Raw genomic sequence first — 57,671 nt, 5'->3', positions numbered from 1 at the left:
TTTATTACGTTATGCTACGCTCAGATATGAAACTTGCGAAAACGTATGTCGAGAAGATTGCTGGGCATTGGGCACGTAAAAAGGTTGGTACAGTAGCGGACGCGATGGCGTTAGCGAAAGAAGAGAACCGTCAATATCAAGAGTGGGCTGAGACGAAGAAAAAAGGCCGTACGGCGAAGAAAACGGTACGGAAAGAAATGGTACCAGATTGGCTTAAGGAAGAAGAGCCGAAGGAACAAGAGAAAGAAACGGCGAAGAAAGATGTAAGTGTAGAAAAAGATGCAAGTACGTTAGAAGATGAACGAAAACGATTAGAAGAAGTGTTAAAAAAATATAAGCGTGATTAATAGAAGAGAATGAACGCTCTTTGAGGTGAGAAAATGGAGCATATTCAAAATTCATTTGCAAAATTAATGGGAAATGAAAAATTTAAAAATAGATATGAAGTATTAAAGGCAGAAGTAATGGCGCATCCGCGTGTGAAAGAATTTATAGACGAACATAAAGGTGAAGTAACGACTTCTATGATTGAGCGCAGTCTTGTGAAGCTATATGAATATATTGGACAAAGTGTAGGTTGCGTGGATTGTCCGGATTTAGGTTCATGTAAAAATATGCTGCAAGGGTACGAGCCAAAGCTTGTTATTCAAGGGAAAATGATTGATATTCAATATGATCGCTGCGTTAGAAAAGTAGCACATGACGAGAGAAAGAAATATGAAAAACTCGTTCAAAGTGTATATATGCCAACGGATATTTTACAGGCAACTATGGAAAACTTAGACCCTTCTGATTTAAATGCACGTATCGATGCAATTGGTGCAGCGAATGAATTTTTAAGTACATATGAACCAGGTAAAAAAGCACAAGGTTTATATTTGTACGGTAAATTTGGTGTAGGAAAAACGTACCTTTTAGGAGCAATTGCGAACGAGCTTGCTCGAAAGAAAATAAGTTCGATGCTCGTATACTTCCCAGAATTTTTACGTGAAATCAAAAGTTCGATTCAAGATAATTCGATTGGTGAAAAGATTGATGCGGTTAAACGCGTACAAGTTTTAATGTTAGATGATATCGGGGCAGAAGCAATGTCAAGCTTTGTGCGTGACGATGTGCTTGGTGCAATCTTGCAATTCCGTATGTTAGAAAACTTACCGACGTTCTTTACGTCTAATTTTGATTTTAAACAACTGGAACACCATTTAACGTATACACAGCGTGGTGAGGCTGAAGAAATGAAGGCAGCACGTATTATGGAACGAATTAAATATTTAGCGAAACCAATTCCGATTGGTGGGAAAAATCGTCGTCATAAGTAAAAGAGCAAGCTGAGAAGCTTGCTCTTTTGTATTATAGTGATATTTTCTTTTCAAATATGAGGTCGAAATATTCAGGTTGTCCAGAACTGCCAATCGTAGGGGCGACAATCTGTACGAACCTCCAGTCATCTCTAGCATGTTCTTGAATAATTTCTTGGTAGTCTTCAGCTAGTTTTGAGCGAGTGAGCCCCCAATGGAATTCGACTTTTACGAATTTATATTCGAACATTCACATACCCCCTTTTAGTGATAAATAAAGTATACAATAAAAAATTCATAGTAGCTTGTATCATTTTTTTCTCCCTCCCTTAATATATATAAAATTAGCAAGCCAGATTGAGTGGATTTTCTAACGATAGGAAATGTAATTCTACTAAGAGTGAACTTCACGCGGAAAGGACTCTTATAGGATTTGTAACGTATAGATACAGTCCTTTAGAGCAGGGATAAAAGGGGGGACAAAAGTGATTGAAATTTGCTTCGAAGAAAAAAATGATGCTATGCACGTATATAGACAATTGCTGAAAAGAGCGGAAGTGTTATATAAGGAAACGAGTGTGTATTTACAGGAGCAAAAAGTGGTGATTCACATACCAGTACATGAATCGAATTATATTGAAAAGATCTTATTGCCAGTAATGGTGTATTTCATTGTGAATGTGAAACAAAATGAGTGGATTTATACGATCTTAAAAGAAAAGTTTTTTTATGAAGAACAAGAAGAGTGTCATCAAATATTGCACATGGCACATGAGATTTTAAAGGGAAGAAGAAAAGGTGTAGCTCAGGATTTAACTCGTAACGCATTTGAGTCATATATTAAGTCTTCTTTAAATAATTGGCTTTGTGATCCGCTCTCATTCTCGTTTTCATCATATATCCGTTTTCGTCTTCGTACATATAGGGAAATGGTGGCTAAACTTGCGGAAGTGGCAATTGATGAGTATAAGATGGAGCAAGAATACCAAATGTTCATTGAAACGCTTCGGCAACAAGTGAGTAGCCGTAAATCACGCTTGTCCTGTGTGCATCTTATTTTTGATGAAAGCTTTATCTTTTATGATGATAAAGGTAGACGTTTAAAACAGGAGAAGTTGGTCCAATATATAGATGAAGAATTATTAAAGCAAAATGATGTATATATTGATACAAAAGTAATTGCGCCGCTTCTTTCTATTTCGCCAAAAAAGATTTATTTATATACGAAGGAACAAGACCATAATATGATTATTACTTTGCGAAATGTGTTTCAAGAACGGGTCCAATTACATGGATTACATGATTTTGAGCGCAATGTGAAAAATTTAAAAAATAAAGGTAACGCCCTTGATTTTCTAAGTTTTTGAGCATATAATTACCTACATAAATGAAATATATCGAAATGTCATGATGAGGACATGAGTAGTTTTCTACGATTTTCAGAGAGGGAAGCCTTAGGGTGTGAGCTTCCTAGTACGGGATTATTACTTACCACCTCTAAACTTTAGCAGTGAACGATTCTTTTAGTAATTGCTAACGGACAACACCGTTATGTTGAACTTGAGCAATTAACGATCATGTTAATTGGAACAAGGGTGGAACCACGAATTCAACACTCGTCCCTTTTTATGGGATGAGTGTTTTTTATTTTGAGAAAAAGAGGAGTGACCAGTGATGGCAGATGTAGTTAAAATTACTTTCCCTGATGGAGCTGTGAAGGAGTTTCCAAAAGGCGTAACAACTGAAGAAATCGCAGCTTCTATTAGCCCAGGCTTAAAGAAAAAAGCTGTAGCTGGAAAATTAAACGATGAGATGATCGATCTTGTTACACCAATCGAAGAAGATGGTGCAGTTTCTATTATTACATTAGATTCTGAAGATGGCTTATATATTTTACGCCATTCAACAGCCCACCTTTTAGCACAAGCGTTAAAACGTTTATATAAAGATGTTAAGCTTGAGCTTGGCATTGGCCCAGTAATTGAAAATGGCTTCTATTACGATATCGATATGGAAGAAGCAATTACAGTTGAAGACTTCAAGAAAATCGAAAAAGAAATGCAAAAAATCGTGAACGAGAACTTAGAAATCGTTCGTCATGAAGTACCACGTGCAGAAGCACTTCGTCGCTTTGAAGAAATTGGCGATGAGTTAAAATTAGATTTAATTAACGACCTTCCAGAAGATGCAGTTATTTCAATCTATGAGCAAGGCGAATTCTTCGACCTTTGCCGTGGTGTTCACCTTCCATCTACAGGGAAAATTAAAGTGTTTAAATTATTAAGCGTTGCAGGTGCTTACTGGCGCGGCGATAGCAATAATAAAATGTTACAACGTATTTACGGTACTGCATTCGTTAAGAAAGCAGAACTAGATGAGCACTTACGTATGCTTGAAGAAGCGAAAGAGCGCGATCACCGTAAATTAGGTAAAGAATTAAAACTATTTACTAATAGCCAAAAAGTAGGACAAGGTTTACCACTTTGGTTACCAAAAGGTGCAACAATTCGTCGTATTATCGAGCGTTACATCGTTGATAAAGAAGCAAGCTTAGGTTATGATCACGTATACACTCCAGTATTAGGAAGCAGAGAGTTATATGAAACTTCTGGTCACTGGAACCACTACCGTGATGGCATGTTCCCATCAATGGAAATGGATAATGAAGAATTAGTTCTTCGTCCAATGAACTGTCCTCACCATATGATGGTTTATAAAAATGATATTCACAGCTACCGTGAATTACCAATCCGTATTGCGGAACTTGGAACAATGCATCGTTATGAAATGTCAGGTGCGTTATCTGGATTACAACGTGTACGCGGAATGACTTTAAACGATGCGCACATTTTCGTTCGTCCAGATCAAATTAAAGAAGAGTTAAAACGTGTTGTAAACTTAACTCTAGAAGTGTACAAAGATTTCGGTTTAGAGAACTACTCATTCCGTCTATCTTATCGTGACCCAGCAGATACTAAAAAGTATTATGCGGATGATGAGATGTGGGAAAAAGCACAAGGTATGTTAAAAGAAGCTATGGATGAAATGGGTCTTGATTACTATGAAGCTGAAGGTGAAGCGGCATTCTACGGTCCAAAACTGGATGTTCAAGTTCGTACTGCTCTTGGAAAAGACGAAACACTTTCAACTGTACAATTAGACTTCTTACTTCCAGAACGCTTTGAATTAACTTATGTTGGTGAAGACGGTAAGCAACATCGTCCAGTTGTAATTCACCGTGGTGTTGTATCAACTATGGAACGCTTCGTAGCCTTCTTAATTGAAGAATACAAAGGTGCATTCCCAACTTGGTTAGCTCCAGTTCAAGTACAAGTAATTCCAGTTTCTCCGCAAGTACATTTAGACTATGCGAAGAAAGTACAAGACGAATTGCGTCGTGCTGGTATCCGTGTTGAATTAGACACTCGTGAAGAGAAGATTGGTTACAAAATCCGTGAAGCACAAATGCAAAAAATTCCGTACATGCTTGTAGTAGGTGACAATGAAGTAACTGAAAACGGCGTAAACGTACGTAAATATGGTGAACAAAAATCAGAAACAATCGCATTAGATGCTTTTGTTGACATGATTAAAGTAGAAGGAAAACGATAAGAAAAAGCCGCGGTATACCGCGGCTTTTTTATGTAATATACTTGAGGGGAATTAGAAAAAATACCCATGTAACACTTATCGTAAAAAAGTATTGCAAGTATGTTAGTTGTTTGTTACAATATTTCTTGTTGTTAGTAAAACACATCGCGTCTTCTTGACAGACGTCATGTCCTATGATAAACTCATCAAGGATAATAGAATATTGTTTTGTGGAACAAGTAGAAGCACCCGCTTCTCACCTGATGGACGCATTCGCAGTTAGCAGGTAAATGTATTTCTTACTTAAGATTTTACAAGTGTGGGTGTCGTATGCCCGCACTTTTTTTGTCGGGTTCTATGACTACAAAATATGTTCTGAGAAAACCTTGGAGGTGGCTTACTATTAGCAAGGATATGATGATTAACGAGCAAATTCGTGCACGTGAAGTACGTTTAGTTGGCGCAAATGGCGATCAACTTGGAATCAAGTCTCGTAATGACGCTTTAGACTTAGCTGCAAATCTTAATCTTGATTTAGTATTAGTTGCTCCAAATGCGAAACCGCCAGTATGCCGCATTATGGACTACGGTAAATTCCGCTTTGAGCAACAGAAGAAAGAAAAAGAGCAGCGCAAAAATCAAAAAGTAATTAGCATGAAAGAAGTTCGTTTAAGTCCAACAATTGATGAACACGACTTTAACACAAAACTTCGTAATGCTATCAAGTTTTTAGAGAAAGGCGACAAGGTTAAAGCGTCAATTCGCTTTAAAGGACGTGCCATTACTCATAAAGAAATCGGTCAACGTGTTTTAGATCGCTTCTCAGAAGCTTGTGCTGAAGTTAGTACAGTTGAATCTAAGCCTAAAATGGAAGGACGCAGTATGTTCTTAGTTTTAGCACCGAAAAACGATAAGTAATAGATAGAGGAGGAAATACCTATGCCTAAACAAAAAACTCATCGCGGCGCTGCAAAGCGTTTCAAAAAGACTGGATCAGGTAAACTGAAACGTTCTCACGCTTACACAAGCCATTTATTCGCTAACAAATCTACAAAAGCTAAACGTAAACTACGTAAAGCTGGTGTAGTAAGCGCTGGTGACTTCAAACGCATTCGTCAAATGCTTGACAACTTAAAATAAGTTCGGCTGATATATAGAACAATTAGGAGGTAATATTATGCCAAGAGTAAAAGGTGGTACAGTTACTCGTCAACGTCGTAAAAAAGTTATAAAATTAGCAAAAGGTTACTACGGTTCAAAAAATACATTATTCAAGGTTGCTAACCAACAGGTTATGAAATCTCTAATGTATGCATTCCGTGACCGCCGTCAAAAGAAACGTGACTTCCGTAAATTATGGATTACACGTATCAACGCAGCAGCTCGTATGAATGGTCTTTCTTACAGCCGCTTAATGCACGGTCTTAAAAATGCTGGCATCGAAGTTAACCGCAAGATGCTTGCTGACTTAGCTGTTCATGACGAAAAAGCTTTCGCTGAATTAGCAACAGTTGCAAAAAACAACATTAACTAATTAATTAGTTGAAACCTTAGAAGAATTTTCTTCTAAGGTTTTTTGTTTGTATTCAGAGAGAAGTTTGAAGTTCTAAAGATTAACGGATGTGCTGTTATCGATATGACAAAATTAATATAAAAACTATAGCGGTATAGAAGAATATATATGTGAAGTCAGGAGAATCCTCCTGGCTTTTTTTAATTCTGCTCTTTTGGAAAGAAGAGTATCTTTCCTAGCCGAAACGACACTGCTATAATGGAAAGATGATATGGAACTTTCATCAGATGAACAATTTAAGAGCGATGACTGAAACGTATTTGTAAATTAAGGACAAGCTATTTTATAAAGAGGTAGATAGCTGACTTATTCATAAGAACTGAAACATAATAATGAACTTTGAGATGAAACAACATTGTTGCGTAAAATGCGATGTTGGAGGAGGACAATAGAATGGACTTACTACAACTATTTAAATTACAAAAAGAATTAGATGACCGTATTGCAAAAGAACATGACTTACAACCGAAAAAATTGTTAAAAGAAAAAATGTTAGCTCTTCTTGTAGAAATTGGAGAACTTGCAAATGAAACACGTTGTTTTAAATATTGGAGCAACAAACCAGCTTCGGAACGTGGAGTAATATTAGAAGAATACGTAGATGGTTTGCATTTTATTTTATCAATCGGAATTGATTTAGGGATTGATAAAAACTTCCTATTCTATAAATGTGCACAAACGAATAAAACACAAGTGGAAATTTTCTTAGACACATACGCGAAAGTAATTCGTTTTACAGATCAACCATCTATTACAAACTATATTGAATTATTTACGAGCTATCTTCGACTTGGACAAGCGCTTGAATTTGAGCAAGAAGAGATTGAAAAAGCGTATTTAGATAAAAATGAAGTAAATCATCAGCGTCAAACACAAGGATACTAATTTAATTTTTGAATATTTCAATTTAATTATTGTATAATGAATTGACTGAAGAAAAAGGAGGGTGTTGGCAATGACAAAATTAGACGCGACATTGACAATGCTAAAAGAATTAACAGATGCACGTGGTATTGCCGGTAACGAGCGTGAACCACGCGAAGTAATGAAGAAATATATCGAGCCATTTGCAGACGAGCTTTCTACTGATAATTTAGGAAGTTTAGTTGCGAAAAAAGTAGGGGAAGAAAACGGCCCGAAAATTATGGTTGCAGGTCATTTAGATGAAGTTGGCTTTATGATTACGCAAATTGATGACAAAGGTTTCCTACGCTTCCAAACGGTGGGTGGCTGGTGGTCACAAGTTATGCTTGCACAGCGCGTGACGATTGTAACGCGTAAAGGAGATGTAACAGGTGTAATTGGTTCAAAACCACCGCACATCTTACCTCCAGAAGCACGTAAAAAGCCAGTTGAAATTAAAGACATGTTCATCGATATCGGTGCTTCTAGCCAAGAAGAAGCAATGGAGTGGGGCGTACGACCAGGAGATCAAGTTGTACCTTACTTTGAATTCCAAGTGATGAAGAATGAAAAAATGTTACTTGCAAAAGCATGGGATAACCGAATCGGTTGTGCGATTGCAATTGACGTATTAAAACAATTAAAAGATGAAAAGCATCCAAACGTTGTATACGGCGTTGGAACTGTACAAGAAGAAGTTGGTCTTCGTGGTGCAAAAACATCTGCGAATTATATTAAACCAGATATCGCGTTCGCAGTAGATGTTGGTATCGCTGGAGATACACCGGGTGTAACGTCAAAAGAAGCGCAAAGTAAAATGGGCGATGGACCACAAATCATTTTGTATGATGCTTCTGTTATTGGACATACAGGTTTACGTGATTTCGTAGTTGATGTTGCTGACGAATTACAAATCCCATACCAATATGATTCAGTAGCGGGCGGGGGAACTGATGCGGGTGCGATTCATATTGCTGTAAACGGTATTCCTTCTATGGCAATTACAATTGCAACGCGCTATATTCATTCTCATGCAGCAATGTTACACCGTGATGATTATGAAAATGCAGTAAAGTTAATTGTAGAAGTTATTAAACGTCTTGATAAGGATGCTGTACATAACATTACATTTAATTAATAGAAAAAGCGAAGGAGATTTTCCTTCGCTTTTTTTATGTTTTAAAAAGGTCGTTCTAATCCTGCTGCAGTATGAGCGCCTAAAATAATTAAACGAGTTAATTGCATCGCCATAAAATGCGGGGTATATATCATTCCTCTTTTTAACCATGACATAATCATTCCGATGTGAGCCCCTGTCACATAACTAATCAAAATATCACGAGGAACCATAAGATCTTCGTCATCTGGTTGGGAAATAGACAAGCTTAATGTTAAATGCACTTGTATCGTTTTCATCATTTTATAAGAGTAGTTTCCGGCAGCTTTATCCCCAAGCATAACGTTATAAAAGTTTACATTTTCTGCGATATGTTCGAATAAAGCCAAAAATGTAGGATGAGGTGAATCGAATGTAAGTTGAAAATCTTCTTTATTTCTATTTTTCGGTTTAATTACTTCTGCTAGCTTCTCTAACATTTCTTCAATACTTTTGTCTAATAGGTCATATTTATCATGATAATGGCTATAAAATGTAGCGCGATTTACAGGAGCACGTTCTGCGATATGTTGCACAGTTACATTTTCAAAGCCTTTTTCGCCTACTAAAGCGACAAAAGCATCCTGAATGAGTTGTCTCGTTCGCTTTACACGTGGATCATTTGTATTTTTAATAGACATTTTACTTCTCCTCGTTTAATTTTCTATACTTAAACAACATATTGGTATTATATTGTTGTTTAAGCAACATTTCATACGTAAATTGTCGGTTGTAGATTCAAAATAATTATTTATAATTATAAACGATAGTCCTTCAGAAATCAGCACCGCTCGCAGGTAGATAAGTTTCGATTTACGCTGCAGATGGTGTGATTTTTTCGTTAAAAGGTTAATATAATTAACAATTAAACAATCTAAACAATAAGGACATAAATAGTTTAGAAAAAAATTATATGCGATATAAGGAGAGGAATGCAATGAATCAGTTTCGAAGAATGGTAATTATCAACATTATCACATTAATTGTACTAGTTGGCGGCGGTATTGGCGGTTATTACTATTACAACCAAACGGAAAATTACTTAAAAACAGACAATGCAAAGATCGATGGAAAGGTAATTCCGGTTGCTTCACCAGTAGCAGGGAAACTAACTGACTGGAAAGCTGAAGTTGGAAAAAATTACAATGAGAACGATAAATTAGGAGCTGTTACTGTAGCAGCAGCTAATGGAGAACAAACAGTAGATGTAACAATTCCACAAAATGCAACGGTTGTACAATCAAACGCAACAACAAATGCTTTCGTTGGAGCAGGTAGCCCGATTGCTTACGCATTTGATATGAACAATTTATGGGTAACAGCAAACATTGAAGAAACAGATGTTGATGATGTTCAGAAAGGTCAAGACGTAGACGTGTATGTAGATGCATACCCAGATACAACGTTAACTGGGAAAGTAGAACAAGTTGGTTTAACAACAGCAAATACATTCTCGATGTTACCATCAAGTAATTCAACAGCGAACTATACGAAAGTAACACAAGTAGTGCCAGTTAAAATTTCATTAGATCATAGCAAATCAGTAAATATTGTTCCTGGAATGAATGTGTCAGTTCGTATTCATAAGTAAGGGGGAGATGAGATGTCCTCAATTGCAATTGTAGGATATGCACTATTTTGTATAATCGTCTTCTTCCTTGTAAATCGTCTTTTACGAAAGAAAAAAACGAACGTGGGAGAAGAACAAGTCCCAGCCGTAAGTAAAATAGAAGTAAGTAAGCTAGAAGCAGTAGAGAAAGAAAGTGAACAAAAGCAAGAAGCCGAAATTTCTAATGTAGTTGAATTAGAAACAGGCAAGCAAGAAGAAGTAAAACAAGAAAAAGAAATGCCGAAAAAACAAACGTCTATGCCTATAGAGGATGTAAATGTAAAAGCAGTTGTAACAGTATTAATTCTCGGCATGTTCGTTTCTATTTTGAACCAAACAATCATTAACGTTGCATTGCCTCCGTTAATGAATGAATTTAACGTATCAACTTCAACGGCGCAATGGTTAATTACAGGGTTTATGCTTGTAAATGGTATTTTAGTGCCGATTAGTGCCTTTTTAGTTTCACGATTTACGTATCGTAAATTATTTGTAGCGGCAATGTTATTCTTCACAGTAGGATCTATCATTTGCGCTACTTCAGGAAACTTTACAATGATGATGACAGGCCGCGTAATTCAAGCAGTTGGTGCGGGTATTTTAATGCCGGTTGGTATGAATATCTTTATGACATTGTTCCCGCCTCATAAGCGCGGAGCGGCGATGGGATTACTAGGTGTTGCAATGATTTTAGCACCAGCTATCGGACCAACTGTAACAGGTTGGGTGATTGAAAACTATAGCTGGAACTTAATGTTCTATGCGATGTTTATTATCGGTTTAATTATTACGTTCCTATCTTTAAAATTCTTTACACTAGCTCAGCCAGTGTCTAAAACGAAATTAGATATATTCGGTGTTGTTAGTTCAAGTATTGGACTAGGAAGCTTATTGTACGGATTTAGTGAAGCTGGAAATAATAGTTGGACTAGTGCAGAAGTCATTATTTCACTTGTTATCGGTGTAATTGGTTTAGCGTTATTTATTTGGAGAGAGTTAACAACGGACAATAAAATGCTTGATTTACAAGTATTTAAATATCCAGTATTTACTTTTACTTTAGTAATTAACGCAATCGTTACGATGGCATTATTCGGGGGTATGTTATTGCTTCCAGTATATCTGCAAAACATTCGTGGCTTTACGCCAATTGAATCTGGTTTACTACTTCTTCCAGGATCATTAATTATGGGGATCATGGGACCAGTAGCGGGTAAATTATTCGATAAATATGGCATTCGTCCATTAGCGATAATTGGATTGGCAATTACGACGTATGCGACATATGAATTTACAAAATTATCGATGGATACACCGTATAGCGTTATTATGACGGATTATATTATACGTTCAATTGGTATGTCATTCATTATGATGCCAATTATGACAGCTGGTATGAACGCACTGCCGATGAAATTAATTTCTCACGGTACAGCAACGCAAAATACGTCAAGACAAGTAGCTGGTTCAATCGGAACAGCGATTTTAATCACACTTATGACGCAACAAACAACTGCTCACGTAGCAGATTACGGCAACATGTTAACAACATCAAACCCAATTTTAGTTGATAAAGTACACGGTATGGGGCAAAGTTTAGCAGCGATTGCCGGATCAGCTCAAGCAGGAGATGCGATGAGCACACAACTATTATATGGACAAATTTCAAAGCTATCTGCAATTAACGGTATTAACGATGCCTTCTTAATTGCAACGATACTAGCAGGTATTGCTTGGGTGTTATCGTTCTTCTTACAATCAGGCAATAAACCAAATAGAAAAGCAGGGAATTAAATTTCCTGCTTTTTTGTTTTCTTATAAAAAGATGCAATTAGATATAGAATGAATCACCTGCAGACATGAGTTCCCAGAAAATAACTCCTAATAGTCCCGCAATAAAAATAATGAATCCCATGTTGCGTATACTTTTAATTTTCATTTGTAATCCCCTTACCCCTGCTAATAATCCAGTTAAAGAAAACAATATCCAGTATAAAGTAGTTGAAATAGGGAGGATTGTCTCGCTATTCACCCCCATGCTCCAAAAAACAAAAGGTAGCGTTACAAAGGAAAAGCTAAGTACCCCCATTAAACCAACAAATAATTTCCGATGTTTAATACTAGTAATAATTAAAAAAATACCACCGAAAAATCCGCATAAGACAAGAAGTGGCATATAAACAATCCAAAGGAAGCTAAACATATATAATCTCCTTTTATGTAATGAGTTATATTTTACTACATCAGGTTCATTTTGGATATTATTAATAAATATGTATAAATTGATAGAAATGGGTAGTAATGATACGGATTATCCAAAAGTGCTAATTGAAGAAGAGTTTGAAGTTGTGATAAAAGAGTAAAAAGAGGTATCGTGATGATACCTCTTTTTAACTGAAGAATGCCAACGTATTATTTATAATATGAAATAACATAGCTGGAAGAATGGATTTTGTTTTCTTACATAAAATAGCCATTAATAATCCCATGAAGAAAGTAATTACCATTACTCCAAGTGAGTATGTATGAGCGATACCAAAGAAGAAACTTGTTAAGACTGCTGCAATCCAAAATGGAAAGCGCTCAGAGAAGAAATGAAGTATAAAACCACGGAAAATAAGTTCTTCAAAAATTGGTGTGAGTATTGCAAATCCGAGAAGTAATAGTATTTGATATTGCTTAAAAACGTCTAAGTTTAGTGCGGAAGATTGTTGCTTTGTTGCGTCTTGGAACACATAATTTAATAAGAAGTAGTTGATTATGATGTTTATAGCGAAGAAAAGAAGTAAATATACGTATGTGCGCCATTCTTTCAGTGCTTTAAAGTTAAAAGAGTTCAGTAATAATCTTTTCGCAGGTTTGAATTTAAAAATAAAGAATAACAACATGGCTAGTTGTAACCCTATACTTGCGGTGTTTGCAATAGATTCATACAGGGCAATTTGCTTTTTATTTGTAAGACTAGCCGTATAAATTGTTAAGGGCATTATTGCTAGGAACAAGGTAATGAGTCCAGTTCCGAAAAAAGCGAATAAAACGGAGCTAATAAATTGTCCCCATGACATAGAGTGTTTCTGTTCATCAGAAAGTTGTGTAGCGGATTGCATCTGTGAAATCACCTCTTTATATTTGTATATTAAATTATAGATTAATTTGTTTCTGAATGTAACATTTAAATATTACATACAAAGGTGTATTTTTCGTAAAATAATAAAAGAGGTATCACCCTGTAGTGATGCCTCTTTCTCATTGATAACTATGTTTTGCCTTGTTATTCAATTTTGCTTGCTCTATTTGCAATTCACGCTCTACCAATCGATCTAATTGCTGAATAGCTTTAAGTGCTTTTTCATAAGAAATCGTTCTATAATGATGAGCTCCGCCTGGTTCTTCATCTGCTTCGTCTGCCCATTTAATAATGCTTTGAAGAGATGTTCTTTCAATTTCTTGTTCCACTAAGAAAGAATCTGTATGCAGAAGAATCGCGATAGAAATTTCTTTTGCTAGTTTTGGATGTTCTCCCAATCTAATAAGCAATTTATGTGCTCTTTCTGCACCTTTAATTGCATGGATATCATTCTTTTTATATAAGTCATAGTCCCATTCGCCGCCTGTGTACCACGTATGATGTCCGATATCATGAAGGAAACCGGCTTTTGTCGCAGCATCGACTGAGGCGTGGTGCTTTTTAGCTAAGTGAAACGCATGGTAAGCGACAGCGATCGCGTGGACCATTCCGGAACGGTTTACGTATTTTTGTGTAATGTGATGTTTAAAAACTTGTTCAAGCGTAATACGGTGCATAAAACATTCACTCCTTTTATCTAATGATGTATACGAAGAAAAATCGATCGGTTTAAATGTATTTTGAACATTTTACTCCATCATAGTTCGTTAGTAAAGTAGAAATGTTTAGGAGAAGAAAAATTTTTTTCGTAAAAAAATCACCTTAGCTTATGCGAAGGTGATTTTCAAATTGCTTATTTTTTTAATCCTTGCTCTAGTGTTTCTAACATTTCGTGCTTTTCATTTTCATCAGCGTTTTTCCAAATGACTTCAAATAAGACGCCAAGACCTGGAAGCATTTTTTCTTCACCGCTTTGAATTGCATCGACAATTGTTTCTTGTAATTGATCTTGTGAATTACCAGATACATTCGCTAATACGGCACCGCGTAAATTAAAACTCATTGTTTTCACCTCTTCTTCAGAATTGAAACTGACGTTAGTTTTTGTTCTTTTTTATGTAAATATGTATGAAAAATAGGCTATAATGATAAGACAAGAAGAGAGGGAACTACATATTATGAAAAACATTGATTCAGTACAAAATCCGCGTGTAAAGCAGTGGAAAAAGCTGCAAACGAAAAAAGAACGCGATAAAAAAGGTTTATTTTTTGTAGAAGGATTCCACTTAGTCGAAGAAGCTTTGAAGGCAGGAATTGTAACAGAACTTATCGTTTCAGATCAGACAGACCTTCCGAAAGATTGGACAGTTAATGATGTAGAAATGTATATCGTGCCTGAGGCTATTGTAAAAATACTTCGTGAAACAGAAACGACGCAAGGTGTATTTGCTGTTTGTGAGAAGCATGAGAAAGAAGTAGCTCTTACTGATGGGAAATTCCTTTTATTGGATGGACTGCAAGACCCAGGTAATTTAGGAACAATTATTCGTACAGCTGATGCAGCTGGTATTCACGCCGTTGTGCTTGGAGAAGGTTGTGTTGATGTTTACAATAGTAAAGTACTCCGCTCTACACAAGGTTCTATTTTCCGCTTGCCAATTGTAAAAGGGAACTTAGAAGAATGGGTAGACAAGTTAAAAGAAAATAACGTTCCTGTATATGGAACAGCTCTTGAAAATGGAGTTCCGTATGGTGAGGTAACTCCGGCCGGAAGTTTTGCATTAATTGTTGGAAATGAAGGAAATGGCGTACGCCAAGAAATTCTTACAAAAACGGATCAAAACTTGTATATTCCGATTTACGGCGGGGCAGAATCATTAAATGTTGCGGTTGCAGCAGGGATTTTAACGTATTATTTACAAAGCCCAGTTGCGAACAAATAAAAAACTTCTTATAATAAGTTGAAGTACATTATATTAAAAGTTAAATAACGAAAAACGTTGATAGAGAAGAGTAGCTTACAAAATCGCCATATAGGGAGAGAGTGCCGTAGACTGAAAGCATTCTTATGGTAGACGGAAGTGAATTCACCTCTGGAGTTGACGCCAGGACCATGTATATGTAAAGGCGTTCCGGTCAGAATTGATCGTTATAACTAATGAGTGGGCAGACTTGTTCTGTCAATTTAGGGTGGTACCGCGAATTTACCTCGTCCCTTTTTGGGAGCGAGGTTTTTTTATTTTTAAAATTAGGAGGGTTCCAAAATGGAAGCACGTTTAAAAGAGCTAAAGCAAAAAGCGTTAGAGCTTATTGAAGAAGCGAAAGAGCTAAAGGGCTTAAACGACGTACGCGTAGCGTATTTAGGAAAAAAAGGTCCAATTACAGAAGTATTACGCGGCATGGGAAAATTATCAGCAGAAGAGCGTCCACGTATGGGAGCATTAGTGAATGAAGTACGTGAAGCGATTCAAACGCGTCTAGAAGACAAAATTAGCAACTTAGAAAAAGCAGTAATTGAAGCGAAATTAGCTACGGAAACAATTGATGTTACATTACCAGGTCGTCCTGTTGAAACAGGTTGTCACCATCCGTTAACAGCTGTTGTTGAACAAATTGAAGATGTATTCATCGGTATGGGTTATGAAGTAGCTGAAGGAACAGAAGTAGAAAAAGACTACTACAACTTCGAAGCACTAAACTTACCGAAAGATCACCCAGCACGTGACATGCAAGATACATTCTACATTACAGAAGAAACGTTACTACGTACACATACATCTTCTGTGCAAGCACGTACGATGGAAAATAATAAAGAAAAAGGCCCAATCAAAATTATTTGTCCTGGTAAAGTGTATCGCCGCGATGATGATGATGCGACGCATTCACATCAGTTCATGCAAATTGAAGGCCTTGTAATTGATAAAAACATTCGTATGAGTGACTTAAAAGGTACACTGCAAGTATTCGTGAAAAAGATGTTCGGTGAAGATCGTGAAATCCGTCTTCGTCCAAGTTTCTTCCCATTCACAGAGCCATCTGTAGAGATGGATATTTCTTGTATGATGTGTCATGGCAAAGGTTGCGGCACTTGTAAAGGAACTGGCTGGATTGAAATTCTAGGCGCAGGTATGGTTCACCCGAACGTACTTGAAATGGCTGGTTATGATTCAAAAGAATATCAAGGTTTCGCATTCGGTATGGGCGCAGAGCGTATCGCAATGTTGAAATACGGCGTAGATGACATTCGTCATTTCTATACAAATGATGTACGTTTCTTACAACAATTCAAACGAGCGTAAGGGAAGGAGAGGATAAATATGTTCGTATCATATCGTTGGTTACAAGAGTATGTAGATATTAAAGATGTAACAGCACAAGAACTAGCAGACAAAATCACGAAAAGTGGTATTGAAGTAGAAGGCGTTGAAGTATTAAATAAAGGTGTAAAAGGTGTTGTAGTTGGTCACGTATTAGAATGTGAAAAACACCCAGAAGCTGATAAATTAAGCAAATGCTTAATCGATATCGGTGAAGAAGAGCCAGTTCAAATTATTTGTGGAGCTGCTAACATTGCAAAAGGTTTAAAAGTGCCAGTTGCAAAAGTTGGTGCTGTACTTCCTGGTAACTTCAAAATCAAAAAAGCAAAACTACGTGGTGAAGCTTCTCACGGTATGGTTTGTGCTCTTCAAGAGCTTGGCATTGATGGAAAGTTAGTTTCAAAAGAATATGCAGATGGTATCTTTATCTTCCCAAGTGACGCTGAAGTTGGTGCAGATGCACTTGAAATTTTAAACTTACACGATGAAGTACTTGAGCTTGGTTTAACACCAAACCGTGCAGATTGCTTAAACATGTTAGGTGTTGCATATGAAGTGGCTGCTATTTACGGCCGTGAAGTAAAACTTCCAGCTATCGACTTACAAGAAACAGCAGAAAAAACTTCTGATTACATTTCTGTAAGTGTAGAAGCGAAAGAAGAAAATCCATTATACATTGCAAAAATGGTGAAGAACGTAAAAATTGGTCCATCACCAATGTGGATGCAAACCCGTCTTATGGCAGCTGGCATTCGTCCAATTAGCAACGTAGTTGATATTACAAACTACATTTTAATGGAATACGGTCAACCGTTACATGCATTCGATTACGATAAATTAGGTTCAAAAGAAATCGTTGTTCGTCTTGCAAAAGAAGGCGAAAAAATTGAAACATTAGATGATCAAGAGCGTACATTACAAAGCCACCATCTTGTAATTACAAACGGAACAAAAGCTTTAGCTGTTGCTGGTGTAATGGGTGGGGCGGATTCTGAAGTTACAAATGAGACAGTAAACGTTCTAATTGAGTCTGCATACTTTGCAGGTCAAACAGTGCGCCGCACATCAAAAGACTTAGGTCTTCGTAGTGAATCAAGTGCACGTTTTGAAAAAGGAATCGACCCAACACGTACATTTGAAGCAATTCAACACGCAGCTGCCTTAATGGCGAAATATGCTGGCGGTGAAGCACTTGAAGGTGTAGTAGAAGCTGATAACTTACAAGTACAAGAGCGTACAGTATCTGTTACTGCTGAAAAAGTAAACCGTGTATTAGGTACAAATATTTCTGCGAGTGAAATGGGTACAATGTTCGCGAACTTGAAATTTCCATTCACAGAAGTAGAAGGAACATTCCATGTAAATGTACCAGCACGTCGTCCTGATATTACAATTTCAGAAGACTTAGTAGAAGAAGTGGGCCGTCTATACGGTTATGACCACATTCCAGTTACATTACCTTCTGGAACGATGACTCGTGGTAAATTAACATCAGCACAAACGAAACGTCGTAAAGTACGTCGCTTCTTAGAGGGTGCTGGTTTATATGAAGCAATCACGTATTCATTAACGAGCGCTGACAAAGCGAAACAATACATGATTGAGCCAAACGAAAAGGCACCTGTAAACCTTGCACTTCCAATGAGTGAAGAGCGTAGCCAACTTCGTTTAAGCTTAGTGCCACAATTGCTAGAAGCAGTTTCATACAATGTTGCTCGTAAAAACGACAGCGTTGCTTTATACGAAGTAGGTTCTATCTTCTTACCAACAGAAGCAGGAGAACTTCCGAAAGAAGAACAACACCTTGCAGGTGTTATGACAGGTCTTGCTCTTCACCATGCATGGCAAGGTGAGAAGAAAGTAGTAGACTTCTTCGTTGTGAAAGGTGTACTAGAAGGACTATTCGACGTACTTGGCGTTTCAAACCAAATCACATATGCACCAGCGAAACGTGAAGGTATGCACCCAGGTCGTACAGCTGACATCGTATTAGATGGCGAAGTAATTGGTTTCATCGGTCAATTGCACCCAGAAGCAGAAAAACAATTAGATGTGAAAAATACATTCGTATTTGAACTATCTCTTGTAAAAATATTCGGTGCAGACGCTGAAGAAACTTACTACTCAGCAATTCCGCGTTTCCCATCTATGACACGTGACATGGCTGTTGTAGTAACAAAAGAAACAAAAGCTGGTGAAATGAAGCAAGTCATTGCTGAAGCTGGCGGAGAACTTTTGAAAGACGTAACACTATTCGACTTATACGAAGGTGAAAAAATGGAAGAAGGCAAGAAATCACTTGCATTCTCTATGACTTACTTCGATGCAGAACGTACGTTAACAGATGAAGAAGTAACAGAAGCGCATAACCGTGTATTAACAACGGTAGAAGAGAAATTTGGTGCGGAGTTACGTAAGTAATTAGAAAATTGCCGGATTCATTCCGGCAATTTTTTTATTGCACAATCGTCGACAGATGTCGGTAAGTCGATATATTACAAAAATCGCTTATATATTTTATGGCATCTTGCATCTTTCTCTCGAATGTAGTACATTAATTTTAGTTTAACAAAATGAAAGACGATGATAAGGAAAAGTAGTATATACTATAATCCAAAGCGAGTCAGGGGCGGTGAGAGCCTGATGAGGCGGTATATGTGAAGAACACCTTGGAGTTGCTAACCGAAATTGAATCTTGTATTCAAGAGTAGACTTAGACGGGAAGCCGGCCTGTTACAAACCGGGAAGTATGTATTACATACGAGTTAAAGTTGGTCTTTATGACAAATTGGGTGGTACCGCGAAGTTTAACCTTTCGTCCCTTTATGGATGAAAGGTTTTTTTGTATTTAAATATATCAGCAAAGGAGAATTTCACTATGGAAAACACATTAGTAAAAAGTCTGTATAGAGATACAGAAAAGTATGCAGGTCAAACAGTACAAGTATCAGGGTGGATTCGTAATTTACGTGATTCAAAAGCATTTGGTTTCATCGAATTAAACGACGGTAGCTTTTTCAAAAGCGTTCAAATCGTTTTCGATACAGAATTAGAGAACTTTAAAGAAATTGCAAAGCTTCCACTTAGCTCTTCAGTGAAAGTAGAAGGTAAAGTAATTGCAACGCCTGGAGCGAAGCAACCATTTGAAATTAAAGCAGAAAAAATTGATATCGAGGGCTTATCAGATTCTGATTACCCACTTCAAAAGAAGCGTCATACGTTTGAATACTTACGTACAATCGCTCACTTACGTCCAAGAACAAATGCATTCTCTGCAACGTTCCGCGTACGTTCTATCGCAGCATTTGCGATTCACCAGTTCTTCCAAGAGCGTGGATTCGTACATGTTCACACACCAATCATCACTGGTAGTGATACAGAAGGTGCTGGCGAAATGTTCCGCGTAACAACACAAGATTTAAACAACGTACCAAAAGGTGAAGACGGACAAGTTGATGAGTCAAAAGACTTCTTCGGTAAAGAAACAAACTTAACAGTAAGTGGACAGCTGAACGCTGAAGCGTATGCATTAGCATTCCGTGATGTATATACATTCGGACCTACATTCCGTGCAGAAAACTCAAACACAACTCGCCACGCTGCTGAGTTCTGGATGGTTGAGCCTGAGATTGCATTCGCTGAGTTAGGCGATGTAATGGATCTTACAGAAGATATGCTGAAATATGCAATGAAATATGTATTAGAGCATGCACCAGAAGAAATGGACTTCTTCAACAGCTTCGTTGATAAAACAGTTCTAGAGCGTATGAACAACGTGATTAACTCTGACTTCGGTCGCATCACATATACAGAAGCAATTAAAGTACTTCAAGAATCAGGTGCTGACTTCAAGTACCCAGTAGAATGGGGTATTGACTTACAAACAGAGCATGAAAGATACTTATCAGAAGAGATCTTCAAACGCCCTGTATTCGTAACTGACTACCCGAAAGACATTAAAGCGTTCTACATGCGTATGAATGAAGATGGAAAAACAGTAGCTGCTACTGACCTTCTAGTTCCTGGCATCGGCGAATTAATCGGCGGAAGTCAACGTGAAGAAAGAATGGACGTTTTAGTAGACAGAATTAAAGAATTAGGTATGAACGAAGAGGACTACTGGTGGTACTTAGAACTTAGAAAATACGGCGGTACAAAACACGCTGGATTCGGTCTAGGTTTCGAGCGCTTCCTAATGTACATCACTGGTATGGCTAACATCCGTGACGTAATTCCATTCCCAAGAACTCCAGGTTCTTCTGAGTTCTAAAATATGAAAAAAGCGAGAGGATTTCCTCTCGCTTTTTTGTTTGCATAGTTTATGACCTCGTAGCAAAAAGTAACGCGAAGGGGTGAGAATAAAATGAGTAAAAAAGTGAAAAAAGATCATTCAAGATCGAGCCTAGGTTCTCCGGAAGTAGAAGGACAAGGAACGACGACACATGAAACAGGTTCTCATAAGGTATCTTCATCTAATAAGAAGCAGAAACAAAGCTAACATAAAAAAGGAGAGTCTTAGGGGCTCTCCTTTTTATGTATTACATCTTGTTATCGTTAATCTCTTTTGTAATTTGATTTATGTCTTTGTCTAATCGATCTAAATAGAAAAACCATAGTAAACTCATGAACACGTGATAGATGGCCATAACGCTAAGGCTATCAGATATGTTTTCGAATGTGGATTTAGTAGTGAAGAAAGTGCCCCAAACAGTAGAAATAATGAAGTAAGAAAGTGGACCTACGAGATGTACGAAAACATATAATAACTTTTTCACTTTTACAGCGTTTATATAAATTCCCTCCTTTAAATTATTGAATGCAGGCTTTTCACTTAGTATCTGAATATTTTCTCTAATTTTGAACTGTCTTTCGTGTGGATCGCCTAGTAAAATATTTAGAATCATTTGTAGAAGTAGCAATGGGAATCTCCTCGTATGTTAGAATAATCTGTATATTGTAATTGTCACAAAACTATAAGGACAATAGTAGGGTGAAACAAAAAACAGGAGTTTGTAGGCTCCTGTTTTTGTCGATACTATTTTAATAAGCGAAACGCCTTCTCCGTATTAGCGAAATGCAGTTTCACAAACTCGGGTAATCGTTCTTTACCAAGCTTTTGAATTAATTTAGCTGCAGCAATATCAACTTGTTTACCAGCACCTTTTGGAAGTGGCATACCAGCTTTTTTGCTTAGTTCGTCAAACTGTTTTACGAATGAGTAGCGAGCTAAAATAGAAGCAGCGGCTACTGCTAAATGGACGCTTTCACCTTTCGTCGCGAAATAAACATTTTCACGCTGTACCTGTTTTTGTTTTGCTAAATATTTATAGTATGTATCAGGTTGTGTGAATTGATCGATTAAGACGCCTTCAGGTTTTGTAGGTGCCATTTTACCTAATAAGTTTGTAATAGCTTTATTATGTAGCAAGGCTTTTAGCTTACCTTGGTTGTTTCCTTTATCAAATAGCTCGTTATATTTTTCATTATGAAGGACAAGAGAGCTGTAAGGAACAACATGTAGAAGTTGTTTCGCAATGGCAGTAATTTGATCGTCATTTAAGTTTTTAGAGTCTTTTACACCAAGTTCTTTTAGTAGTGGAATTTGCTTTGCATCTACATATACAGCAACGACTGTCATCGGTCCAAAGAAATCTCCCGTACCAACTTCATCAGACCCTACAATAGACATTGTACTGATGGAAGCAGGCGGTGCATAACGATGTGAATCGACAGTTTTTTTTACAGCTGTTTTGGGTGTTTGAGAGACAGTTTGCCAACGAGAAGCTTCTGCTTCAGCGCGGCCTCCTTGGAACATTACTTTTCCAGATTTATACGCTGTAATCGTGCAAGATGGTACCTTTGCCATGAAGATCCCGCCTTGCGGAGTTTTCGGGCTAAGCGAATGTTTATATTGTTGTTTCATGTCTTCAATTACTGTAGAATTTGTTTGAATTACGATAGAATTTGACATAATGGTCGCCCCTTTTTTTATATTGTTATTTTTATCATATCGGATTGTTCTTTCTGTTTCCATATTATGAAGGTTCATGGTATGATAAACTTTAGGATTCTGTACGTGATTGGAGGCCGGTGAGTTGTCACAACAAAAGGGAAAGAAAAGTCGAATTAATGTAGAAATCTATGGTCAACAATATTCAGTTGTTGGCGATGAAAGTACAAGTCATATCCGCATGGTAGCAGCGATTGTGGATGATAAAATGCGCGAACTCAATGCCAAGAATCCTTCGCTTGACACGAGTAGACTAGCGGTATTGACGGCGGTAAACGTCATACACGATTACATAAAATTAAAAGAAGAACATGAGAAATTGAAAGAAAGTATGACAAAAAAAGGAATGGAATAACATGATTGATATTATTATCATTTTACTGCTTGTTATGGGATTTTTCCTCGGCTTACGCAGAGGGTTTATTCTGCAACTTGTAAAGTTAACAAGCTTTATTATCGCATACCTTGTTGCATACTGGTACTGTAAAGATTTAGCGCCAGCACTTGCGAAATTTATTCCGTATCCATTTGATAAAAACGTATCTGTTCCAGAATGGATTGATGCAAATAATATTGAGACAGTATTTTATCAAGCGCTTGCGTTTATCATATTGTTTATTATCACTAAAATTGCACTTTCATTACTTGGTAATTTGTTAAATATGTTTGCAGAAATACCGGTTTTAAAGCAAGTAAATGCGTTTGCGGGGGCAATCCTCGGATTTTTAGAAGTATATATTATTTTGTTTGTCTTAATTATCATTGGAAACATACTTCCGATTGAACAAGTACAAACACCATTACAAAAATCATCAATTAGCAAAATAATTGTAGACGATACACCGATTCTATCTGAAAAGGTGAAGGAACTATGGCAGACAGGTAGCAGAGTATAACTTCTCTTTTTTCGGAAAGAGAAGTTTTTTTCTATGAAAGAAAGGCGGGGCAATGATGAAAGTAAATAAAAAACAAGTTATCAAATTATTAGAGACAATCGGGCTTTTTATGGAACTAAAGGGTGCGAATCCATTTAAAATATCTGCATTTCGTAAAGCGGCAGCAGCATTAGAAAGTGACGATCGTAGTCTTTCTGAAATTGAAGATTTCACAAAGATTCCAGGCATCGGAAAAGGAACAGCAGCCGTTATTCAAGAATATATAGAATCGGGAACATCTGAAGTATTACAAGAACTTGAGAAAGAAGTACCAAGTAGCTTATTGCCGTTATTAAAACTACCAGGTCTTGGTGGTAAGAAGGTAGCTAAGTTATATAAAGAACTTGGTGTTGTTGATATGGAATCGCTAAAAGCTGTTTGTGAGGAAAATAAAGTACAGGCTTTAGCAGGTTTCGGTAAGAAGACAGAAGAGAAAATATTAGAAGCAATCGATCAAGTAGGCTCTCGTCCAGAGCGTTTACCAATTGCGATGGTATTGCCTATTGCCGGGGAAATAGAGGAGAAATTGTCGAATATTGCTGAAGTAATTCGTTTCTCTCGTGCTGGTAGCTTACGCCGCGCGAGAGAAACAGTGAAAGATTTAGATTTTATCATTGCAACGACAGAACCAGCAGCGGTACGTGAGCATTTACTACAATTCGATAATATGATTGAAGTAATCGCAAGTGGAGATACAAAAGTTTCTGTCCGTCTTCAATATGAATATGATATTTCAATTGATTTTCGTTTAGTAAAACCAGAAGAGTTTATTACAACTCTTCACCATTTCACAGGATCAAAAGACCATAACGTAAAAATGCGTCAAATCGCAAAAGATAAAGGCGAGAAAATTAGTGAGTACGGTGTAGAAAACTTGGAAACAGGTGAAGTGAAAACATTTGAGAATGAAGAAGACTTCTTCGCTCATTTCGGTCTGCCATTTATTCCGCCAGAAGTGCGTGAAGATGGAAAAGAAATTGAATTAATTAAAGAGTATCCGAACTTAATTCAGTTTTCCGATATACAAGGTGATTTACATATGCATACAACTTGGAGTGACGGTGCTTTTTCTATTGAAGAAATGGTACAAGCGTGCCGTGCTCGTGGATATAAGTTTATGGCGATTACTGATCACTCGCAATATTTGAAAGTAGCGAATGGTTTAACGAAAGAGCGTCTTCGTGAGCAAGCGAAAGAAATTGAACGTATGAATGAAAAGTATCCAGACATTACAATTTTACGCGGAATTGAAATGGACATTTTACCAGATGCCTCGCTTGATTTTGATGATGAAGTATTAGAAGAATTAGACTATGTCATTGGAGCGATCCACTCTAGCTTCTCACAAGACCGTGAAACGATTATGAAGCGTCTGCGTACTGCACTTGAGAATAAACATGTCACAATGATTGCTCATCCGACAGGACGTCTTCTCGGGCGCCGTGAGGGTTATGATGTAGATACAGATTTATTAATTGAACTCGCAAAAGAGACAAATACAGTTTTAGAATTAAATGCGAATCCGAACCGTCTAGATTTAAGCGCGAAATTATTAAAACAAGCACAAGATGCTGGTGTAAAAGTAGCGATTAATACGGATGCTCATACACTTGAAATGTTAGAAGATATGGAAACAGGTGTAGCTGCAGCACGTAAAGGTTGGATTCAAAAAGATAACGTGATTAACACGTGGGATATTGAACGTTTATTAGACTATATTAAACGTAATAAGTAACACAAGGGGGACCTGCAACATGTTAGAAAGAACGTTGCGTGTATTAGAATACAATAAAGTAAAAGAACAATTACTTGAACATACAGCCTCTTCACTTGGCCGTGATAAAGTGAAGCATTTAGTGCCGAGCACTGATTTTGAAGAAATTGTAGAAATGCAAGATACAACGGATGAAGCAGCGAAAGTCATTCGGTTAAAAGGTAGTGCACCATTAGGTGGCATTACGGATATTCGTTCAAATGTGAAGCGTGCAAAGATTGGAAGCATGTTAAGCCCGAATGAACTACTTGATATTGCGAATACGATGTATGGTAGTCGCAATATGAAACGTTTCATTGAAGATATGGTTGATAACGGTGTCGAGCTTCCGATTTTAGAAACTCATGTCGCTCAAATTGTATCTTTATATGATTTAGAAAAGAAAATTACAAATTGCATCGGTGATGGCGGTGAAGTAGTCGATAGCGCGAGTGATAAACTGCGTGGTATTCGTACTCAAATTCGTACTGCGGAAAGTCGTATTCGTGAAAAGTTAGAAAATATGACGCGTTCTTCAAACGCGCAAAAGATGCTGTCTGACTCGATTGTAACGATTCGTAACGAACGTTACGTAATCCCAGTAAAACAAGAATACCGCGGCGTATATGGTGGTATTGTTCACGATCAATCTGCTTCTGGACAAACGTTATTTATTGAACCGCAAGTCATTGTAGAATTAAATAATGCACTACAAGAAGCACGAGTGAAAGAAAAACAAGAAATTGAACGTATATTATTAATGTTAACAGAAGAAGTGGCAGTAGAAGCCGATATCGTTTTATCAAACGTAGAAGTAGTTGCAAATCTTGATTTCATCTTTGCGAAAGCTTTTTATGCGAAGCGAATTAAAGCAACGAAACCAATCGTAAATAACGAGCGTTATATGGATTTAAGACAAGCTCGTCATCCGCTAATCGATCCAGAAATTATTGTGCCAAATAACATTATGCTAGGTAAAGATTTCACGACAATTGTTATTACAGGACCGAATACAGGTGGTAAAACAGTTACGCTGAAAACAGTTGGTATTTGTGTATTAATGGCGCAATCTGGTCTTCACATTCCAGTAATGGATGAGTCAGAGATTTGTGTATTTAAAAACATCTTTGCTGATATTGGTGATGAGCAGTCGATTGAACAAAGCTTAAGTACGTTCTCCTCACATATGGTGAACATTGTAGATATTTTAGAAAAAGCTGATTTTGAAAGCTTAGTTTTATTTGATGAATTAGGTGCTGGAACAGACCCGCAAGAAGGTGCTGCACTAGCAATTTCGATTTTAGATGAAGTATGTAACCGCGGTGCTCGTGTTGTTGCTACGACGCATTACCCAGAATTAAAAGCATACGGATACAACCGTGAGCAAGTTATTAATGCGAGTGTTGAGTTTGATGTAAATACATTAAGTCCAACTTATAAATTATTAATCGGTGTACCAGGTCGCAGTAACGCCTTTGAAATTTCAAAGCGCCTTGGATTATCTGATCGCGTTATTGATCAAGCACGTAACCACATTAGTACAGATACAAATAAAATTGAAAATATGATTGCGAAGTTAGAAGAAAGCCAGAAGAACGCAGAGCGTGACTGGAACGAAGCAGAGGCACTTCGCAAACAATCTGAGAAACTTCATCGTGAGTTGCAACGTCAAATTATTGAGTTTAACGATGAGCGTGATGAAAAATTATTAAAAGCGCAAAAAGAAGGGGAAGAAAAAGTCGAAGCTGCGAAGAAAGAAGCAGAAGGTATTATTCAAGAACTTCGTCAATTGCGTAAAGCACAGCTTGTAAATGTGAAAGATCATGAGCTTATTGAAGCGAAGAGCCGTCTAGAAGGCACAGCGCCAGAGCTTGTGAAGAAACAAAAAGTAAACGTGAAAAATACTGCGCCGAAACAACAGTTACGGGCAGGTGATGAAGTAAAAGTATTAACGTTCGGTCAAAAGGGTCAATTACTTGAAAAAGTAAGTGATACAGAGTGGAGCGTACAAATCGGTATTCTGAAGATGAAAGTAAAAGAATCTAACATGGAATACATTAACACACCGAAGCAAACAGAGAAAAAAGCAGTCGCAAGTGTAAAGGGTAGAGATTACCACGTTTCATTGGAACTTGATCTTCGCGGTGAACGTTATGAAGATGCAATGATGCGCGTTGAAAAATATTTAGACGATGCCCAGCTTGCAAGTTATCCTCGTGTATCAATCATTCACGGTAAAGGAACAGGAGCGCTTCGCCAAGGTGTACAAGATTACTTGAAGAAGCACCGCGGCGTGAAGAATTACCGTTACGGTGACATGGGCGAGGGAGGCCTAGGCGTAACAGTTGTCGAATTAAAATAGAAAACAACGAAACAAAGGGGAAACCATTATATGTTTATGGACAAACTTGCAAAAGTATTGTTAGCTTGTTGTGGAATATTTTTGGTGATTGGGGTTATTTATTTAGTTGTTTTTGCGAATTGAAAAAGCGTCAATCGTGGCATAATGATATTGCCATAGATTGACGCTTTTAATATATGTGAAAAGGAATAAAACATGAAAATCAACCAATACATAAGCGAAGCAAAATCCTGCTCAAGACGTGAAACAGATCGCCTCATTAAAGCTGGACGCGTGGCTATTAACGGCGAAATATGTACGCACGGTGCACTCGTGAGCGATGGTGATGTAGTAACGATTGATGGGCAGGTTATTGCAAAAGAAGAGAAAGAGAAGGTGTATATAGCCTTTCATAAGCCGGTCGGAATTACTTGTACAGCAGCCGATCATATTGAAGATAATATTATTGATTATATCAATTATCCAGAGCGAATCTTTCCAGTTGGGCGATTAGATAAAGCATCAGAAGGACTTATCTTATTAACGAATGACGGTACGATTGCGAATCAAATTTTACATGGTAATCATGAGCACGAGAAAGAATATGTTGTCACAGTCGATAAACCTTTTACGGACTGGTTTATTAATGAGATGTCCAGCGGTGTAAAGATTAAAGATGGTATGACGAAGCCGTGTAAAGTGACGAGAGTCGATCAATCAACATTTCGTATCATTTTAACGCAAGGGATGAACAGGCAAATTCGTAGAATGAGCCGTGCTTTCGGGTTTACTGTAATAAAGCTAAAGCGAGTACGCATTATGAATATAGAGCTAAATGAGCTTGAAGTAGGAAAGTGGAGGAGCGTTACATCGGAGGAATTAGACATTCTAATAGATCAGTTATAGGGAGGAAAAGTTTTCTCCCAATATTTTTTGTCAGAAAAAATAAAACTATTGATTTTTTAAAAAATAGCCCATATAATAAAAAACAACAAGTTTCGACAAGATATTTTATAAAAGTAATGATGAGGACATGAGTTGTATTTTACGATTCTCAGAGAGGGGAGCCTTAGGCTGTGAGCTTCCTAATACGAAAAGACAAGCTTACCACCTCTAAACTTCAAGAGTGAACTGCATGCATGATGCATTGTAATTCTTGGCGGATAAAACCGTTATCAATTTACACGAGCTATAAAATGAGCTTATTTCGTTATAAATTCATTTTATTAGAATAAGGGTGGAACCACGATTTCAACACTCGTCCCTTTGTTAGGGACGGGTGTTTTTTGCGTTCTTTTACGGGGAAGTGTGCTTGAAAGAGGATATGTGACGGATTCTTTTTCAGAATATTTTGTAAATTAATTATTTTAGGAGGTTAGTAGAAATGAAATCATCTTTAAAGTTTTCAGAGATGTTTGCAATAAGTTTAATGTTATTTGCACTGTTTTTTGGTGCAGGTAATATGATTTTTCCACCAGCGTTAGGGCAAGGTGCTGGAACGGACGTATGGATCGCGCTGTTTGGTTTTATTGTAACAGGCGTTGGACTACCTTTATTAGGCGTAATTGTTATAGCTTTAAAGGGAGATATTAATGAGCTAGCAGGACGTGTACATCCTATATTCGCACTTGTTTTTATCACTGCCATTTATTTATGTTTAGGCGTATTCGTAAGTGTGCCGCGTACAGGAACAGTAGCTTATGAGATGAGTGTTGCACCGTTTTTACCAAGTGAGATAGCAGGTCAGTCATATCCACTTGTTATCTTTACACTTATTTTCTTTGCAGTAACTTTCTATTTAGCTTTAAATCCTTCGAAATTAGTGGGGCGTATTGGTAAAGTGCTAACTCCAATATTATTAGCTGTTATTGCAATTATCGTAGGTAAAGCACTTATTACACCAATTGGAGAATTTGGTGCACCGACAGAAGTGTATAGTGCTCCTCTCTTCAAAGGATTTATTGATGGATATTTAACTTTAGATGGACTTGCAGCACTTGTATTCGGAAATGTTGTAATTCATGCGTTAAAAGAAAAAGGCATTACAAATAAAAATAGTATTGCAAAAGTAACAATCTTTGCAGGATTTATTGCAGCGCTTGGTCTACTACTTGTGTATTTAGCGCTTGCTTATCTTGGAGCTTCTAGTGTGTCACTTGGAATGGGCGCAAACGGAGGAATTATTTTAACAAATGTGGTGAATCATTTATTTGGCAGTTACGGAACTTTATTACTAGGGATCGCAATTACAGCAGCATGTTTAACAACTTCTGTAGGTATTGTTGCAGCTTGTGGTGATTACTTCTCTTCCTTATTACCAAAGCTTTCTTATCAAAAAGTCGTTTTCATTTTCTGTGTATTAGCATTTATGGTAGCAAATCTTGGGTTAACTCAGTTAAATGCATTAGCATTACCAATCTTAATCGCTATTTATCCAATTGGAATCGTACTTATCGTATTATCACTTGTTGAAAACTACGTTCGTCTTCCATTAGCGATGTATGTGGGGGGGATTGTAGGAGCATTTGCAATCAGTTTCTTTGATGGATTACACAATGCAAACCTTCAAATTGCAGCGCTAGCACCTATTTTAGATAAGATTCCATTATATAGTGTAGGAATTGGTTGGTTAGTTCCAGGCATAATCGGTATAGGATTTGGTTATATAGTTTCTAAGTTTCAAAAGCAGGAAATTGCTGTAGAAAAATAGAGAAAAGAGGCTTTCTATAATAGAAAGTCTCTTTTTTTGTAGAAAAAGCCATATATAGAGAAATTCAGATATTAAAAATTTTATACGTAATATAGTTGACAAAAAAATTATGAGTAGGCTAAGATTGACTTAGTTGTGGAAATATTGGAAGGGAAGTGAGGGATAAGGGGTTTCTATAACTATAGTGTTGTTATGGGAAGAGGTGAAAGAAGAGGCGAAGAGATAGTTTATTTTTTTTGATTTATATTGAGAATGATAATCAATAAAAAAGTTTTATAATTTTTTCTCAGTTTCTATGCCTTTGTATAAGGAATAGGGTGAGATATTATTTTTAATATTCAATGAGAATGATAATCAATAATACTTATGTTACATAAAAGAATGCTAATTAAATAATAGGTAAAAGAGATTATTTTTTTCTTATAAATTGAGAATAATTATCATTTTCAAAAAGTGAAATGAAAGATAACCAAGGAGGAAACAAGAAAAATGAAAAAGGTTTCTGTATTACCCGCTTTTATTATAACGTTCGTATGTATGCTAGCTTTTCTTGTAATGCCATACGGAAATGCTTCAGCAAAACTAGCTGATGGTACTTACGATATTAATTACGTAATTCAAAAAGCGGAAAATGATTCAGCTTCAATGGCAAATGACTATTTTGAAAAGCCAGCAAAATTAGTAGTGAAAAACGGTGAGATGAGAGTACAAGTTCCGATGAATCATAGTGCTTGGATTACAGAATTTAAAGCACCAGAGAACGGGGATTTTGTTGATGCGAAAGTTGTTAGTAAAGATGAATCGGCAGATAAAAGAACAGTAGAGTTTAAAGTAGATGATTTATCCAAACCGGCAGCTGTAAAAATTCATGTTGTTGTACCAAATGCAAACTATGACCACCACTACACAATTCGTTTTGCTTTTGATGCAAATGTAAAAGCTGTAGGTGGCGATAACGGCATAGCTGCTACTACAAAAAATAATGATCAAGCGAAAACAGATACACAAGTAAAAGAAGAGAAAACAAAAGTAGAGAGTAAGGAAACAGCTAAAGAAGTGAACAAAGAAACAAAAAATGAAAATGGAAAAGCTGAAAAAACAGATAATCCAAAAACAGGCGATGAAGCACGTATTGGATTGTTTGCAGTGTTAATTCTTATTTCAGGTGCTTTCTTAATTCGTAAAGTGAAGTTGAGTAAATAAATCTTTTGAAGGGTGATGAATATATGTTTAAACAATTTAAAATGATTATTGCCGTATTTGCTGTTTTATTTACGTTTATCGCAACACTAGGTTTACAAGATGCAAAGGCTGCTACAAAACTAGCTGATGGAAAATATAATATTGCTTTTACTGTATGGAAAGGCGATAAAGATGAATCGTCTAGAATGAATAGTTATTTTGAAAGCCCAGCAACATTAACAGTTAAAAATGGAAAACAATATGTTTCATTTAAAGTGAAAGATAGTGCTTCTATTAAAAGTTTCCAAGTAGAAAAAGGTGGTCAATTTGTAGAAACAACCGTGTTAAGTGAAAACAAAAAAGATAATACTAGAGTTGTAGAATTTGAAGTTGCTGACTTGTCAAAAAAACTAAATGGCAAGGTGAAAATTAATATTCCAATTATTAATTATAATGCTTCGTATGATATTCGCTTTGTATTTGATGGGAATAGTATTAAATAATTTTCAAAAGGGAGAGTCGTTCCATTGAACAGGTATACAAAAATTATTGTTGCTATGTTTTTAATGATATTTACATTCGTATCAACATTACAACCACTTGCAGTTCAAGCAGCTACCAAGTTGGCTGACGGTGAATATTCAATTGGCTTCAAAGTTTTAAAAGATACATCAGATGAAGAATCAATGATGAATCAATATTCAGTAAGCCCGGGAACTTTAAAAGTGAAGGATGGGAAAAAGAAAGTATCCTTTACATTAACAAATAGTTCATGGATTACGAAGTTTGAAACAGAAAAAGCAGGTAAGCTAGTTGCGACAAATGTAATTAGTGAAGATAAAGAAAAAGATACAAGAGTAGTAGAATTTGATGTAGAAGATGTAGAGAAGGTATTAAATGCAAAAGTAAAAGTAGATATTGATTTTTTAAATTATCATCATGAGTACGACGTTCGTATTGCATTTGATCAAAATAGCATTACACCAATTCATGTAGAAAAACCAAATGAAAAAGAGGACCCAGCTAATAAGCCAGATCCAAATGAAACTACCGATCCAGGTCAGAAGCCCGACCAAAAGCCTGACCCAGATCAACAACCAAATTCTAACACAATTACAGATGGTGCGTACAGCATTCCATTTAAAGTGTTAAAAGATCAAACAGATGAAGAATCTAAGATGAATACTTACATGGTAAATCCAGGAGTATTAAAAGTAGAAAACGGTAAGAAAAAAGCAATTGTAACACTAAAAAGTAGCTCATTAATTAAAAATTTCCAAACGGAAAAAGATGGCGTATTTGTTGATGCAAAAGTAGTGAGTGAGGATAAGGAAAAAGATACAAGAGTAGTAGAGTTTGAAGTAAACGATTTATCTAAAAAACTAAATACAAAAGTATTTATCGAAATGGCATCAAGAAATTATAAGCAAACGCATGATGTACAACTTTTATTTGAACAAGATAAACTTGAACAAATTAAAAATGAAGAGAAAAAACCAGAAGTAGAAAAACCGGAAGCAGAAAAACCAGAAGTAGAAAAACCAGAAGTAGAAAAACCAGATGAAAATAAAAAACCAGATGCTGAAACAATTAAAGATGGTGAATACAGCATCAATTTTAAAGCGTTAAAAGATCAAACAGACGAAATTTCAATGATGAACACATATACAAAAAGTCCAGGTGTGCTAAAAGTAAAAGATGGTAAGAAGTATGTATCATTTACGTTAACGAACAGTTCTTGGATTACAAAATTTGAATTTGAGAAAAATGGTTCGTTTGTTGATGCAAATGTAATAAGTGAAGATAAAAAAGCTGATACACGCGTAGTGGAAGTAGAAGTGCCAGATTTATCGAAAAAGTTAAATGCAAAAGTAAAAGTAGATATCGATTCAATGAATTATCACCATTTTTACGATATTCAATTTGCATTTGATAAAGGTAGCATTAAGCCGTTAGATAACCAAGGTGGAAACGACAATCAAGGCGGAAACAACAACCAAGGTGGAAACGACAATCAAGGCGGAAACAACAACCAAGGTGGAAATAACAACCAAGGCGGAAACAACAACCAAGGTGGAAACGACAATCAAGGCGGAAATAACAACCAAGGCGGAAACAACAACCAAGGTGGAAACGACAATCAAGGTGGAAACAATAACCAAGATAATAACACAACAATTGATCCAAAAGCTCTTAAAGATGGTGAATACAGCATTGGCTTTAAAGTGTTAAAAGATCAAACAGATGAAATCTCAATGATGAACACATACACAAAAAGCCCAGGTGTATTAAAAGTAAAAGATGGTAAGAAATACGTATCGTTTACATTAACAAATAGTACATGGATTACGAAATTTGAATTTGAGAAGAATGGTTCTTTCGTTAATGCAAAAGTGTTAAGTGAAAATAAAGAACAAAATACAAGAGTAGTAGAAGTAGAAGTAAACGATTTGTCTAAAAAATTAAATGCAAAAGTAAAAGTAGATATTGATTCAATGAATTATCACCATTTCTACGATGTTCAATTTGTATTTGATCAAGACAGTATTAAAGCTTTAGGGAACCAAGGTGGAAACGACAACCAAGGCGGAAACGACAACCAAGGCGGAAACGACAACCAAGGCGGAAACGACAACCAAGGTGGAAACGACAACCAAGGTGGAAACAACAACCAAGGTGGAAACAACAACCAAGGTGGAAATAATAACCCGAGAGTAATAGTTGATCCGAAAAATTTAGTAGATGGCCAATATGATATTACATTTAAAGTATTAAAAGATAAAACAGATGAAATTTCAAAGATGCATGACTATGTTGTAAATCCAGCGAAATTAATCGTAAAAGATGGTAAAAAATACATTGAGATGACGCTGAAAAATAGTGCGTGGATTACGAAATTCCAAACGGAAAACAAGGAACTATTCGCTGATGCGAAAGTAGTAAGCGAAGATAAAAATGCAAATACGCGAGTAGTACAGTTTGAAGTAGAAGATCTATTTAAAAAATTAAACGCAAAAGTAAAGGTAGACATCGATGAGATGAACTATCATCATTTCTACGATGTACAAATTCAATTTGATACAAATAATATCGGCGCGTTAGGAACTATTAAAGAGGAACCGAAGAATGAACCGGAAAATCCAGTGACTACACCGAAAGTAGATAATGTAAAAACAGTAGGTACTCCTGATTTTAACCGAAATGCAGATGGTCAGAAGAAAAAAGAAGATACAAAAAATGATTCAAAAAAAGAGAAAAACTCAAAAACTGCAGATACAGCACAACTTGGTTTATATATGGTGTTACTGCTAGGTTCACTTGCTTTACTAGTTCGTAAATATAGAGCAGGTAGATTGTAATTTTTGGAGTCTTGATGCATGTTCGCGTGCATCAAGACTTGTTTCATATTGTATGGAAGGGAGTGGTGATTGAGAGTGAAGAAAATCGTAAGTGTACTAATGGCTATCATTTTGTTAATGAGTATAGCCGGGTGCTCGTCACCAAAAAAAGAAACAGCAAAGCAGGTAAAGAGAGAGAGTAAAGAGCGCGTTGTTGCAACAACAGTGGCTGTTACTGAAATTATGGATGCGTTAGAAGTAGATTTAGTCGGTGTTCCAACAAGTTCTAAAACTTTACCGAAGCGATATAAAGGTTTACCTGAAGTTGGGAATCCAATGAGTCCAGATATGGAAAAGGTAAAGTCATTAAAGCCTTCAGAAGTGTTATCTGTGACAACACTTGAATACGAATTAAAGCCAGTTTTTGATGGTGTGGGTATGAAAGCAAACTTTTTAGATTTAACGAGTTTAAAAAATATGCAAAGTTCTATTAGCGATTTAGGTAAGAAATATGGACGTGAAAAACAGGCTGAAGCAGTAGTAACTAAGTTAGATAAAAAGGTTGCTAGCATTCAAAAGGAAGTAAAAGGAAAGAAAGAACCGACAGTGCTTATTTTATTAGGTGTGCCGGGAAGTTATTTAGTAGCAACAGAGCATTCTTATATTGGAGATTTAGTAAAACAATTAGGTGGTAAAAATATTGTGCAAGGTGAACAAGTAGAATATTTAGCTTCTAATACAGAGTATTTAAAGAAAGCTGATCCAGATATTATTTTACGAGCAGCTCATGGTATGCCTGATGAGGTTGTAAAAATGTTTGATAAAGAATTTAAAACAAATGATATTTGGAAACACTTTGCTGCGGTTAAAAATAACCGTGTTTATGATTTAGAAGAGCGTTTATTTGGAACGACAGGCAATTTAGCAGCAATTGAAGCTTTAGATGAATTGAAAAAAATGATGTATCCGTGATGCATTTTAATATAAAGGAAGAGTAGAATGAATAAAAAAACTTGGAGTTTCCTCATTGTTACTGCATTGCTCATTGTTATGACATCATTGTCAGCGATGAAAGGGAGTTTAGAAGTAGGTATTGTTGAACTTGTACAAGGGATATTTATAGGTGGAAATGAAGATGTTGAAGTCATTAAAGATTTACGTTTCCCTCGTATTATTATTGCGCTGTTCACTGGAGCGGCTCTTGCTGTTTCAGGGGTGCTTTTTCAAGCTGTTATGAAGAATCCACTCGCTGATGCTGGGGTAATCGGTATATCTTCAGGAGCAAGTTTTATGACACTCGTTATTATTACTTTGTTCCCGCAATTCTTTTTCTGGACCCCCGTATTCGCCTTTTTAGGTGGTGCGCTTGCGTGTTATCTCGTTTATTCGTTTTCATGGAAGTCAGGGTTAAGCCCACTTCGCATTATTTTAATTGGTATTGCCATTAATGCGATGTTTACTGGATTAAATGAATCATTCGTTACGATTTGTGGGTATTTTATTAAAAGTATTAAGCAAACGACGACTTCTAACATAACAATGAAGACGTGGGGCGATGTAGAAATAATGGTGACTTATGGAACGATTGGTCTTATTCTTGCTCTGTTCGTAGGAGCTTGGTGTAACTTATTATCGCTACAAGATAAGACTGCGAAAAACTTAGGCTTGCACGTGACGAGAGTTCGTCTTATTATTTCTGCCATTGCAGTACTCTTAGCGGCAGTATCAACAGCGATTGCAGGTGTTATTGCTTTTGTAGGATTGCTAGTTCCGCATATTTCAAGACAATTGGTCGGTTCAGACCATAAAGTATTAATTCCATTTTCTGCTCTTGCAGGGGCGTTATTAATTTTGACGGCGGATACGATTGGAAGGTTAATTGTGCCACCTAATGAAATTCCAGCAGCAACAATTATGGCGGTTATTGGTGGTCCATTCTTAATATTCTTGCTTAGAAAGAGTGATAAAGTTCATGGAAATTAAAAATGTAACCTTTTCATATGATAACGTAACAAATCGTTTAAAGTCTGTTAGTAGTGAAATAGAAATTGGGAAAATTACAACAATCATTGGCCCGAATGGATGCGGGAAATCAACATTACTTAGTGTCATGTCTAGAAATCACGTTCCTAGCAGTGGAGAAGTAATACTTGATGGGAAAGCGATTAGTGAATATAAACCGAAAGAGTTTGCTAGAAAGCTAGCAGTTGTCCACCAACAAAATGAGGCTCCAGCAGATATTACAGTGGAAAAGCTAATAAGCTTTGGGCGTATGCCATATAAAAATATTTTCTCTCCGCAAACAGATGAAGATAGAGAAGCGATAGAGCGTGCACTAGTATGTACGAATTTACAAAGTAAGCGTGATAAGCCAATCTATGCTTTATCCGGTGGAGAGAGGCAGCGAGTTTGGATCGCAATGACATTAGCTCAAAATACACCAATGCTTTTCTTAGATGAACCGACAACCTATTTAGATATTTACTATCAGCTAGAAATATTAGAATTAGTGAAAGAGTTAAATGAAGTGTATGGATTAACGATTGTAATGGTATTACATGATATTAATCAAGCCATTCGTTATAGCGACCATATTATCGTTATGAAAGATGGAGAGATCATTACGAAAGGTAATCCTAATGATGTAATAACAGAAGAGATGGTTAAAGCAATATATGGTGTAGATGTCATTGTAAAACAGGATGAAGATACTGGATTGTATATGGTACCTATGGGAATCTAAAGGCTGAGTATAATCCGTTTTGAGGTGATAATTTGAATAGCAAGAACGGACGGAAAAAGAATTCTTTTTTTCAACGCATACTTACAATTGCGTTTTTAGGAATCTTTTTCTATTCAATGTATGAGTTGGGTGGGATTTTCATGGATTATTATGAAAATCGTAAAGTAATGGCTGAGGCACAACATATTTATAAAAGAAGTCCAATGGAAGAAAAATCGGAAGACGGAGAGGTACGTAAACAGTTTCAGGATCTCCAGAAAATTAATCCAGAGATAGTCGGATGGATTACGATGGATGATACACAAATTAATTATCCAATCGTTCAAGCAAAAGATAATGATTACTATTTATTTCGTAATTATAAAGGTGAAGATATGAGAGCGGGAAGCATTTTTATGGACCATCGTAATGATGTGAAATCTCAAAATCGAAATACGATTTTATATGGCCATCGTATGAAAGACGGTTCTATGTTTGGTAGTTTAAAAAAAATGTTGGATGAAGACTTTTTCATGTCCCATCGTAAATTATATTACGATACATTATTTGAAGGATACGACGTTGAAGTTTTTTCAGTATATACGACAACAACGGACTTTTATTACATTGAAACGGATTTTGAAAATGATGCAGTATATACATCGTTCTTAAAGGAAGTTCAAGAAAAATCACTGTACAAAACGGATACGGAATTGACGGCTAATGATGAAATCGTAACACTTTCTACTTGTGACTATGCGCTTGATCCAGAGGCTGGAAGGCTAGTTATACACGCAAAGTTAGTAAAAAGAAATTAAAGAAAAAAGTATAGAATATGAGAAGTGATAGATAACGCTTCTCATATTCTATACTTTAAAAAAGAACTGTTTTTACTGTGCTGCAGCCATTGGCATACGTACAACTTTTACATCATAGTAAGCAATTTTATTATCAAGAATATATTCTGGCATTCCACCTTGATGTGAGTGAGCATCTTTAAATGCGGCGCTCTTTGTCCAACCTTGGAAATCTTCTTTTGCATTCCATCGAGTGCTAATTGTTACCTCATCATAATCAACTGTATTTTGCGTTAAAAGAACTTCTAGACCTAAAAAGCCTGGCATCGTTTCAACTTTACCTACTTTATTAAAACGCTCAATTAATTTATGTCCATTTCCCTTTGTAATTTTAGCTGTATTTGTAACAATAATCATGTTTATTCCTCCTATAAATGTAGCTATATTTTCAAGAACTCATATACATTAAATGATAATGAAAATCATTATCATTGTCAATGGTAAATGTGAAATATATAATTTTTTTCTATTATTTTGGACAGTGAGATTTCCATTTCAAAACGTAGTAAATATGTGGCGGTTAAGTGCGAGAATGAGCGAGTTGTACTAGCAAAGCAATAATATGGTATAGTGAAACGAGGCTGTTTTTTCAGGCTCGTTTTTTAAATGCTTCCTATAGAGAAAGCATGCAAATGGAAAGGAAGTTATTATATGCGATCAGAAGTAACTATAAAAATAAAACCGAAATTTATAAAAGAAATTAAAAGTGGATATCCACTTATTTTAAAAGATGCAATTCAAAATTTAAACGATGTTCGTGAAGAAGGGACAATCATCAAAGTAGTAGATGAGAAGAACAACTTTGTCGGAAAAGGTTATTATGGAAAACAAAATAAAGGATACGGCTGGATTTTAACGAGAAAAGAGAGTGAACAAATTAATCAATCTTTCTTTGAAAGTAAAATCAAATCTGCCTTACATAAACGAAAACAATTTTATAAATCAAGTGATACGACAGCATTCCGCGCCCTAAACGGTGAAGGTGATGGTCTTGGCGGACTAATTATCGATTATTATGACGGCTACTACGTAGTAAGTTGGTATAGTGAAGGGATTTATACTTTCAGAGATGAGATTATAGCAGCTCTGCAAAAAGTAGCAAACTTTAAAGGCATTTATGAGAAGAAGCGTTTTGATACGAAAGGGAAATATATTGAGGGTGATGATTTCGTAGCAGGAGAGCGCGGTGAGTTCCCGCTTATCGTAAAAGAGAACGGTGTGAACTTCGCTGTTTATTTAAATGACGGGGCAATGGTTGGTGTATTTTTAGATCAACGTAACGTTCGAAAACAAATTCGTGATAAATATGCAAAGGGAAGAACAGTGTTAAATATGTTCTCTTATACAGGTGCTTTCTCTGTATTTGCAGCGCTTGGCGGAGCGAGTAAAACGACGAGTGTTGACCTTGCAAATCGTAGTTTAAGTAAAACGATTGAGCAGTTTAGTGTCAATGAAGTTGATTATGAAGCACAAGATATTATTGTAGAAGATGTATTTCTTTACTTCAAATATGCAGCTAAGAAAAAGATGAAATTTGATATGGTCGTACTTGATCCTCCAAGCTTCGCCCGATCAAAAAAATATACATTTAGTGCAGCAAAAGATTATAAAAATTTATTGAAAGAAACAATTGCTATTACAGAAAATAACGGTATTATCGTTGCTTCTACAAATTGTAGTGCATTCGATATGAAAAAGTTTAAAGGCTTTATCGATACAGCCTTTAAAGAAATGAATGGCAAATATAAAATATTAGAAGAACATTCTTTACCAGAAGATTTCCGTACCATTGATCAATTTAAAGAAGGAGACTATTTAAAAGTAGTTTTCATCGAGAAAATTAAAGGTTAATAAAGAAAAAGGAGCTCGAGTTTACTTGAGCTCCTATTCTTATTGAACGATATTTTGTACTCTACCGACTTGCCCGTCCTGCAATCGCACTTTAATGCCATGTGGATGGGAAGGGGAGTTTGTTAAAATATCTTTTACAATGCCACGTGTTAATTTGCCTGTTCGTTGATCTTGTTTTAATACAATATCAACTTCAAGGCCGGGTGCGATATTAGAACGTTTTTGTCCGTTCATTTACACACCTGTACGTCTACGTTGGTTGTTTGTCTTCTTTGTTTGTTGGTTTTGTAATTTTTTCGTTTCTTGGTTTTGATTTTTTGCATTTTGACCATTTCCATTTCCTTGCTTTTTCTTAGCAAGTTGTTCACGCATTAAATCAGCTAAGCTTACTTTTTTGTTTTCTGACATGATAAGTCTCCTTTATATAAAGTTAATTATGAACAATCGTAGTGAATTTCATCATATCATTGTTAAGGAAGGAAGGGAAGTTGGTTTGAAAATTCATATAACTGTTTCCAGCATTCATTCGTTGCGATACAATTGATATGTTAATGTTTGTAAAAAAAGGGGATAGACATATGTCACATCATATTTTATTAGTTGAAGATGATATTTCAATTCAAGAGATGGTGGAAAAATATTTATTAAAGGAAGGCTTTCAAGTTACGATGGCGTCTGACGGGGAAGCAGGGGTGCAAACCTTTTTTAAATCATCTTTTGATTTAGTGATCCTTGATATAATGATGCCGAAGTTAGACGGATTAGAGGTTGTACGTATTATTCGTGAAAAAAGTGCTGTTCCGATTTTAATGATGTCGGCAAAAGATACAGATGTTGATAAAGCTGTTGGCTTAGGACTTGGAGCAGATGATTACATTTGTAAGCCATTTTCTATGATTGAATTGGCTGCACGTGTAAAAGCAGGGATTCGGCGGTCTACGAAATACTCGGCTACAGAAACAACAGAAAAGATGATTCAGATTGGCGATTTAACAATCGATCCAATTAATTTTACTGTAGAAAAAAACGGGAACCCTCTCAAGCTCACTTTAAAAGAATTTGAGATTTTAAAACTGTTCGTAAAAAATCAAAATCGTGTATTTACAAAAGCGCAAATATATACGTTAGTTTGGAATGAAGAGTATTACGGTGATGATAACGTTATTAATGTTCATATGAGAAGATTGCGTGAGAAAATTGAAAGTGATCCATCTAATCCAGAATATATTAAAACGTTATGGGGCATCGGCTATAAGTTGGAAGTGATGTAATATGGTCAATTTGTTAATAGGTATTATTTTTATATTGTTATGTGTTATTTATATGCAATATAAAATGAGAAAACATAGTAGTAAAAATTTACGATACACATATGAAAAGTTAGAAAGTATTGTAAATGACAAAACAGGCGAGACGTTACTCGTTATGACAGATGATCTAGAATTGCAAAAATTATTAGTGGCAATTAATCAATTATTAGATGCAAAACAGAAAACGAATGCAGATCATGCCAAAGTAGAAATTTCGATGAGAAAAATGCTTTCAAATATTTCGCATGACTTGAAAACACCACTAACAGTTATTCTTGGATATACAGAAATGTTAAATAAGGATAAAACGATAAGTGAAGAAGAACAACAAATATTACTTGAAAAAGTGCATACGAAAACATTAGAAGTGATGGAGCTAATTCATAAGTTTTTTGATTTGGCAAAATTAGAATCTGGTGACAAAGCAATTGAAATGACAAAAGTAAATATGAATGAAGTTTGCCGCGAGAAGATTTTATCTTTTTATGATTTAGTGACGACGAAAGGTTTTCAGGTTCATATTGATATACCAGAAAGAAATATATACGCACTTGGAAATGTAGAAGTATTAGGCAGAGTATTGAATAATTTAATATCAAATGCAATTACATATGGAGATGATGGAAAGACACTCGGTATGACTTTAAGAGATGATGAAACGAGTGTGTATATAGACGTATGGGATAAAGGAAAAGGAATTGATGAATCTCATATTGATAAAGTGTTTGAGCGAATGTACACACTTGAAGATTCAAGAAATAGATCGTACCAAGGAAGCGGTCTAGGATTAACGATTACGAAACGGCTTGTGGAAGCGATGGACGGAGAAATACATCTTTCTAGTAAGCCCTATGAAAAAACAATTTTTACAGTTGTATTAAAAAAGATGCTGTTTTAGCTTGTAGAGAAGTAAATTCTACAAGCTTTTTTTCAGCGTAAGGAATTTGTAAGGAACGGGTAAGAAAAAAGAGATTTCTGTTGTCTATTATAGAAATATAGAGTATTGCGAAAGGGGAAAGTAACATGACATATATAGTAAAAACAAACCAGTTAACGAAAGTGTTTAAAGGGAAAGAAGTTATTTCCGGTGTTAACATGCATGTGAAAAAAGGAGAAATTTATGGTTTTTTAGGACCAAACGGTGCTGGTAAAACAACGATTATGAAAATGATTACAAATTTAATAAAACCGACGAGTGGTGATATAGAAATTTTCGGTGAGAAATTAACAGATACATCGTATGAAGTATTAAAAAGAATGGGGACAATTATTGAATACCCAATCTTTTATGATAAATTAACGGCGAAAGAAAACTTAGACCTGCATTGTGAATATATGGGCTACTACGATAAAAATGCAATTGACCATGCTTTACATTTAGTGAAACTACAAGGGGTAGATAATAAAAAAGTAAAAGATTTTTCATTAGGAATGAAACAACGACTCGGTATTGCAAGGGCAATCGTGACAAAGCCAGAATTGCTCATTTTAGATGAACCAATTAACGGTTTAGATCCAATTGGCATTAAAGAGTTACGAGACTTATTTAAAATGCTCTGCAAAGAATACGGTATTACATTATTAGTTTCTAGTCATATTTTAGGTGAGATGGAATTAATGGCCGATACAATTGGTGTGATTCAAAATGGAAAACTAATAAAAGAAGTTTCAATGAAGAGTATTAACGGAAAGCAAACAGAGTACATTGAAATCACTGTTCCTGATGTGAAACGTGCAGCTTATATTTTAGAAGATAAACTTGGTATAAAAAACTACAAAATAATGAGTGGAACCATGATTCGTGTGTATGATACGTCAGTGTCTCAGCAGGCCATTTCAAAAGCACTTATTATGAACGATGTGGAAATTGAAAGTATTAATAAGAAACATAGTTCCTTAGAAGAATATTTCTTAAATGTAATGGATGGAGAAGGTATTCATGCTTAATGGACTGTGGCTGAACCTGGTAAGTGGATTTATCGTAATGCTAATAAGTGGAATTTTATATTATAGAAAACCAGAGCGGAAATGGTTGTTAATTCTACTAGTGATAGGAATGTTAAGCTTCGTTACTGCTGGAATTAGAATGTTAGCAGCATAAAGACAGTTATATAAAGAATGGAGGAGTGGTTTGTATGCTTAGATTAATGAAGCTCGAATGGAAGAAACATAAATTATCTAGTTACTTTAAAGGGGTAGCAATTTGTATTATAGCAATTTTCGCTGCAGTAAGCCTTATGGCGTTGGGAATTAAAGCCGAGGGAGACGTGCTCTTCTTTGACTTCACGCAACAAATGGTTTTAATAAACACTTTTATTAGGATAACATTCATTATTTTTAGTTCGGTCATTTTATCACGGTTAGTAATAGACGAGTATAAGAACAAAACAATGCAACTATCGTTTATGTACCCGCTGCAAAGGAAAATGCTAATGAGGGCGAAATTAACAATTGTTTTTTGTTTTTGTTTTGTGAGCACGATTATCGCTACTTTCATTATTAGTTTGCTCGTTTATTTTGTGAGTCCAATGATGGGACTGATTGAAACACCTGCTACGATAGGCGAAATAATAGCTATCGTTCCAGCTACTATTATAAGTGCATTTATGATATCTGGTATAAGTTTAATTCCTTTATTTTTTGGAATGAGAAAGAAATCGACACCTACAACGATTACTTCCGCAGTAATAATTGGTATGCTGATTAGTGGTAACGTTGGGGCTGGAAACGGTCAAGTAAGTATGTTTGATTTTATAGCTATCCCAATTGTGCTCTGTTTATTAGGGATTTTCATTAGTTATCTATCTTATCGTAAAATCGACAAGGTTGATGTGGCATGAAGTAAGCTTAAAACAACAACGAACTGGGGTATGAATGGTGAAAAAGATAATAGTAATTGCAATTTTACTTATTACAATTGCTAGTGTGGTTTTGGGGGTTAAGGTGTTTCAGGGGAAAGGAGGACTATCATGTTACGTCTTATGAAGCTAGAATTGAAAAAATTTAAGCTTGGCTGGTACGTAAAAGGGGCAGTTATTGCAAATATTACTATACTGGCATTAATGATCTTTACGAGCATCGTTGCTCAAGTAGAAGGTGATCCGGAAATAAGAGATCCGCAGATGATGTTGTTAACGGCTAGTACATTAGTAAGAGCAACATTTATTGTTTTTGGTAGTGTGTTAATCGCAAGGTTAATAATTGGTGAATATAAAAATAAAACAATAATACTTATGTTTTCTTATCCTATTAATCGGAGAAAAATGATGATTAGTAAGTTGGTCATTACAGCGACATTAACATTTATAACAGTTATTGTATCTAACATTTTAATAGTAGGAGTTTTCTTTGGGATAGATAGTTATTTTTCAATTCTTCCTAATCCATTTACAGTAGATCAATTAGTGCAAGAAGGAATAAATCTTGTTCCTTTAGCCATTGCAACTGCGGGAATAAGTTTAATCCCGCTATATTTCGGAATGCGTAAACGTTCAGTGCCAACTACAATTGTTTCATCTATTATTGTTGTGTCAATCGCAATTAATAACCAGCCAATATTTCCGATAGCGACTTTTCTACCTCTTCAATTCACATTTGCAGCGATCGGTATGGTGATTGCTTATTTTGGGATTAAAAATATTGAGAGTGAAGATGCATTATAAAGTTTCACATGAAACAAGTTACAGAAAAAGACAAGATATGTAAACATCTTGTCTTTTTTGTCGTTACATTTTAGGAGCTTCCATTCCAGCCGCAGCCCATTCTTCTTTTGCGGGACCATATACGCCAGGAACTGTTAAGCCGGCTTGTCGCATTAAAACCGTCATTTGCCCGCGGTGGTGATTTTGATGATTAATGAGTGTCATTAAAAATATAGAATTCGGCATAGGGCGACCAAAGAAGTCATTAATAGTAGCTAAGTCTTTATCAGTCCATTTACTTTGAAGTGTTTCAACAAAAGCCGCGTTTACTTTACGGTATTCATCTGCAATTGTTTTTGCAGAAGTTGGAACAGGATAATCTGTCGTTTCTCCTTCAAACTTTAGCCCTGTGCCAGATAGTATCACAGGAATTGCCGTCACGATATGCCAAGCAACTCTTCCTAAAGTCCAATGTTCAGGTGCAATTTCCTGTGATAAAGATGCATCGGTTAATGAATCAAGCATTTTCTGAGTAGACTCTGCTTCGTATGTCCATGATTGTAAAAAGCCTTCAATTGTTTGGTACATTATTGTTATCCCCCTCTACTTATGTTCATAGATTAAGTTCGAGAAGAAATGACAAGTTCCCTTTATGTTTTAATGATGGTATTTAAAATTTTATATATAAATTTTATGATACTATTGAGTGTATATAGAATTATATTAATTTAGGGAGATATTATGAAAAGATTGATTTTAGGAATCATAATTTTATTTTTAATGGTAGGATGTAGCAATGAAACCTATAAAAAAGCAATGGATCAAGGGAAATTGGCGTTAGCGAGTAAAGAATATGACACGGCAGTAGCATCATTTGAGCTAGCATTAGAAGAGAAAAAGGATGATAAAGAAGCAAAGGTATTAAAAGACCAAACTACTAAGATGATAAGTTCGATAAAAGAGAAATCGAGTGGAAATATAGAACAAGCAATAGGTTTGTTTCAAGAAGTAGAAAAGATGAAAGATGGTTCCGCAATCCTTCAAAGTCAAGCGAAAGAACAAAAAGATTCGCTCATAGAGCATAAAGAGTTAAAAGGTCAATATATAGGTCAATTGGAAAAGGCAGAGAAGTTAAAGAGTGATAAAAAGTATGAAGAGGCTAAAGGGATAGTAAATAAAATTGTTAACGATACTGGCCAAAATCAACAATTTATTTCGGAAAATCAACGGGCCGAAGAGCTGAATAAGCAAATCGATGGCTTACTAACTCAACAAGCAGAAGTTAAGAAAAAAGAGGAAGAGTTAAAAAATGAAAAGAAAAAAGAGGCTGATATTGGAAAGTTAAAGGGGTCTTGGATGTCATCAGAAAGTACAGACAGGCCAGTTGGGTTGGAAATAGAATCTATTAATAGTGAGAAAACAGGCGGAGAATTTATGGAACATAATATTTTTGGGAAAGGGACTACTATAGGAGACTTTCGAATATTAAGTGTGGACCAAGGGATTATTTCTGTAGAGCTTGTATTTTTAGTGGGGGAAATAAAGCATAAGGCTGATTTGAAAATTGAGGAGAACACATTAACTGTACATCATGAGTTTATGGGGAGTACTAAATCTGTGAAATTAGTGAGATCAGAGTAATTTATCCGGCTATTCGTCGGACAGTAAAACTTCCACCTCAAGATTCGGCTGGAGCAAAGAAGTTAGGTGGGAGATCCACTGCTCATAAAAGTCCGATTGGTGTGGGCTAATAATCAGCGGGGATGAAGAAACCCCCCACTAATTAAAGTTTCACTTTATTTAGTATATAAAAAGGAGGCTTCTAAAACGAAGCCTCCTTTTTAATTAACCTTCTTCCCACTCTTCCTCATCAACCATAAGAAATAAGGTGCTCCAAGTACAGCAACGACAAGTCCAGAAGGAATTTCTTTCGGATATGCAATTGTTCGTCCGAGTAAATCAGCAATGGAAAGAAGGATTGCTCCAAATAGTGCGGAGCAAACGAATAATCTTTGATGATTCATACCAACGACGATTCGTGCTAAGTGTGGCGCAACAAGACCTAGAAAGGCAATTGTACCGACAGCTGCGATATTTACAGATGCAAGTAGTGTTGCTAACACAATGAGGGCAAGGCGCGTTTTATTTACTGGTTGCCCGAGTCCCGTTGCTAAATCGTCTCCAAGTACGAGAACATCAAGTTGTTTTATTAAGAAAAAGATAATGAATACAAGAATTAGCGATGGATATAGAATGATATTTTCTAAGTGATTCCATCCTCTTGCATACGTGCTACCTGATAGCCATGTTAAAGCAGCAGCAACGTTCAAATTTGCTCTAACGATAAAGATTTGAATAATCGCTGAACCGAGAGCTGAAATACCAATTCCTATTAAAGCAAGGGCTGTTGGGCTAAATCCTGATTTCCATGAGAAGAAGAGAACAATTCCAACTGCAAGTAGTCCGCCGATAAATGCACCAATTGGTAGGAAGAAACCAGGAAGTGCGGGAAAGACATACATAATAGTTAAAGCACCAACACCAGCTCCCGATGAAATACCAATAATAGAAGGATCGGCGAGTGGGTTTCGTAATATACCTTGGAAAACAAGCCCACTTATTGCAAGGCATGCGCCAGCAATAGCAGCAACGAGCATTCTTGGTAAACGAAGGTTCATCATCATATTTTTATCAAATTGTGTTAATTGTCCTGATATAACATTTGTAATACTTTCGATATAAGCGTTACTACCGATTGTAACACCAAGAGTAATTGTCACAATGCAAAGTGTGATAGAGATAATGATTACCTTTTTATAAGAGTAATAGCGAGAACTAGCTCCAGCTGCATTCGCTCCGTTATCATTCATATATTGTTTCGATTTCATCATTCGATAGACTAAGTAAATAAGCCAAGGTGATCCAATCATTGCCGTGACTGCTCCGACAGGAAGTTCAGCCCCAGTTGGATCTATTAGTCTACCAACGACATCAGCTCCAAGTAATAGTACAGCTCCCCATAAGAAAGAAGAGAGAAGGAGAGTAAAGTGTTGACGGTAGCCAATAAGACGCATTAAATGTGGTGCAACTAAGCCAACAAATCCAATTGGTCCAACAACAGTTACAATTACTGCTGTTAAAAAGATCGCAGCAATGAAGGCGATAAGACGTGTTACTGCTGTTTTTTCACCAAGAGAAACAGCGACATCATCACCAAGTAAGAGAATGTTGAGTTTACGAGACATAAATAGTAAAACTAGGAAAGAAATAATGATAAATGGAAAAGCAAATTGAACGCCATCCCAGTTATTTTGAATAAGAGATCCAGCTCCCCATAAAAATAAACCAGCTGTTTCATTTTCATAGAAAAGCTGCATCGTTCCAGTAAAGGCAGAAAGCATTAATGTAACGACCATACCAGCTAGTGCCATTCTAAGTGGGGTTCCCTTTTTTCCACCAGAAATACGGTATACAAATAAAGCGGTAATAGCACCGCCGATAAATGTGAAAAGAAGTGAATTAATTTGCAGACCTTTTGGTAAAAAAATTGTAGCCGCTACTAGAAAGAAATATGCGCCAGAGTGAATACCCATTGTACTGGATTCAGCAAGTGGATTTTTCGTTAATGTTTGTAAAATGACCCCAGATGCAGCAAGAGCACCTCCAGCTAAAATGGCAATTACGGCCCTAGGTAATCGAAGCATAATTAAAGTTTGATGCTCTAGTGATTGGTTCGGTGAGATAAGAGCATCAATAATCATACTATAGGAAATGTTTGCTTGACCTTGTCCGATATGAATAAAGAAAAGGAGGAGCAAGAGAGCTGCTCCTCCTCCGAATACAAGACTTGCTCGAAGTGTATGTTGTAGGCTATTCATTGTGTAATCACTTCTTCGCTGTCATTACATCTGCTACTTGTGTTGCTAAAGATGTTGCAGACTCAGGACCACCGAAAATCCAAGTGTCGCCTTTTAATTTATACATTTTGTTTTCTTTTTTGAACTTTAATTCTTCCCAAGCAGGGTTGCCTTTTAGTTGAGTGTCAAAAATGTTATCTTCATCCGCTACAATGTAAATGAAGTTTGAATCTTGTACACTTTGTAATGATTCTACAGTTGTTTGTTTGAAACCATCTGGCTCAGATTTTCCTGCTTCAAAAGTATTTGTTAAACCTAATTTTTTTGTAACTTGTAAAGCTAAAGAATTGTCAGTTAAGATACGGAATGTTGGTACGTTTTTAGCAGTAAATGCTTGTGCCATTGCGATGTTTTTATCTTTTAAGTCTGCTTTCTCAATTTTTGCTTTTGCATCAGCGAAGGCTTTATCCATATCAGCTAATACTTTTTTACCTTCTTCTTCTTTTCCAACTGCTTTTGCAATTTGTTTAAATGTTTCTGTCATTTCAGCAAAGTGATCGTTATTGCTTGTTGATGGATCAAACATAACTGTTGGTGCAATTTGCTCTAATTCATTTTTAATTGCTTTACTACGGAATGAAGCTGTGATAATTAAATCTGGTTTTAAACGGCTAATTTCTTCTAAGTTTGGTTGTTGACGTGTCCCTACATCTACAACATCTTTACTTGGTTTTGTTTTTGTATTTACCCATTTATTATAATTCTTAATGTCTGCCATCCCTACTGGCTGAACACCAAGTGCTAATAAGTCTTCTGAATATACCCACTCAAGTACAACTACTTTTTTCGCTGGTTTATCTAACTTTGTTTCCCCTTCAGCGTGTTTAATTGTTATAGCTTGATTTTTATTGTCCGCTTTTGTTTCCTTTTTCTCCTCTTTTTGCTGTCCGCATCCAACAGCGAATAGAAGAACTACTATGAAAATACTGAGAATTTTCTTCATCTTCTGCCCCCAAATTAAGTGTTTTTTGTAACTAGCACCATAAGTGAAAATGGTTATCAATTACAACACCCAAATCATACTATGAGGATAATTTAAGTGTCAATATTTTTTTAAAATTTTGAATAAAAATAACAAGTTATACGGATTTTTATATATTATAGTTGCTATTTATGAAGAATCAGCCTCTTTACTAAAAAGATTGGCGAATGTGGAAAGTTTAAATGGGAACTTGTCTGTGTACGAAAGCGTAATGTGTATGGTTAATAATCTGTGGAGATGGGGCGAAAGTACAAGCAAAAGGAGAGTGAATCGCATGTAATAATTACTAGAATGTATGGAGGAAATCTGTGTTTTATCCCCCACTAGGCTAAGTATTTCTTTGTTATTTAGATAGGTGTTTTTTGATTCGGTGATTACGCTAAAAAGATCGAATGTAAAGGAAGTGATCAACATGTCTTCATGGAGCAATAACATAAATGGATATTGTGGGTGTAATAATCAAAATGGTGTACATGTTGATTCATGCTGTTTTAGTTGCGATGGGACAGTTCCTAAGGTTGGTCCAACCGGTCCGACGGGAGCGACAGGAATAACAGGAGCAACAGGCTCAACGGGAGCGACAGGAGTAACAGGCGACACAGGGGCAACGGGAGTGACAGGAGTAACAGGAGCGACGGGAGTAACAGGCGATACAGGTCCAACGGGAGCGACAGGAATAACAGGAGCAACAGGCCCAACAGGAGTGACAGGAATAACAGGGGCAACGGGTCCAACAGGAGCAACAGGTGGCACAGGCCCAACGGGGGCGACAGGAGTAACAGGCGACACAGGGGCAACGGGAGCGACAGGGATAACAGGAGCAACAGGCCCAACGGGAGCGACAGGCCCAACAGGCACAAGTATAACGGCAACATACGCATTTGCAAATAATACGTCGGGAACAGCAATATCGGTACTACTAGGTGGAACAAATGTCCCGCTTCCAAACAATCAGAATATCGGTCCAGGTATTACAGTGTCTGGGGGGAACACAGTATTTACGGTTGCAAATGCAGGGAACTATTATATTTCATATACAATTAATATAACCGCTTCATTATTAGTTAGTTCACGAATTACAATTAATGGGGCACCGCTTGCTGGGACTATTAATTCTCCTGCATTAGCAACGACATCATTTAGTGCGACAATTATTACGACCCTTGCGGCGGGGAGTGCAATTAGTTTGCAATTATTTGGTTTGTTAGCTGTTGCGACATTATCAACAACTACCCCAGGAGCGGTATTAACGATTATAAGATTAAGTTAATGACAAACTCTCTTACTCTTTTAAGATTAGGAGAGTTTCTACATATAATAAGAAGTTAATGAAGTAAAGCATAGTTATAAAAAGTCAGAATATTATGATTGTAACGCTATGGTGACTATAATATAATGAAAATAACCATCATGAATGAACATTCATTTATCCCGCATTAACGGGCAGTAAGATCCCGCCTCAAAATTCAGCGAAAGTAAAGAAGTTAGCTGGGTGATTAACTGCCCGTAAAATCCCGATTGGTGTGGGCTAATAATCAGTGGGGCTGAAAAATCCCCACTGATTAAAGTTTCACTTTATTTTTTATGTATTTGAAGGGGGAATGAAGGTGGAAAAAACATGGTTGAAAAGTTATCCAGAGGAAATTCCTAGTACGATTTCTTATGATATTCAGCCACTTCATGGATATGTAGAACAGATGGCTTCTCGCTACCCAGAAAAGAAAGCGCTTCACTTTTTAGGGAAGGATATTACGTTTTCGGACTTCCATGATAAGGTGAAGAGGTTTGCAAATTATCTTCAAAAGCTCGGTGTGGAAAAGGGTGATCGAGTTGCTATTATGTTGCCGAATTGTCCGCAAGCTGTAATTGGTTATTACGGTACATTACTTGCGGGAGGTATCGTAGTACAAACCAATCCACTGTATACAGAAAGGGAATTAGAATATCAGCTTCATGACTCGGGAGCAAAAGTAATTCTTTGTCTCGATTTAGTGTTTCCAAGAGTAACGAATGTTCAATCTGCTACAAAAATTGAGCATATTATCGTAACTCGTATTGCAGACTTTTTACCATTCCCTAAAAATCTATTGTATCCATTTGTGCAGAAAAAACAGTCGAATTTAGTTGTGAAAGTATCAGAGAGTGAAACGATTCATCTTTGGAATTCAGTAGAAAAAGAAGTGAATACGAATGTTGAGGTGCCTTGTGATCCTGAAAATGATCTAGCTCTTTTACAGTACACAGGAGGAACAACCGGATTTCCAAAAGGAGTTATGTTAACGCATAAAAACCTCGTTTCTAACACTTTGATGGGAGTGCATTGGTTATATAATTGTAACGAAGGTGAAGAAGTCGTCCTTGGGGTTCTTCCATTTTTCCATGTTTATGGTATGACAGCTGTTATGAATTTAAGTATTATGCAAGGATACAAAATGGTCCTTATTCCAAAGTTTGATATGAAAATGGTTTTTGAAGCGATTAAGAAGCATAAAGTGACATTGTTTCCAGGGGCTCCAACTATTTATATCGCTCTTTTAAATAGCCCGCTTTTAAAAGAATACGATATTTCTTCTATTCGTGCTTGTATTAGTGGATCAGCACCACTGCCAGTAGAAGTACAGGAAAAGTTCGAAAAAGTTACAGGTGGTAAACTAGTAGAGGGATATGGTTTAACAGAATCATCTCCGGTTACACATAGTAATTTTTTATGGGAAAAGCGAGTGCCGGGTAGCATTGGAGTTCCGTGGCCAGATACAGAGGCAATCATTATGTCACTTGAAACTGGTGAGGCATTACCACCAGGAGAAATAGGGGAAATTGTAGTGAAAGGTCCTCAAATTATGAAAGGATACTGGAATAAGCCAGAGGAAACAGCGGCTGTATTGCAAGATGGCTGGCTCCATACAGGTGACGTTGGATACATGGATGAAGATGGATTCTTCTATGTAAAAGATCGCAAGAAAGATATGATTGTCGCGAGTGGATTTAATGTGTATCCTCGTGAAGTTGAAGAAGTATTATATGAGCATGAAAAAGTGCAAGAAGTAGTGACAATTGGAGTTCCAGATCCGTACAGAGGAGAGACAGTTAAAGCATTTGTTGTGTTAAAAGAAGGTACGGAGTGCTCTGAGGAAGAATTAAATCAGTTTGCACGTAAATATTTAGCGGCTTATAAAGTGCCGAAAGTATATGAGTTTAGAGATGAATTGCCGAAAACGACAGTAGGGAAAATTTTACGCCGTATTTTAATGGATGAAGAGAAGAGAAAGAATGAGGATGAGCAAACGGGCTAAGGCCCTTTCTTTTTGAAAAAATAGGATTGACACTTTTCTAAATAGTCAGTATTATAAGAATATGAATGACTATTCATTCAGTCATCTTCTTGAAGGGGACAGTAAAGTGAAGAAAAATAGACCGAAATACAATCAAATTATTGATGCGGCAGTCATTGTGATTGCGGAGAATGGGTACCACCAAGCGCAAGTTTCTAAAATCGCAAAGCAAGCTGGGGTAGCTGATGGCACGATTTATTTATATTTTAAAAATAAAGAAGATATATTAATATCCTTATTCCAAGAGAAGATGGGAGATTTTGTCGAAACAATTCGTCAAAAAACAGCAGGAATTGAAAGCGCTGTATCGAAGTTATTCATGTTGGTAGAAACGCACTTCTTGCTGTTGTCACAAAATGATCCCCTTGCTATCGTTACGCAATTAGAGCTCAGGCAGTCCAATCAAGACTTGCGCCTTAAAATAAATGAAGTATTAAAAGGCTACTTACAAGTTATGGATGAGATTTTAGAGACTGGTATAAAACAAGGTGAATTTCAAGCAGATTTAAATGTTCGCGTGGCAAGACAAATGATCTTTGGAACAGTAGATGAAGTTGTGACCAATTGGGTAATGAGCGATCATAAGTATGATCTGGTCGCACTTTCAAAAACGGTACATGGGCTACTCATTGCAGCTTGTGGTTATCGTCAATAATGGGAGGGATCATGTTGAAATTCCTATCTGTAAGAGTTGAAGATCATATCGCGGTGGCGACGTTAAATCATGCACCAGCAAATGCGATGTCTTCACAAGTTATGCATGACGTTACTGAATTAATTGATCAAGTGGAAAAGGATGATAACATTCGTGTTGTTGTTATTCACGGTGAAGGACGTTTCTTCTCAGCAGGAGCAGATATTAAAGAATTTACATCTGTTACTGAAGCGAAGCAAGCAACAGAATTAGCACAGCTTGGACAAGTTACGTTTGAGCGTGTTGAAAAATGTTCAAAACCAGTTATTGCGGCAATTCATGGAGCGGCACTGGGCGGCGGCCTTGAGTTTGCTATGTCTTGCCACATGCGCTTTGCAACTGAAAGTGCAAAACTTGGTTTACCTGAATTAACACTTGGATTAATTCCTGGCTTTGCAGGTACACAGCGCTTACCACGTTATGTTGGGAAAGCAAAAGCTTGTGAAATGATGTTAACAAGTACACCAATTACTGGTGCAGAAGCATTGAAATGGGGACTTGTTAACGGATTGTTCTCTGAAGAATCACTTTTAGATGATACGCTTAAAGTCGCAAAACAAATTGCTGGAAAAAGTCCAGCAACAACTCGTGCTGTACTAGAGTTATTGCAAACGACCAAATCGTCTCATTACTATGAAGGTGTACAACGTGAATCACAAATTTTTGGTGAAGTATTTACGAGTGAAGATGGAAGAGAAGGTGTAGCTGCATTTTTAGAAAAGCGTAAACCTTCATTTAGTGGCAGGTAGTTCAATTATTTTTTTAATATAAATTAACAGAAAATTAAAATTGATAGAATCTTTCTGAAAAACAAGGGGGTAAATGGAATGAACATCTACGTACTCATGAAACGAACATTTGATACAGAAGAAAAAATCGTAATTAAAAACGGTGCAATTTACGATGGCGAAGCGGAATTCATCATCAACCCTTACGATGAATATGCAATTGAAGAAGCAATTCAAGTAAGAGACGCACAAGGTGGAGAAGTTACAGTTGTAACAGTCGGTGGCGAAGATAGTGAGAAAGAACTTCGTACTGCATTAGCGATGGGCTGTGATAAAGCGGTATTAATTAATATTGAAGATGATGTAGAAAATGGTGACCAGTTCACGACAGCAAAAGTGCTTGCTGAATATTTAAAAGATAAAGATGCAGATCTAATTTTAGGTGGAAACGTTGCAATTGATGGTGCATCTGGACAAGTAGGTCCACGCGTAGCTGAAGCGTTAAATATTCCGTATGTAACGACAATTACAAAACTTGAAATTGACGGTACAAATGTGAAGATTGAGCGTGATGTTGAAGGTGATACAGAAGTGATTGCAACTTCATTACCAGTGTTAGTAACAGCACAGCAAGGTTTAAATGAACCTCGTTATCCATCGCTTCCAGGTATTATGAAAGCGAAGAAAAAGCCACTAGAAGAATTAGAATTAGATGATTTAGATTTAGAAGAAGATGATGTGGAAGCAAAGACAAAAACAATTGAAATCTATTTGCCTCCTAAGAAAGATGCAGGAAAAGTGTTACAAGGCGAGCTGCAAGATCAAGTAAAAGAACTTGTATCGTTGCTCCATACAGAAGCGAAAGTAATCTAATAAAATACGAAATTATATATGCAGGAGGGAAAATCTATGGCTCGTAAAGTATTAGTAATGGGTGAAGTTCGTGATGGATCGCTACGTAACGTTTCGTTTGAAGCGGTAGCAGCAGCAAAAACAATTGCAGAAGGCGGTGAAGTAGTAGGTCTTCTAGTTGGAGACAGCGTTGCCTCTTTTGCAAATGAATTGATTCATTACGGTGCAGATCGCGTTGTGACAGTTGAAAATGATAAATTAAAATCATATACATCTGATGGTTATGCACAAGCGTTTTTAGCTGTACATGCTGAAGAAAATCCAGAAGGTATTGTCTTTGGACATACAGCACTTGGTAAAGATTTATCACCAAAATTAGCAGCGAAGCTTGAAGCTGGTTTAGTTTCTGACGTAACTGCTTTAGAGGTTGAAGGTGGAAATGTTATCTTCACTCGTCCGATTTACTCTGGTAAAGCATTCGAGAAGAAGATTGTAACAGACGGCATCTTATTTGCGACAGTGCGTCCAAATAACATTGCAACTCTGGAAAAAGATGAGTCTCGCAGCGGTGACGTATCTTCTATTACAGTTGATGTGAAAGATTTACGTACAATCATTCAGGATGTTGTCCGTAAAACAGCAGAAGGTGTTGATCTTTCTGAAGCGAAAGTTATTATCGCTGGCGGACGCGGTGTGAAGAGTGAAGAAGGATTTAAACCATTAAAAGAGTTAGCTGACGTACTAGGCGGCGCTGTTGGGGCATCTCGTGGTGCTTGTGACGCTGAATACTGTGAGTACTCATTACAAATTGGTCAAACTGGTAAAGTTGTTACGCCAGACTTATACATTGCATGTGGTATTTCTGGTGCGATTCAGCATTTAGCAGGTATGTCTAACTCAAAAATAATCGTTGCGATTAATAAAGATCCAGAAGCAAGTATCTTCAAAGTAGCTGACTACGGTATTGTCGGTGACTTGTTCGAAGTTGTACCTCTTTTAACAGAAGAGTTTAAAAAGTTAAAAGTACATTCATGATTTAAGTACCCTTGAGTTCCAAGTGAAGTACCCCTATATATAGAAAAAGGTGAGAGATCCCCTGTCTCTCATCTTTTTAGTATTTAATCCGTATTTTTATATAGTATAAAGGAACATTTTTTTGTTACAATACATAACGATACATATTATTCGCCACGTATATAAGTTAATGATATACTCTTGGTAGAATATACTTGAAGGAGGAAATAAAATGGCAATTGTAAACGCAAATGACCAAAGCTTCGCAGCTGAAACTAGCGAAGGTGTTGTATTATTAGATTTCTGGGCACCTTGGTGTGGACCTTGTAAAATGATCGCTCCTGTATTAGAGGAAATCGATGCAGAATTAGGCGAAAAAGTAAAAGTAGTAAAAGTAGATGTTGATGAAAACCAAGAAACTGCTCGTCAATTCGAAGTAATGAGTATTCCAGCTCTTTTCGTATTAAAAGACGGTAAAGTAGTTGATCAAGCGTTAGGTTACAAACCGAAAGAAGCGTTAGTAGAATTAGTTTCTAAACACTTCTAAAATAAAAAAAGCTACCAAATGGTAGCTTTTTTTATTTTCTTTTTTAGATCCTTTCCGTTACAATAAAGGAACGTATGTTGGGTGTTTTGGCATAGTATGTTTTCAAGTGAAAATAAAAATGCTAAGCATGTAGAAATGGAGGGAGACGAGTGCACGAACATTTGAAAGAAAAGTTGGCTATTTTACCAGATCAACCTGGTTGTTATTTAATGAAAGATAAGCAAGGAACGGTTATATATGTCGGAAAGGCAAAAGTGCTTAAAAATCGTGTGCGCTCGTACTTTACTGGTTCACATGATGGGAAAACACTGCGGCTTGTAGGAGAAATTGTTGATTTTGAATATATTGTAACCTCTTCGAATTTAGAAGCACTTATTTTAG

59 protein-coding genes and 5 other annotated features (2 of these 64 cut by a window edge) are annotated in these 57,671 nt (G+C 36.4%); of the genes, 45 read left to right on the top strand and 14 right to left on the bottom strand.

What is annotated here, in order from left to right; translation table 11 throughout:
• Together NZ044_RS22505 and dnaI are read left to right on the top strand one after the other, a co-directional pair.
• Positions 1-347 carry the 3' portion of a replication initiation and membrane attachment family protein gene (locus tag NZ044_RS22505; RefSeq protein ID WP_000415033.1) on the top strand. It extends 1,063 nt beyond the left edge of the window, so 347 of the gene's 1,410 nt are visible here — the last part of the coding sequence; its start codon lies off the left edge, out of view; it ends in the stop codon at positions 345-347.
• Positions 348-380: 33 nt separating this feature from the next.
• A complete protein-coding gene (gene dnaI / locus NZ044_RS22500) occupies positions 381-1,319 on the top strand; it encodes a primosomal protein DnaI (RefSeq protein WP_000400117.1) in 939 nt (312 codons plus the stop codon).
• A gap of 31 nt (positions 1,320-1,350) precedes the next feature.
• Here the strand turns inward: dnaI and NZ044_RS22495 are convergent, their stop codons facing one another.
• Positions 1,351-1,548 carry a DUF4177 domain-containing protein gene (locus tag NZ044_RS22495; protein ID WP_000464454.1) on the bottom strand — a complete coding sequence of 66 codons (198 nt, stop codon included), beginning with the start codon at positions 1,546-1,548 and terminating at the stop codon, positions 1,351-1,353.
• A gap of 235 nt (positions 1,549-1,783) precedes the next feature.
• Between NZ044_RS22495 and ytxC the strand changes: the two genes are divergently transcribed.
• The 7 genes from ytxC (at position 1,784) to NZ044_RS22460 (ending at position 8,503) form a co-directional block, all read left to right on the top strand.
• Positions 1,784-2,665, top strand: coding sequence for a putative sporulation protein YtxC (ytxC, locus tag NZ044_RS22490; RefSeq protein WP_000569624.1), 882 nt, complete (start codon positions 1,784-1,786; stop codon positions 2,663-2,665).
• A gap of 31 nt (positions 2,666-2,696) precedes the next feature.
• Positions 2,697-2,925: a binding site (T-box leader), on the top strand.
• A gap of 47 nt (positions 2,926-2,972) precedes the next feature.
• Positions 2,973-4,910, top strand: a complete 1,938-nt coding sequence (thrS, locus tag NZ044_RS22485) for a threonine--tRNA ligase (RefSeq protein ID WP_000786077.1) — start codon at positions 2,973-2,975, stop codon at positions 4,908-4,910.
• Positions 4,911-5,120: 210 nt separating this feature from the next.
• Positions 5,121-5,241 (top strand) — a sequence feature (ribosomal protein L20 leader region).
• Between the two features lie 62 nt (positions 5,242-5,303).
• Positions 5,304-5,807, top strand: a complete 504-nt coding sequence (gene infC, locus NZ044_RS22480) for a translation initiation factor IF-3 (protein ID WP_000973215.1) — start codon at positions 5,304-5,306, stop codon at positions 5,805-5,807.
• 21 nt (positions 5,808-5,828) lie between these two features.
• Complete coding sequence (rpmI, locus tag NZ044_RS22475; RefSeq protein ID WP_001125945.1) at positions 5,829-6,029, top strand: 50S ribosomal protein L35; 201 nt, start codon at positions 5,829-5,831, stop codon at positions 6,027-6,029.
• A gap of 37 nt (positions 6,030-6,066) precedes the next feature.
• Positions 6,067-6,423, top strand: a complete 357-nt coding sequence (gene rplT / locus NZ044_RS22470; RefSeq protein ID WP_001138362.1) for a 50S ribosomal protein L20 — start codon at positions 6,067-6,069, stop codon at positions 6,421-6,423.
• Positions 6,424-6,855: 432 nt separating this feature from the next.
• Positions 6,856-7,347 (top strand): dUTP diphosphatase, encoded by a 492-nt coding sequence (locus NZ044_RS22465; protein ID WP_000365052.1) that lies wholly within the window; start codon positions 6,856-6,858, stop codon positions 7,345-7,347.
• A gap of 70 nt (positions 7,348-7,417) precedes the next feature.
• On the top strand, positions 7,418-8,503 hold the full coding sequence (locus NZ044_RS22460; RefSeq protein WP_000163554.1) for a M42 family metallopeptidase: 1,086 nt from the start codon (positions 7,418-7,420) through the stop codon (positions 8,501-8,503).
• A 41-nt stretch (positions 8,504-8,544) separates the two neighbouring features.
• On the opposite strand, the gene NZ044_RS22455 is transcribed toward NZ044_RS22460, so the two are convergent.
• A complete protein-coding gene (locus NZ044_RS22455) occupies positions 8,545-9,162 on the bottom strand; it encodes a TetR/AcrR family transcriptional regulator (RefSeq protein ID WP_000023661.1) in 618 nt (205 codons plus the stop codon).
• 296 nt (positions 9,163-9,458) lie between these two features.
• On the opposite strand from NZ044_RS22455, the gene NZ044_RS22450 reads away from it, so the two are divergent.
• Together NZ044_RS22450 and NZ044_RS22445 are read left to right on the top strand one after the other, a co-directional pair.
• Positions 9,459-10,112 (top strand): HlyD family secretion protein, encoded by a 654-nt coding sequence (locus NZ044_RS22450; RefSeq protein ID WP_001071417.1) that lies wholly within the window; start codon positions 9,459-9,461, stop codon positions 10,110-10,112.
• A gap of 12 nt (positions 10,113-10,124) precedes the next feature.
• Complete coding sequence (locus NZ044_RS22445) at positions 10,125-11,924, top strand: DHA2 family efflux MFS transporter permease subunit (protein WP_000094778.1); 1,800 nt, start codon at positions 10,125-10,127, stop codon at positions 11,922-11,924.
• A 37-nt stretch (positions 11,925-11,961) separates the two neighbouring features.
• Here NZ044_RS22445 and NZ044_RS22440 read toward each other — a convergent pair whose 3' ends face one another.
• From NZ044_RS22440 to sspI, 4 genes are all read right to left on the bottom strand, one after another.
• Positions 11,962-12,333 carry a hypothetical protein gene (locus NZ044_RS22440; protein ID WP_000490825.1) on the bottom strand — a complete coding sequence of 124 codons (372 nt, stop codon included), beginning with the start codon at positions 12,331-12,333 and terminating at the stop codon, positions 11,962-11,964.
• Positions 12,334-12,520: 187 nt separating this feature from the next.
• Positions 12,521-13,237 (bottom strand): CPBP family intramembrane glutamic endopeptidase, encoded by a 717-nt coding sequence (locus NZ044_RS22435; protein WP_001190242.1) that lies wholly within the window; start codon positions 13,235-13,237, stop codon positions 12,521-12,523.
• A 139-nt stretch (positions 13,238-13,376) separates the two neighbouring features.
• Positions 13,377-13,934: an HD domain-containing protein gene (locus NZ044_RS22430; protein WP_000554806.1), complete on the bottom strand. Its 558-nt coding sequence runs from the start codon at positions 13,932-13,934 to the stop codon at positions 13,377-13,379.
• A gap of 176 nt (positions 13,935-14,110) precedes the next feature.
• Positions 14,111-14,320: a small acid-soluble spore protein SspI gene (gene sspI / locus NZ044_RS22425; protein ID WP_000009509.1), complete on the bottom strand. Its 210-nt coding sequence runs from the start codon at positions 14,318-14,320 to the stop codon at positions 14,111-14,113.
• Positions 14,321-14,402: 82 nt separating this feature from the next.
• Between sspI and NZ044_RS22420 the strand changes: the two genes are divergently transcribed.
• From NZ044_RS22420 to NZ044_RS22400, 5 genes are all read left to right on the top strand, one after another.
• Complete coding sequence (locus NZ044_RS22420; RefSeq protein ID WP_003309975.1) at positions 14,403-15,200, top strand: TrmH family RNA methyltransferase; 798 nt, start codon at positions 14,403-14,405, stop codon at positions 15,198-15,200.
• Positions 15,201-15,248: 48 nt separating this feature from the next.
• Positions 15,249-15,477, top strand: a binding site (T-box leader).
• A gap of 44 nt (positions 15,478-15,521) precedes the next feature.
• Complete coding sequence (gene pheS, locus NZ044_RS22415) at positions 15,522-16,556, top strand: phenylalanine--tRNA ligase subunit alpha (protein WP_000388222.1); 1,035 nt, start codon at positions 15,522-15,524, stop codon at positions 16,554-16,556.
• A gap of 18 nt (positions 16,557-16,574) precedes the next feature.
• A complete protein-coding gene (pheT, locus tag NZ044_RS22410; protein WP_000498180.1) occupies positions 16,575-18,995 on the top strand; it encodes a phenylalanine--tRNA ligase subunit beta in 2,421 nt (806 codons plus the stop codon).
• Between the two features lie 153 nt (positions 18,996-19,148).
• Positions 19,149-19,400: a binding site (T-box leader), on the top strand.
• A gap of 52 nt (positions 19,401-19,452) precedes the next feature.
• Entirely contained in the window at positions 19,453-20,844 is a 1,392-nt protein-coding gene (asnS, locus tag NZ044_RS22405; RefSeq protein WP_000432189.1) for an asparagine--tRNA ligase, read from the top strand.
• A gap of 93 nt (positions 20,845-20,937) precedes the next feature.
• On the top strand, positions 20,938-21,072 hold the full coding sequence (locus tag NZ044_RS22400) for a YuzL family protein (protein WP_000039593.1): 135 nt from the start codon (positions 20,938-20,940) through the stop codon (positions 21,070-21,072).
• Between the two features lie 40 nt (positions 21,073-21,112).
• Here NZ044_RS22400 and NZ044_RS22395 read toward each other — a convergent pair whose 3' ends face one another.
• Positions 21,113-21,364, bottom strand: coding sequence for a hypothetical protein (locus tag NZ044_RS22395; protein ID WP_025989090.1), 252 nt, complete (start codon positions 21,362-21,364; stop codon positions 21,113-21,115).
• A gap of 245 nt (positions 21,365-21,609) precedes the next feature.
• Entirely contained in the window at positions 21,610-22,545 is a 936-nt protein-coding gene (rnhC, locus tag NZ044_RS22390; RefSeq protein ID WP_000071595.1) for a ribonuclease HIII, read from the bottom strand.
• A gap of 124 nt (positions 22,546-22,669) precedes the next feature.
• Between rnhC and zapA the strand changes: the two genes are divergently transcribed.
• The 13 genes from zapA (at position 22,670) to srtB (ending at position 38,383) form a co-directional block, all read left to right on the top strand.
• The gene (zapA, locus tag NZ044_RS22385; RefSeq protein WP_000082701.1) at positions 22,670-22,939 is read left to right on the top strand and encodes a cell division protein ZapA; all 270 of its coding nucleotides are present in this window, start codon (positions 22,670-22,672) and stop codon (positions 22,937-22,939) included.
• 1 nt (position 22,940) lies between these two features.
• The gene (locus NZ044_RS22380; RefSeq protein ID WP_000565409.1) at positions 22,941-23,480 is read left to right on the top strand and encodes a CvpA family protein; all 540 of its coding nucleotides are present in this window, start codon (positions 22,941-22,943) and stop codon (positions 23,478-23,480) included.
• A gap of 55 nt (positions 23,481-23,535) precedes the next feature.
• The gene (gene polX / locus NZ044_RS22375) at positions 23,536-25,254 is read left to right on the top strand and encodes a DNA polymerase/3'-5' exonuclease PolX (protein WP_000867523.1); all 1,719 of its coding nucleotides are present in this window, start codon (positions 23,536-23,538) and stop codon (positions 25,252-25,254) included.
• Between the two features lie 19 nt (positions 25,255-25,273).
• The gene (locus tag NZ044_RS22370) at positions 25,274-27,634 is read left to right on the top strand and encodes an endonuclease MutS2 (RefSeq protein WP_000893725.1); all 2,361 of its coding nucleotides are present in this window, start codon (positions 25,274-25,276) and stop codon (positions 27,632-27,634) included.
• Between the two features lie 195 nt (positions 27,635-27,829).
• Complete coding sequence (locus NZ044_RS22365) at positions 27,830-28,519, top strand: 23S rRNA pseudouridine(2604) synthase RluF (protein ID WP_017763639.1); 690 nt, start codon at positions 27,830-27,832, stop codon at positions 28,517-28,519.
• A 107-nt stretch (positions 28,520-28,626) separates the two neighbouring features.
• Positions 28,627-28,882, top strand: a binding site (T-box leader).
• Between the two features lie 115 nt (positions 28,883-28,997).
• Positions 28,998-30,323 carry a branched-chain amino acid transport system II carrier protein BrnQ6 gene (gene brnQ6 / locus NZ044_RS22360; protein WP_000842652.1) on the top strand — a complete coding sequence of 442 codons (1,326 nt, stop codon included), beginning with the start codon at positions 28,998-29,000 and terminating at the stop codon, positions 30,321-30,323.
• A 489-nt stretch (positions 30,324-30,812) separates the two neighbouring features.
• Positions 30,813-31,526: a heme uptake protein IsdC gene (isdC, locus tag NZ044_RS22355; RefSeq protein ID WP_000757957.1), complete on the top strand. Its 714-nt coding sequence runs from the start codon at positions 30,813-30,815 to the stop codon at positions 31,524-31,526.
• A gap of 23 nt (positions 31,527-31,549) precedes the next feature.
• Positions 31,550-32,008, top strand: a complete 459-nt coding sequence (locus NZ044_RS22350; protein WP_000476166.1) for an NEAT domain-containing protein — start codon at positions 31,550-31,552, stop codon at positions 32,006-32,008.
• A gap of 24 nt (positions 32,009-32,032) precedes the next feature.
• Positions 32,033-34,864 carry an NEAT domain-containing protein gene (locus NZ044_RS22345; protein ID WP_340949993.1) on the top strand — a complete coding sequence of 944 codons (2,832 nt, stop codon included), beginning with the start codon at positions 32,033-32,035 and terminating at the stop codon, positions 34,862-34,864.
• Positions 34,865-34,933: 69 nt separating this feature from the next.
• Positions 34,934-35,815: a heme ABC transporter substrate-binding protein IsdE gene (isdE, locus tag NZ044_RS22340; RefSeq protein WP_016077231.1), complete on the top strand. Its 882-nt coding sequence runs from the start codon at positions 34,934-34,936 to the stop codon at positions 35,813-35,815.
• A gap of 27 nt (positions 35,816-35,842) precedes the next feature.
• Positions 35,843-36,826 carry a FecCD family ABC transporter permease gene (locus NZ044_RS22335; protein WP_001036829.1) on the top strand — a complete coding sequence of 328 codons (984 nt, stop codon included), beginning with the start codon at positions 35,843-35,845 and terminating at the stop codon, positions 36,824-36,826.
• Positions 36,816-37,586, top strand: coding sequence for an ABC transporter ATP-binding protein (locus NZ044_RS22330; RefSeq protein WP_000403765.1), 771 nt, complete (start codon positions 36,816-36,818; stop codon positions 37,584-37,586). The genes NZ044_RS22335 and NZ044_RS22330 overlap by 11 nt, the downstream gene beginning before the upstream one ends.
• Positions 37,587-37,618: 32 nt before the next feature.
• A complete protein-coding gene (gene srtB, locus NZ044_RS22325) occupies positions 37,619-38,383 on the top strand; it encodes a class B sortase (RefSeq protein WP_002162479.1) in 765 nt (254 codons plus the stop codon).
• A 72-nt stretch (positions 38,384-38,455) separates the two neighbouring features.
• Here srtB and isdG read toward each other — a convergent pair whose 3' ends face one another.
• Positions 38,456-38,779: a heme oxygenase gene (isdG, locus tag NZ044_RS22320; protein ID WP_000587818.1), complete on the bottom strand. Its 324-nt coding sequence runs from the start codon at positions 38,777-38,779 to the stop codon at positions 38,456-38,458.
• Positions 38,780-39,073: 294 nt separating this feature from the next.
• Here isdG and NZ044_RS22315 point away from each other — a divergent pair, with 294 nt between their 5' ends.
• The gene (locus NZ044_RS22315; protein ID WP_001255945.1) at positions 39,074-40,273 is read left to right on the top strand and encodes a class I SAM-dependent rRNA methyltransferase; all 1,200 of its coding nucleotides are present in this window, start codon (positions 39,074-39,076) and stop codon (positions 40,271-40,273) included.
• A 39-nt stretch (positions 40,274-40,312) separates the two neighbouring features.
• Here NZ044_RS22315 and NZ044_RS22310 read toward each other — a convergent pair whose 3' ends face one another.
• A complete protein-coding gene (locus NZ044_RS22310; protein ID WP_001014310.1) occupies positions 40,313-40,507 on the bottom strand; it encodes a YwbE family protein in 195 nt (64 codons plus the stop codon).
• The gene (locus tag NZ044_RS22305) at positions 40,508-40,681 is read right to left on the bottom strand and encodes a hypothetical protein (RefSeq protein ID WP_001293576.1); all 174 of its coding nucleotides are present in this window, start codon (positions 40,679-40,681) and stop codon (positions 40,508-40,510) included.
• Between the two features lie 170 nt (positions 40,682-40,851).
• Here NZ044_RS22305 and NZ044_RS22300 point away from each other — a divergent pair, with 170 nt between their 5' ends.
• From NZ044_RS22300 to NZ044_RS22275, 6 genes are all read left to right on the top strand, one after another.
• Entirely contained in the window at positions 40,852-41,544 is a 693-nt protein-coding gene (locus NZ044_RS22300; protein WP_000018046.1) for a response regulator transcription factor, read from the top strand.
• 1 nt (position 41,545) lies between these two features.
• Positions 41,546-42,481, top strand: a complete 936-nt coding sequence (locus tag NZ044_RS22295) for a HAMP domain-containing histidine kinase (protein ID WP_000247670.1) — start codon at positions 41,546-41,548, stop codon at positions 42,479-42,481.
• 125 nt (positions 42,482-42,606) lie between these two features.
• The gene (locus tag NZ044_RS22290; RefSeq protein ID WP_000221121.1) at positions 42,607-43,530 is read left to right on the top strand and encodes an ABC transporter ATP-binding protein; all 924 of its coding nucleotides are present in this window, start codon (positions 42,607-42,609) and stop codon (positions 43,528-43,530) included.
• On the top strand, positions 43,523-43,684 hold the full coding sequence (locus tag NZ044_RS22285; protein WP_000931814.1) for a hypothetical protein: 162 nt from the start codon (positions 43,523-43,525) through the stop codon (positions 43,682-43,684). Before NZ044_RS22290 ends, NZ044_RS22285 begins: the two co-directional genes overlap by 8 nt.
• 34 nt (positions 43,685-43,718) lie before the next feature.
• The gene (locus tag NZ044_RS22280) at positions 43,719-44,423 is read left to right on the top strand and encodes an ABC transporter permease (protein WP_000945208.1); all 705 of its coding nucleotides are present in this window, start codon (positions 43,719-43,721) and stop codon (positions 44,421-44,423) included.
• Positions 44,424-44,552: 129 nt separating this feature from the next.
• Positions 44,553-45,245: an ABC transporter permease gene (locus tag NZ044_RS22275; protein WP_000945187.1), complete on the top strand. Its 693-nt coding sequence runs from the start codon at positions 44,553-44,555 to the stop codon at positions 45,243-45,245.
• A 63-nt stretch (positions 45,246-45,308) separates the two neighbouring features.
• Here NZ044_RS22275 and NZ044_RS22270 read toward each other — a convergent pair whose 3' ends face one another.
• Positions 45,309-45,812 carry a DinB family protein gene (locus NZ044_RS22270; protein ID WP_000284976.1) on the bottom strand — a complete coding sequence of 168 codons (504 nt, stop codon included), beginning with the start codon at positions 45,810-45,812 and terminating at the stop codon, positions 45,309-45,311.
• Positions 45,813-45,965: 153 nt separating this feature from the next.
• On the opposite strand from NZ044_RS22270, the gene NZ044_RS22265 reads away from it, so the two are divergent.
• Positions 45,966-46,865, top strand: a complete 900-nt coding sequence (locus NZ044_RS22265; protein ID WP_000825582.1) for a hypothetical protein — start codon at positions 45,966-45,968, stop codon at positions 46,863-46,865.
• A 200-nt stretch (positions 46,866-47,065) separates the two neighbouring features.
• Here NZ044_RS22265 and fhuB read toward each other — a convergent pair whose 3' ends face one another.
• Together fhuB and NZ044_RS22255 are read right to left on the bottom strand one after the other, a co-directional pair.
• On the bottom strand, positions 47,066-49,102 hold the full coding sequence (fhuB, locus tag NZ044_RS22260) for a Fe(3+)-hydroxamate ABC transporter permease FhuB (RefSeq protein WP_001087104.1): 2,037 nt from the start codon (positions 49,100-49,102) through the stop codon (positions 47,066-47,068).
• Between the two features lie 7 nt (positions 49,103-49,109).
• Positions 49,110-50,084 (bottom strand): ABC transporter substrate-binding protein, encoded by a 975-nt coding sequence (locus tag NZ044_RS22255; RefSeq protein ID WP_000722824.1) that lies wholly within the window; start codon positions 50,082-50,084, stop codon positions 49,110-49,112.
• A gap of 451 nt (positions 50,085-50,535) precedes the next feature.
• Here NZ044_RS22255 and NZ044_RS22250 point away from each other — a divergent pair, with 451 nt between their 5' ends.
• The 8 genes from NZ044_RS22250 to uvrC form a co-directional block, all read left to right on the top strand.
• Positions 50,536-51,393, top strand: coding sequence for a BclA C-terminal domain-containing protein (locus tag NZ044_RS22250; RefSeq protein WP_086390965.1), 858 nt, complete (start codon positions 50,536-50,538; stop codon positions 51,391-51,393).
• Between the two features lie 337 nt (positions 51,394-51,730).
• Entirely contained in the window at positions 51,731-53,416 is a 1,686-nt protein-coding gene (locus NZ044_RS22245) for a long-chain-fatty-acid--CoA ligase (RefSeq protein WP_118961684.1), read from the top strand.
• Positions 53,417-53,522: 106 nt separating this feature from the next.
• A complete protein-coding gene (locus tag NZ044_RS22240) occupies positions 53,523-54,110 on the top strand; it encodes a TetR/AcrR family transcriptional regulator (protein WP_000742213.1) in 588 nt (195 codons plus the stop codon).
• 11 nt (positions 54,111-54,121) lie between these two features.
• Entirely contained in the window at positions 54,122-54,898 is a 777-nt protein-coding gene (locus tag NZ044_RS22235; protein ID WP_000911292.1) for an enoyl-CoA hydratase, read from the top strand.
• A gap of 78 nt (positions 54,899-54,976) precedes the next feature.
• Positions 54,977-55,750, top strand: a complete 774-nt coding sequence (gene etfB / locus NZ044_RS22230) for an electron transfer flavoprotein subunit beta (protein ID WP_001029028.1) — start codon at positions 54,977-54,979, stop codon at positions 55,748-55,750.
• A gap of 36 nt (positions 55,751-55,786) precedes the next feature.
• Complete coding sequence (etfA, locus tag NZ044_RS22225) at positions 55,787-56,764, top strand: electron transfer flavoprotein subunit alpha (RefSeq protein ID WP_000101957.1); 978 nt, start codon at positions 55,787-55,789, stop codon at positions 56,762-56,764.
• Between the two features lie 211 nt (positions 56,765-56,975).
• Positions 56,976-57,290: a thioredoxin gene (gene trxA, locus NZ044_RS22220; RefSeq protein WP_001018943.1), complete on the top strand. Its 315-nt coding sequence runs from the start codon at positions 56,976-56,978 to the stop codon at positions 57,288-57,290.
• A 149-nt stretch (positions 57,291-57,439) separates the two neighbouring features.
• Positions 57,440-57,671, top strand: partial view of an excinuclease ABC subunit C gene (gene uvrC, locus NZ044_RS22215; RefSeq protein WP_000544290.1) — the start only. 1,553 nt of this gene lie beyond the right edge of the window; only the first 232 of its 1,785 coding nucleotides appear in the window; it begins with the start codon at positions 57,440-57,442; the stop codon falls past the right edge of the window.

The organism is Bacillus sp. FSL K6-1338 (assembly GCF_038006965.1).
Taxonomy (GTDB): domain Bacteria; phylum Bacillota; class Bacilli; order Bacillales; family Bacillaceae_G; genus Bacillus_A; species Bacillus_A thuringiensis_S.
Note: the sequence above shows the minus strand (reverse complement) of the source record. Positions and strands in the feature narration are given on the sequence as shown.

Bases quoted from the DNA above. Each gene is read 5' to 3' on its own strand.
- isdC (WP_000757957.1), top strand. From the start codon at position 30,813: ATGAAAAAGGTTTCTGTATTACCCGCTTTTATTATAACGTTCGTATGT.
- isdG (WP_000587818.1), bottom strand. From the start codon at position 38,779: ATGATTATTGTTACAAATACAGCTAAAATTACAAAGGGAAATGGACAT.
- NZ044_RS22420 (WP_003309975.1), top strand. From the start codon at position 14,403: ATGATAAGACAAGAAGAGAGGGAACTACATATTATGAAAAACATTGAT.
- pheS (WP_000388222.1), top strand. From the start codon at position 15,522: ATGGAAGCACGTTTAAAAGAGCTAAAGCAAAAAGCGTTAGAGCTTATT.
- pheT (WP_000498180.1), top strand. From the start codon at position 16,575: ATGTTCGTATCATATCGTTGGTTACAAGAGTATGTAGATATTAAAGAT.
- NZ044_RS22370 (WP_000893725.1), top strand. From the start codon at position 25,274: ATGTTAGAAAGAACGTTGCGTGTATTAGAATACAATAAAGTAAAAGAA.
- NZ044_RS22285 (WP_000931814.1), top strand. From the start codon at position 43,523: ATGCTTAATGGACTGTGGCTGAACCTGGTAAGTGGATTTATCGTAATG.
- sspI (WP_000009509.1), bottom strand. From the start codon at position 14,320: ATGAGTTTTAATTTACGCGGTGCCGTATTAGCGAATGTATCTGGTAAT.
- NZ044_RS22445 (WP_000094778.1), top strand. From the start codon at position 10,125: ATGTCCTCAATTGCAATTGTAGGATATGCACTATTTTGTATAATCGTC.
- NZ044_RS22335 (WP_001036829.1), top strand. From the start codon at position 35,843: ATGAATAAAAAAACTTGGAGTTTCCTCATTGTTACTGCATTGCTCATT.
- NZ044_RS22275 (WP_000945187.1), top strand. From the start codon at position 44,553: ATGTTACGTCTTATGAAGCTAGAATTGAAAAAATTTAAGCTTGGCTGG.
- dnaI (WP_000400117.1), top strand. From the start codon at position 381: ATGGAGCATATTCAAAATTCATTTGCAAAATTAATGGGAAATGAAAAA.
- NZ044_RS22280 (WP_000945208.1), top strand. From the start codon at position 43,719: ATGCTTAGATTAATGAAGCTCGAATGGAAGAAACATAAATTATCTAGT.
- brnQ6 (WP_000842652.1), top strand. From the start codon at position 28,998: ATGAAATCATCTTTAAAGTTTTCAGAGATGTTTGCAATAAGTTTAATG.
- NZ044_RS22265 (WP_000825582.1), top strand. From the start codon at position 45,966: ATGAAAAGATTGATTTTAGGAATCATAATTTTATTTTTAATGGTAGGA.
- NZ044_RS22270 (WP_000284976.1), bottom strand. From the start codon at position 45,812: ATGTACCAAACAATTGAAGGCTTTTTACAATCATGGACATACGAAGCA.
- trxA (WP_001018943.1), top strand. From the start codon at position 56,976: ATGGCAATTGTAAACGCAAATGACCAAAGCTTCGCAGCTGAAACTAGC.
- fhuB (WP_001087104.1), bottom strand. From the start codon at position 49,102: ATGAATAGCCTACAACATACACTTCGAGCAAGTCTTGTATTCGGAGGA.
- NZ044_RS22300 (WP_000018046.1), top strand. From the start codon at position 40,852: ATGTCACATCATATTTTATTAGTTGAAGATGATATTTCAATTCAAGAG.
- NZ044_RS22350 (WP_000476166.1), top strand. From the start codon at position 31,550: ATGTTTAAACAATTTAAAATGATTATTGCCGTATTTGCTGTTTTATTT.
- NZ044_RS22400 (WP_000039593.1), top strand. From the start codon at position 20,938: ATGAGTAAAAAAGTGAAAAAAGATCATTCAAGATCGAGCCTAGGTTCT.
- rpmI (WP_001125945.1), top strand. From the start codon at position 5,829: ATGCCTAAACAAAAAACTCATCGCGGCGCTGCAAAGCGTTTCAAAAAG.
- infC (WP_000973215.1), top strand. From the start codon at position 5,304: ATGATGATTAACGAGCAAATTCGTGCACGTGAAGTACGTTTAGTTGGC.
- polX (WP_000867523.1), top strand. From the start codon at position 23,536: ATGAAAGTAAATAAAAAACAAGTTATCAAATTATTAGAGACAATCGGG.
- NZ044_RS22430 (WP_000554806.1), bottom strand. From the start codon at position 13,934: ATGCACCGTATTACGCTTGAACAAGTTTTTAAACATCACATTACACAA.
- NZ044_RS22310 (WP_001014310.1), bottom strand. From the start codon at position 40,507: ATGAACGGACAAAAACGTTCTAATATCGCACCCGGCCTTGAAGTTGAT.
- NZ044_RS22380 (WP_000565409.1), top strand. From the start codon at position 22,941: ATGATTGATATTATTATCATTTTACTGCTTGTTATGGGATTTTTCCTC.
- thrS (WP_000786077.1), top strand. From the start codon at position 2,973: ATGGCAGATGTAGTTAAAATTACTTTCCCTGATGGAGCTGTGAAGGAG.
- asnS (WP_000432189.1), top strand. From the start codon at position 19,453: ATGGAAAACACATTAGTAAAAAGTCTGTATAGAGATACAGAAAAGTAT.
- NZ044_RS22250 (WP_086390965.1), top strand. From the start codon at position 50,536: ATGTCTTCATGGAGCAATAACATAAATGGATATTGTGGGTGTAATAAT.
- NZ044_RS22440 (WP_000490825.1), bottom strand. From the start codon at position 12,333: ATGTTTAGCTTCCTTTGGATTGTTTATATGCCACTTCTTGTCTTATGC.
- NZ044_RS22495 (WP_000464454.1), bottom strand. From the start codon at position 1,548: ATGTTCGAATATAAATTCGTAAAAGTCGAATTCCATTGGGGGCTCACT.
- NZ044_RS22315 (WP_001255945.1), top strand. From the start codon at position 39,074: ATGCGATCAGAAGTAACTATAAAAATAAAACCGAAATTTATAAAAGAA.
- NZ044_RS22435 (WP_001190242.1), bottom strand. From the start codon at position 13,237: ATGCAATCCGCTACACAACTTTCTGATGAACAGAAACACTCTATGTCA.
- NZ044_RS22330 (WP_000403765.1), top strand. From the start codon at position 36,816: ATGGAAATTAAAAATGTAACCTTTTCATATGATAACGTAACAAATCGT.
- NZ044_RS22455 (WP_000023661.1), bottom strand. From the start codon at position 9,162: ATGTCTATTAAAAATACAAATGATCCACGTGTAAAGCGAACGAGACAA.
- NZ044_RS22290 (WP_000221121.1), top strand. From the start codon at position 42,607: ATGACATATATAGTAAAAACAAACCAGTTAACGAAAGTGTTTAAAGGG.
- etfA (WP_000101957.1), top strand. From the start codon at position 55,787: ATGGCTCGTAAAGTATTAGTAATGGGTGAAGTTCGTGATGGATCGCTA.
- etfB (WP_001029028.1), top strand. From the start codon at position 54,977: ATGAACATCTACGTACTCATGAAACGAACATTTGATACAGAAGAAAAA.
- NZ044_RS22255 (WP_000722824.1), bottom strand. From the start codon at position 50,084: ATGAAGAAAATTCTCAGTATTTTCATAGTAGTTCTTCTATTCGCTGTT.
- NZ044_RS22365 (WP_017763639.1), top strand. From the start codon at position 27,830: ATGAAAATCAACCAATACATAAGCGAAGCAAAATCCTGCTCAAGACGT.
- NZ044_RS22235 (WP_000911292.1), top strand. From the start codon at position 54,122: ATGTTGAAATTCCTATCTGTAAGAGTTGAAGATCATATCGCGGTGGCG.
- NZ044_RS22305 (WP_001293576.1), bottom strand. From the start codon at position 40,681: ATGTCAGAAAACAAAAAAGTAAGCTTAGCTGATTTAATGCGTGAACAA.
- NZ044_RS22450 (WP_001071417.1), top strand. From the start codon at position 9,459: ATGAATCAGTTTCGAAGAATGGTAATTATCAACATTATCACATTAATT.
- rplT (WP_001138362.1), top strand. From the start codon at position 6,067: ATGCCAAGAGTAAAAGGTGGTACAGTTACTCGTCAACGTCGTAAAAAA.
- rnhC (WP_000071595.1), bottom strand. From the start codon at position 22,545: ATGTCAAATTCTATCGTAATTCAAACAAATTCTACAGTAATTGAAGAC.
- NZ044_RS22460 (WP_000163554.1), top strand. From the start codon at position 7,418: ATGACAAAATTAGACGCGACATTGACAATGCTAAAAGAATTAACAGAT.
- NZ044_RS22295 (WP_000247670.1), top strand. From the start codon at position 41,546: ATGGTCAATTTGTTAATAGGTATTATTTTTATATTGTTATGTGTTATT.
- NZ044_RS22465 (WP_000365052.1), top strand. From the start codon at position 6,856: ATGGACTTACTACAACTATTTAAATTACAAAAAGAATTAGATGACCGT.